Origin of the sequence: Oceanimonas doudoroffii (assembly GCF_002242685.1) — a bacterium.
Classification (GTDB): domain Bacteria; phylum Pseudomonadota; class Gammaproteobacteria; order Enterobacterales; family Aeromonadaceae; genus Oceanimonas; species Oceanimonas doudoroffii.
Window position 1 is genome coordinate 1,544,649 of record NZ_NBIM01000001.1, and the last position, 56,935, is coordinate 1,601,583.

A 56,935-nucleotide genomic window follows, 5' to 3' on the forward strand; every position below is an offset into this window, starting at 1 on the left:
ACCCTGTGTCTGGATCCGGGCAGCCGTATCGCCAATGCCCAGCAATTGCAGCAGACCGGCGATTTTCAACATGTGCCCATGACCACCCTGGGTGATGGCGAACAAGTCATATTGAGCATTACTCAGGATCCCGCCTATAGCGGAACCCTTCCGCCCCTGGAGTTCGACCAGCAGCCCGAACAGACGGCACAGATATACCAGCAGATTGCACAGGTGCCTATCAACACCGTTCGGCTCGACGATATCGCCGGCATAGAAACCCTGGAATGGCTGGTTCTGGACAACCTGAACGACTTCGACCCCATTCTGGCCAATGGGGTGGCCACCCTGGCTCACCCACTGCTGGTGCAGATTCGCGTCAATTTTTTGCCGACCCACCGGAAGCAGATAGCCCTCGCCGACTGCCAGCAACGTATGGCCGAACTGGGCTTTGACTTTCACAGCCTGTTCAACCAGCGCAAAATTGACGCCTGTACCAACTACGATGAACAGCTGCTGTTCGCCGACGCCGTTTTCATTCCCAATGCCGATCGCTGTGCCGATCTCGGCGCCAACCAGCGCCTGAAACTGGCCTTTCTGCTTCATGCTGTGTACCAATCGCATGCATGTGCCCATCAATTACTGGCAGAACTTGATCCTGATATGGCTGAGGACTACCGAAACAGCCTGTCCGAGGTTGAGCGAAAACAACTTGAAACACCTCTACTGGCCACTGGTGACAAGAGTGCCACGGAAGATCTTGATGCCACGCAACGATCAACATCACCCCAACGAGAAACAATGCAATCAGCAGAAGGCTCCTTCAGCTTCAACTTTACAGGCCATATTATTGCGCTTGAACATGGAGCCATACTCACTTGCAAGCCATATTTCGAAGATTTTTTAAAACAAGGAGGGGTAAACTACATTTGTCTGGATCCGGGTGGTTTAATACGCGATGCACAACCGTTGCAGCACACCGGCCTGTTTCAGCATTTCCCACTTACCGTTCTAGGTGATGGCAGTGAGATGGAACTTGCACTCGCAGTACAGGCTGAACGCTCTACCACCTTACCTATCTATCAAGCTGACCCAGTTTCAATCATTCCAGGACAGGCCTCACCCGAACTGGTTAGCACTATGCTGGTCACCAGCAACCGAATCGATGATATTGAAGGTATCGAGCATATTGACTGGCTGATACTTGATGAACAACACCATAACTTGAGCATTCTTGAACACGGCAAACAAAAACTTGCCAACGCTTTACTGATTGAAGTAGGCATTAGTTTTTCACCTGAGCATTCCACACAAGTCAATTTTGAAAACATAAGAAAAAAGTTAAATCAGCTTGGATTCAGATTATTAAAAATAAATGACATAAAGCACAATAACTTTCACCCGAATCCCGAACTCAATCAGGAAGAAAGTGAGCTGGCATCAGGCACACTCATTTTCATACCTGATAACAAAAAACTAGACACCTACTCCAACGATCAGGTAAATAAACTGGCATTTCTATTAGACTCAATACATAACATGCAAGGAGTCACGTTTAAGCTATTACATAGCTTAAACCCTGAGCAAGCCAAGCTTTACTTACAAAGCAAAAGCTTAGAAAAAAACACCTTCCCTATCCCTACTTGCCCAGCCATGACGGATAGTGAAAAAAAATTGTTTATCAAGCACTTAAAAGAAGCAAACCACTACTTCGAGTTTGGATCGGGTGGTTCCACCGTCTGGGCGGTTGAACAAGGGTTGGCTGTCGAAGGTGTGGAGAGCGATCCAAATTGGGTCAGTGCACTACAGAACACGCTTGGTCAACAATGTCAGGTAAAGGTTGTAGATATAGGACCTACAGGCGATTGGGGATACCCACTAACAGAACAGAAGGATAAGTTCCCCCTCTATAGCCAAGCTATATTAAGTCATAACAAGGCCTTCGATTTCATTCTAATTGATGGACGATTCAGAGTGGCCTGCGTCATGACTACTATCGAGCACATAATCAAACACGAAAATCAAAACAGCTCTTTAATATTCATACATGACTTTTGGAACAGACCGCAGTACCATTGTGTACTCGAACATCTAGAAGTGGTAGATAAAATAGATACTGCCGGGGTGTTCAGGGTTAAAGACGATATAGAACTACGTCTCATACATAATATCTGGTCGGAGTATTCTATAAATCCAGCCTAATAAAAAGCGCTACCTTTATTGACGTTAAGGTAGCGCAATTTTATATGTCCAACACCCTGTCAACTTTACCACTGCGTCCTCGTTACATTACCAGTACCGCTTCACGGCAAATTACTGGCAATAACGCCACTCTGCTCCATCCCTCGAAAAAATTTAAACTGGATTGTATTCTGCCAGCAGTGCCTGCAGGCCTTCTTCATCCATAATGGTCACGCCCAGATCCTGGGCCTTGGTCAGTTTGGATCCGGCGGCTTCGCCGGCGACCAGCACGCTGGTTTTGGCGGAGACGGAGCCGGCCACCTTGGCCCCAAGCGCCTGCAGGGCGGCCTTGGCCTCGGTGCGCGACATACGGTTCAGGGTGCCGGTAAGCACAAAGGTCTGGCCCGCCAGTGGCTGGGCATCAGCCTTGGGCGCTTCCATCGCCGGCCAGGTCAGGCCGCAGCCACCTTCTTCCCGAGGCTTGACCAGAGCATCCACCACTTCCCGGTTATGGGGCTGGCGAAAGAAGTAGTAGATGTGCTTGGCCACAATCTCGCCCACATCGGGCACTTCAATGAGCCTTTCCACCTCGGCGTTCATCACCGTATTCAGTTCAAGAAAATGGCGCGCCAGGTTATTGGCAGTGGCTTCACCCACTTCACGCACGCCAAGGGCATAGAGAAAACGGGGCAGCGTGGTGTGGCGAGCCTTGTCAAAGGCGGCCAGCAGTTTGGCCGCCGACTTTTCGCCCATGCGTTCCAACCCCATCAGGGTATCTTGCTCAAGGTGGAACAGATCCGCCGGGGTTTTGACCAGCTCATGGTCCACCAGCTGCTCCACCAGCTTGGTGCCCAGGCCTTCTATATCCAGCGCCTTGCGGGAGGCAAAGTGGCGCAGGGCCTCCTTACGCTGGGCGGCGCAGATCAGGCCGCCGGTGCAGCGTGCCACGGCTTCGCCTTCGATGCGCTCAATCTCGGAATCACACACGGGGCAACGCGCCGGAAACACCACTTCCGCCGCGTTTGCGGGACGACGTTCTTCCACCACGCCCACCACCTGAGGGATCACATCGCCGGCACGGCGAATAATGACGGTGTCGCCAATCATGACCCCCAGGCGAGCGATTTCGTCGGCGTTGTGCAGGGTGGCGTTGGACACGGTCACCCCGGCCACCGCTACGGGTTTCAACTTGGCCACCGGGGTAATGGCACCGGTGCGGCCCACCTGAAACTCCACGTTCTGCAGCTCGGTCAGCTCCTCCTGGGCAGGAAACTTGTGGGCGGTGGCCCAGCGCGGCGCCCGGGCCACAAAGCCCAGTCGTGCCTGCAGCGCCAGCTCGTCCACCTTGTAGACCACACCGTCAATTTCATAGGGCAGTCGATCACGACGCGCCAGAATATCGTCATGATAGGCTTGGCAACCCTCCCGGCCGCTCACCCGTTTTATCTCCGGGCTCACCGGCAGGCCCCAGCCCTTGAGAGTTTGCAGAACATCGAAGTGGCGCTCACCCAGGGACACACCCTCCACCAGGCCGGTGCCGTAGCAGTAAAACGCCAGGGGGCGGGTGGCGGTAATACGTGAGTCAAGCTGGCGCAGGCTGCCGGCGGCGGCGTTGCGGGGGTTGGCAAACACCTTGCCACCCTCGGCCCGGGCGCGTTCATTCATTTGTTCAAAGCCGGCCCGGGGCATATAGACCTCCCCCCGCACTTCCAGTCGCTCGGGCCACCCCTCGCCACGCAAGGTCAAAGGTACCGCCCGTATGGTGCGGACGTTCTCGGTAATGCCCTCGCCGGTACTGCCATCGCCCCGGGTGGCGGCCTGCACCAGCTGGCCACGCTCATACACCAGGCTCACCGCCAGGCCGTCGAGCTTGGGCTCACAGCAAAATTCAAGGGGCTCGGTGCGTCCCAGGCGGTCGAGAATACGTTTCTCAAAGGCGGTCAGCTCGTCTTCGCTGAACACATTATCGAGGGAAAGCATGGGCAGGGCATGCTGTACTTCGGGAAAGGCCGACACCGGCACACCACCCACCCGCTGACTGGGCGAAGCTGCATCCCGCCACTCGGGGTGCTCGGCTTCCAAGGTCATCAACTCGCGCATGCAGCGGTCATATTCCGCATCGGGCACCGAGGGGGCATCCTCCACGTAGTATTGATAATTCCAGGTATTGAGCTGCTCGCGCAGGGCGAGAAGGCGGGCGTGGGCGTCGTTCATTAATGGAGTTCCGTTTAAACAAAAAGTGCGGCTAACGCCGCACTTAACTTTCAAAACAAGTCGGTCACTGGGCCTGGCTGTCGTAGTCCCGTAATTGCTCGCGGCAATGCGCCAGATAATCGGGGCTGAGCGGGGCTCGCTCCACGTCAAACAGCAGGGCATCAAGCTCTTCTGCAAGGTTTTCGGCGGTCTGCACCATCAGGTTGAACTGATTTTTGGCCATACCCGGACAGGGCAATTGCATAAAGATGGACACACCCGGTGTGCTGAAATCACTCATGGCCTTGGGGTTGAAGGTGCCGGGCTTGACCATGTTGATCAGACTGAACAGCACACTGCCCTGCCCCGCCGGGGTCTGGTGATGATGGAAAATATCCATCTCACCAAAGTGAAACCCGTTGGTAGTGAGCGCGCGCATCAGGGCGGCACCGTCAATCTGCTGGTTGGGACGGGCCATCAGGTTCACCACATACACATCCTGCCAGGTACGCGGCACCTCTCGCAGCACCGGCTGAGGCTCGGGTCTGAGCTGAGGCGCCGGCTCGGCGTGCACTTGCGGTTCGTTAATAGTCTCGGCCACCACCGGCTCGGGCCGGGGAGCAGCCTTTGGTGGTTGAGGCTGGGCCTTGGCTGTGGGCTGTAGCGGTTCAGCCGGACCTGCTGGCTCGGCCTGCGGGGCCGGTGAGTGGGCGGTCTCACCCCTTTCAGCAGCCGGACGGACCGGTTCGTCAAACAGGGGATCGAATTCTTCTTCCTCAACCACTGACGCGGCGGCAGGCTGGTGCTGGGTGGGCTGAGGCTTGGCCTCGGCCCGCCGCAGGGACGGCTCATCGGCGTCCTCATCATCATCCAGGGCCGAAAACCCGGGCTGCGGCTGCCAGTCGTCATCCCGGGCGGCCTTGCGGCCACTCACTACCCGCACTCGACCGATGCCGTCCTGGTCAAAGTCATCGCTGGCAGCCGGCTCGGTGGCCACCTTGCCCAGAGGCTTGTTGCGCATAGGGGCCTGGCGTTCCTTCTGACTGGTCCACAGTCCATGGATCAGCAGGGCGGCAATGGCAATGGCGCCCAGAATAATCAAGATAATTCGCAAATCCTGCATTATCGTTTCTCTGTCTTGTTATTGCCGGCCGAGCCGCAGGCCCCGGCACAATCCCGAATACTGCCGACAAGGGTATGTTTACCATGCGGGTTTGACAAGAGTCTGACAGGCACCAGTCACATAAAATCATGACCTTTATCGCCTCAAAGCGGGGTTTAAGCAAGAAAAATGGCTGCGACAGCGCATTTCGCGCCGTATCAGCGACGGTGGCGGTTGCTGGTAAGCTTCTTTAAAATGAGCGCTCGGTTACTTTTGGAACATGTTTATGTCTGCCAGTTATCACAGCGCCAGCGGGCCCCAATATCTGATGAAGGGCCTGTCATTGATCAATGAGCGGGATTTGCGTCCCTTTGTGATTATCCCCTTGCTGGTCAACCTGCTGCTGTTTGGCGGCGCCTTCTACTATCTGTTTGTGCAGCTGGAAGCGGTGTTCACCTGGCTGGCGGAGCAGACTCCCGACTACCTGCACTGGCTGGGCTACCTGCTGTGGCCGCTGGCCCTGGTGACCATAGCGATGGGCTTTTCCTTCGTGTTTACCGGTTTTGCCAATATGCTGGCGGCTCCCTTTAATGGCCTGCTGGCCGAACGGGTGGAGCTCAAGCTAACCGGTAATCCGGTGCCCGACAGCGGCTGGCTCGATCTGATCAAGGACACCCCTCGCATGCTGGGTAGAGAGTGGCGCAAAATGGCTTATTACCTGCCCCGGGCGCTGGGCTGCCTGTTATTGTTTCTGGTGCCCGTGGTGGGCCAGACCCTGGCGCCGCTTATCTGGTTTGCCTTTAGCGCCTGGATGATGGCCATTCAGTATTGCGACTACCCCTTTGACAACCACAAAATCGACTTCAGCCTGATGCAACGCGAGCTCGGCACTCGTCGCCGGCTGACCTGGGGCTTTGGTGCCAGCGTGACCCTGTGCTCAAGCCTGCCCTTTATCAATTTGCTGGTGATGCCGGTGGCGGTGTGCGGTGCCACCGCCCTGTGGGTGGATCACTTTTACCAGCTGCGTACCGGACCGGTGTCGAGGTGAACAAAGTTGGAGCCGGGGTAATAGCCCACGCCGCCCACCGCCAGCTTGCGGGCGGCCTGGCGCAGGTTGGCCAACTCCACGCCGGGCAGGCGCAAATCAATGGCCTGGCCCTTCATGTGATAGCTCTTCTTGGCCACCCCGGAGCTGGTTTTGCGCAGCATGGCATTGGTGGCCGGTGAACGGTAGCCGGAAATAATCTGGATTTCGCCCTGTTTGCCCAGGCGGTGCTGCAACAAAAACAGCTGGTCAAACAGCTTGGGATCGATGGCATGCACCTCGTTGGTACGAAAGTCACGCATCACCTTGTTGAACGAAGCCAGGCCGTCATCAATGTAGTGACCTTCTTCCCAGAAGCTGGCGCTGACCTGCTCGCCGGTGTGCAGGTTGTGCAGGCTGAGCTTGCGTACCGGCGCCGAACGACTGGCCCGAGCCTGGCCGGGCACCATGAGTGCGGCGGCACTCAGCCCTCCCAGGCCCATTAAAAAACGGCGGCGATCCACATGGCGTTTCAGCATACAACCTCCTGAGCAATGCGTGAGTCGGCCGCCCTACACAGGGTGTGGGACGGCCCGATTAATACGACAAAAGTGAGCGCAAGCTAACCTGAATAAACACGCCAGATCAACAACCAATGGTTATAAGGAGTCGCAAAAGCGAGACTCAAGACTCATTCAGGTTTGGCTGTCGCGACGGGCAAAGGGGTCATTGAGAGACAGGTCGAAGTCGTAGATATCGTCACGAAAGCGGGGCAGGCCGTCTTCACCCAGCCAGCCGCGCCAGTACACCATAAAGATCGGCAACGGCTCGCTCACCGGAAGCCAGCGGGTATGGCGTGTGGCTTTCAGCGCCGCCAGCCGCTCCGGGCTCCAGCGATCACTCAGCAGCCACAGCGCCAGTTGCTCGGCGTTGGCCACCCGCACGCAACCCGAGCTCAGCGCCCGGCTGTCCCGGGCAAACAACCCTCGGGCGGGCGTGTCGTGCAGATAGATGGCCTCGTTGTTGGGCAGATGAAACTTCCACGCTCCCAGGGCATTAAGGTTGCCGGGCCGTTGCCGCAAGCGAAAGGGAAAGCGGTTTTCCGTGTACAACACAAACCGCCATTCTTCGTCGGGTACCACGCGACCGCTGCCGTCGAGCACCTCAAACCCCTGACGGGCAATGTAGCCGGGATCCTTATACAAACGGGGCACTATGTCCTTGTTGATGATGGAGCGAGGCACATTCCAGGGCGGATTGACCACCACATTGGTAATGTTGCTGTGCATGATGGGGGTTTTTCGGCTGTCCTGCCCCACGATCACGTCGCTTTCCAGCACCATCACCTGCCGCTGATACAGCCGCAGTCGGTATTCGGGAATGTTCACCAACAAGTAGGAGGCCGGCAGACTGTCGCCGATCAGGGTGCGCAGCATGCTGCGCATCAGCAGCTGGGCCCGGCTGCGGGGCAACACATCGAGCCAGGCATAGGTGTGCGGCCCGACCACACCGTCCACCTGCAGACCGTGGCGATGCTGAAAACGCGCCACCGCCGCCGCCAGCGCCTGATCAAAAACGTTGTCGTCGCCGGTTTCTTCCGGCTCAAGGGCCGGCTCCATGTCCCCTAACCGCTGCAGCCGCTGGCGCAGCAGCGCTACCGCCGGCCCTTGCTCTCCCGGACGCAGGGTGGGGCCGGCCAGAGCGGGCCAGGGCTCGTCGGCCATGGCCAGCAAACGGGCCAGCTGCTGTTTGAGGATGTCATAGTCGCCGTAACCGGGGATCTGCGTTCGCACCAGCGCCAGCAGGTTGTTGTTCAGCCTCGCCTCATGCAGCCCCGCAATCTCTGCCTCGCTGGCCACCAGTGCCAGATCCCGAGTTTGCAGATACTGGCGTTGCTCAAAGTTCAGGGTGGCCCACTGCCGCCAGAAGGCCGCCAGCCCCAGCCACAGGCTGTCGTCCGCCGCATCTGAGGCGGTTTCCGGCGACACCGCCTGCTGCCAGCGGAGGGTGAGTTCGGGGTGGACATCGGCCAGGGCCAGCTCCAGCCCCAGCTGATGCAACTGCAGCCGCGCCTCGGGGGAGCCCTGCCAGGAAGACGCCAGGGCCGTGCCGCTAAGCAGCAGCATGCTCCACAGCCAGATTGTCATGCCGATTTTTTTCATCACTGAATATCCGTCACTCCGCCCGGGATCAGGACCGGACCCAGGGCCGATTATGTTCCTTACTGTAACCATCGCCGTTGACTTCATGGTCATGCCGCACAGACGACCGCGAATGACTCCCGAATGGCGGGTTTCAATCGATGATAAAACACGAAAAACAAGGAATATGATTTTATCATTTAATAACATATTGTTATAACAAATCGTCACTTCTCATTCCCGCAGGAAAGATTAAGCTGACATGGTAAACCCTCTTTCATGATCATTTACATCAGGGATAGCCACAATGAGCAAGATTTTTGAAGATAACTCTCTCACCATTGGCCGTACACCTCTGGTCAGGCTGAACCGGGTCGCCAAGGGCCGTGTCTTTGCCAAGGTGGAAAGCCGCAACCCGAGCTTCAGCGTCAAGTGCCGCATTGGCGCCAACATGATCTGGGACGCGGAAAAGCGCGGTGAACTGGTTGCCGGCAAGGAACTGATTGAGCCCACCAGCGGCAACACCGGCATCGCCCTGGCCTTTGTCGCCGCTTCCCGTGGCTATCCCATTACCCTGACCATGCCCAACACCATGAGCCTGGAGCGTCGTCAGCTGCTCAAGGCCCTGGGTGCCAACCTGGTGCTGACCGATGGCGCCAAGGGTATGAAGGGCGCCATTGAAAAGGCAATGGAGCTGAAAGAATCCCAGCCCGAGAAATATGTACTGCTGCAGCAGTTCAACAACCCCGCCAACCCGGAGATTCATGAAAAGACCACGGGTCCGGAAATCTGGGAAGACACCGACGGCGAAGTGGATGTGTTCGTGGCTGGCGTGGGCACTGGCGGCACCCTGACCGGCGTGTCCCGCTATATCAAAAACACCCAGGGCAAGGCCATTACCACGGTGGCGGTTGAGCCGGTGGAATCCCCGGTGATCACCCAGGCCCTGGCCGGCCAGGAAATCAAGCCCGGCCCGCACAAGATTCAGGGCATTGGTGCCGGCTTCATTCCCGGCAACCTGGATCTGTCTCTGATCGACCGGGTTGAGCAGATCAGCAGCGAAGACGCCATCGAGATGGCCCGCCGCCTGATGAAGGACGAAGGCATTCTCGCCGGCATCAGCTCTGGCGCTGCCGTGGTGGCCGCCAACCGTATTGCCGAACTGCCCGAGTTCGCCGACAAGAACATCGTGGTGATCCTGCCCAGCTCCGGTGAGCGTTACCTGAGCACCGCCCTGTTCCAGGGCATCTTTACCGAGCAGGAACTGCAACAGTAATCAGCCGTGATTCAAAAGGCGCCGCAAGGCGCCTTTTTTATGATGTGAATGACGCCTCGAGGAAACCGGCACACAGCCGATATGGCACTCGTTAAACACGTCGTTCAGGATGAATGTAACGCCGCCAGTGAGGACAAACTACTCTCCCTCCAGAGCATGCCGCGCTCGCAAACTTTTCCCATGCGCAACGGCTGTTTACCTGCTTTGGGGCCGTGCTATCATCATCGGTTGAATCCTTCAGGAGCTTAGGCAATGGGTCTGTTCGATAAACTGAAAAAAATGGTGTCAGACGACACAAATGATGCCAACACCATAGAGGTGTTCGCTCCCCTCTCCGGTGAAATCGTGCCTCTTGAGGAAGTGCCCGATGTGGTGTTCGCCGAGAAAATCGTGGGTGACGGCATCGCCATCAAGCCCAGCGGCAACAAAATGGTGGCCCCCTGCGACGGCACCATCGGCAAAATCTTTGAAACCAACCACGCCTTTTCTATTGAGTCCGACTCCGGCCTTGAGATGTTCGTGCATTTCGGCATTGATACCGTCGAGCTAAAAGGCGAAGGCTTTACCCGCATCGCCCAGGAAGGCCAGCAGGTGAAAAAAGGCGAGACCATTCTGGAGTTCGATTTGGTCCTGCTGGAGCAAAAGGCCAAGTCTACCCTCGCTCCCGTGGTGATTTCCAACATGGACGAGGTCAAGGATCTGAGCAAGCTCAGCGGCATTGTGACCCAGGGTGAGAGTGTGATCCTGCGGGTGAGGAAGTAACCCCCATGTTCGGCTGGCTCACCAGACTGTTTTCTTCTTCCGCTCCTGCCGGCCCCCGTTTTGAAGCGGTGGAATACAAGGGTTTTGTCATTCATCCCGAGCCCGGCGCCGAGGGCGGACAATACCGGCTGCAGGGACGCATTGTGCAACTAAAAGACGGCGAGCGGCGGGAATACCGGCTGATAAGGGCCGATCTGCTGCCCAGTGCCGAGCAGGCCGCCGAGCTGATGATCGGAAAGGCCCAACGCCTCATCGACGAAAACGGTGAGCGCCTGTTTGACTGACTGGCCCGGCTTCTGCCGGCAACTGCTGCAACGGGGTGAGCGCCGGCTGCTGATAGTGAGTGGCGAGCAGGACTGGGCACAAGCCCGGGCGCAGTCCCTGCTCTCGAGTCTTGCTCCTGCACATATTCTTTGGCTGGGCGAGGCCCCGTTCGCTCAGCCGCACTGCCCCCTTGGCAAGTTTCACACCGCCCTGGGCCGGGAATATCACCACCTGGTCTTCAATGCCTTCAGCGGCCTGCATCCGGATGCCCTTGGCGCCGCGGTGGGGGCCCTGGCCGCCGGAGGCCTGCTGGTGCTGCTGTGCCCTCCCCTGCAGCGCTGGCACGCCTATGCGGATCCGGACTTGCGCCGCTACGTGGCCTTGCCCGAGCAGGCCGAGGGGCTAAACAGCCGATTTATCACTCGAGTCATCGCCCTGCTGCACTCCGCCCCTGGTGTATTGCTGTGGCAACAACATCGGCCGGTACCGACACTGCCGCTGCTGTCCGGCGCCCCATGGCGATTGCAACGGGACCGGCATGGTTGCCTGAACCGGCAACAACGCCATGCCCTGGCGCTGTTGCTGCGCGGCGCACGCCGCGGAGTACCCGTCGTGCTCACAGCAGACCGGGGCCGGGGCAAATCCAGCCTGTTGGGGCTGGCGGCGGGCCGGCTGTTGCGCGCCGGCAAGCGGGTGCTGCTTACCGCCCCCAGCCCGGACGCCGCTGCCCGGGCCTTAGCCCACTGCGAACCTGATCTGCCCTTTATGGCTCCCGACGCCCTGCTGGCGGAGCGGCCCGCGGCCGATGTGGTGCTGGTCGACGAAGCCGCCGCCCTGCCGGTGCCCATGCTGCTTGCGCTTGCCCGCCGCTACTGCTGCCTGTTTGCCAGCACCGAGCATGGCTACGAGGGCACCGGGCTGGGCTTTACCCTCAAATTTCAGCCGGCACTGGCCGCCCTGAGCCCGACGGTGGGCAAGGCGCATATCGGTACGCCGGCCCGCTGGAGCCAGGGTGACCCGCTGGAACCCTTGCTGTTTCGCTTGCTGGCATTGGACTCGAATCCGCCCGCGCCCCCTTCGGCCGGCGCACCGAACATGGAATGGGTCACCCGCCAGCGCCTGCTGGCCGACGATACCCTGCTGCAGCAGGTATTTGGTCTGCTGACCCTGGCCCATTATCAGACCCGGCCGAGCGATCTGCGCCAACTGCTGGATGCCCCCGGGGTATCGCTGGCGGTGGTCTTTCGTCAGGGTGTGCCGGTAGCGGCGGCGCTGCTACAGCGGGAAGGCGAGCTGGATGGCGCCCTGGCTACCGCTATCTGGCGCGGCCAGCGCCGACCACGGGGCCATCTGCTGCCCCAATCGCTGTGTTTTCATGGCGGCCTGATGGATGCCTGTGATTTTGGCTATGCCCGCATTATGCGCATTGTGGTGCACCCGGCCTGCCAGCAGGCCGGCATCGGCTCGCAGCTGCTGGGCTGGCTCAAACAGCAGGTGAACATCGATTTTCTCGGCACCAGCTTTGGTGCCAGCCCCGAGCTGCTAACGTTCTGGAGCCGCAACGGCTTTCTTCCGGTACGCCTGGGGCTGGCCGCCGATGGTGTCAGCGGTCTGCACGCGGCCATGATGCTGTGGCCGGCATCCAGCCGCGCCCAATCAGTGCTGCATGAGTGGCAGGGGCAGTTCGGTGCCGATATGCGTGACGAAGGCCGTACCATGCCCACCGGCCTGCCTCTGCCCCCACCACGAGTCAATGAACAGCGGGACGCGCGACGCGCCCATGACTTTGCCTGTTATCACCGAGATCTGCACGCCGATCGCCCCGCCCTGCGCCGCTTTATCGCCCATCACACACCGGTACATCCGCCAACGCCACACCAGCAAGCCCTGCTGCAGGCGGCCCTGCACCCCGGCGCAGAGCCGGCCCAAGTGGCAAAACGGCTGGGCTACGCCGGGCAAAAAAGCGTGATCACGGCATTACGCCTTGCCATGAAATGCTACTTTTAGTTTCGCTCGAAACATGAACTGGGTACTCTAATGGTCTGAATGGGTCTAGTCTCTTACTGAACGGCCCAATTTTGGCATTTTTCTTCCTCCAGGAGTGACACCGATGGAATGGCTCACCTCTTTGCTGACCTCTGTAAATAGCGTGGTATGGGGCGTCCCCATGCTGGTTGGTATTCTCGGCCTTGGCCTTTACCTGCAACTGGGCCTTGGCCTGATGCCCATTCGCAAGCTGGGCACCGGTTTTAAGCTGCTGTTCAGCAAGGCCGAGGCCGGTGCCGGCGAAATCTCTCCCTTCAACGCCCTGATGACGGCCCTGTCGGCCACCATTGGTACCGGTAATATCGCCGGTGTGGCCACCGCCATCTTCTTTGGCGGTCCCGGCGCCCTGTTCTGGATGTGGATGACCGCCCTGGTGGGTATGGCCACCAAATACGCCGAGGCGGTGTGCGCGGTGAAATACCGGGAAACCGACAAACTGGGCAACCATGTGGGTGGCCCCATGTATTACATTCGCAATGGCCTCGGTGCCAAATGGGCATGGCTGGGCGTGGCCTTTGCCATCTTCGGCGGCTTTGCCGGCTTTGGCATTGGCAATACCGTGCAGGCCAACTCGGTGGCCGACGCCCTGGATGCCTCCTTTGGCATATCCCACACCATGACCGGCATTGTGCTGATGGTGCTGGTGGGCCTGGTGCTGATCGGTGGTATTCGCTGGATTTCGGAAGTCGCGGGCAAACTGGTGCCGCTGATGACGGTATCCTACTTCGCCGCCGGTATCGTGGTGCTGGCAATGAACCTGGGTGAAATTCCCGCCGCCTTTGCCCTGATCATTGAGCATGCCTTTACCCCCATCGCCGCTCAGGGTGGCTTTGCCGGCGCCGCGGTATGGGCCGCCATTCGCTTTGGTGTGGCCCGGGGCGTATTTTCCAACGAAGCGGGCCTGGGCAGTGCGCCCATCGCTCACGCCGCCGCCAAAACCGACAACCCGGTACGTCAGGGCCTGATCGCCATGCTGGGTACCTTTATCGATACCATTATCGTGTGCTCGGTCACCGGCCTGGCCATTATCGTGACCGGCAGCTGGACCAGCGGTGAAGCCGGGGCGTCCCTCACCACCCTGGCCTTCTCCCTGGCCATTCCCGGCGGTGAATACATCGTCTCGGTAGCGCTGGCCATCTTCGCCTTCACCACCATTCTTGGCTGGAGCTTCTACGGCGAGAAATGTGTGCAGTTCCTGTTTGGCGTCAAGGCCATCGTGCCCTTCCGCATTGCCTGGGTGCTGGCCCTGCCCATTGGCGCCACTCAGTCGCTGGAATTTATCTGGTTGCTGGCCGACACCCTGAACGCCATGATGGCCATTCCCAACCTGATCGCCCTGGCGCTGCTGAGCCCGGTGGTGTTCCGCCTGACCAAAGAGTACTTTGCCCGGCAAAAAGCGGGCTGACCGAACCAAGAAGCGGCCTCAGGGCCGCCTCTTATCATTCAAGTTAATACTGACGATGAACTCACAAGCCGGACTGCAAGGGTCCGGCTTTGCTTGTTATACTGGCGCCAGCTTGTATTCAGGACACCCTTTCCATGCATTCACACCCTCATTATTCCCGGCAGGCTATCGACGAGCTCTGCCACCGTTATCCGCTGCTCAACCCGCTGATGGCGCTGACGCCGGTCACCTGGTTCAACCCCGAACGCCAGCCGCTGGAGCGGGCGTTAAAGGGCGTGGCGCTGACCGCCGACGATGTCGCCGACGCCGCCGCCCGGCTGGGCCGATTCGCCGCCTATTTTCGCACCGTGTTTGCCGACACTCGTGCGCTTAATGGCATTCTGGAATCCCCGGTGCAGGCTATTCCCGCCATGCAGCACGCCCTGGACCAGCAGCTGAACGGCTCTCTTGCCGGCACCCTGCTGTTGAAGCGGGACGACCTGCTACCGGTCTCCGGCTCCATCAAGGCCAGAGGCGGCATCTATGAGGTGCTGCACCATGCCGAGAAGCTGGCGCTCAAGGCCGGCCTGCTGCACCTGAATGACGATTACGCCCGGCTCGACAGCGACGAATTCCGCACATTTTTTGGCCGTTATTCCGTGGCCGTGGGATCCACCGGTAATCTGGGGCTGTCCATCGGCATCATCAGTGCCCAACTGGGTTTTCAGGTCAGTGTGCACATGTCGGCGGATGCGCGGGAATGGAAGAAGGCGCTGCTGCGCAGCCACGGCGTCAAGGTGGTGGAATATCAGAGCGATTACTCGGTGGCGGTGGCCGAAGGACGGGCCCAGGCACAGAGCGATCCCTACTGCCACTTTGTGGACGATGAAAACTCGGTGCAGCTGTTCCTGGGCTATGCCGTGGCCGGACTGCGGCTCAAAGCCCAACTGGAGCAGCAGGGCATTCGCGTAGACAAGGAGCACCCGCTGTTCGTTTACCTGCCGTGCGGCGTGGGCGGTGGCCCGGGGGGCGTGGCCTTTGGCCTGAAACTGGCCTTTGGCGATGCCGTGCACTGCGTGTTTGCCGAGCCCACTCATTCGCCCTGCATGCTGCTCGGGGTCTATACCGGCCTGCACGACGCCATTTCGGTACAGGATTTGGGTATCGACAACCTCACCGCCGCCGACGGGCTGGCGGTGGGCCGGCCATCCGGTTTTGTGGGCCGAGTGATGGCGCCGATGCTCGACGGCTTTTACACCCTGCCCGATGAACAAATGCTGAGCCTGCTCGGCCTGCTGGCCCGGCAGGAAAACATGTTTCTCGAGCCCTCGGCCCTGGCCGGCATGCCCGGTCCCTGGCGCGTGGAAAATGAGGATCAGGGTTACCGGGAGCGCATGGGGCTGACACCGGCACGGCTGGCCCGCGCCCATCACCTGGTGTGGGCCACCGGCGGCGGCATGGTGCCCGAAGACGAAATGGCCAAATACCTGAACACAAGCTGTAAGTAAAGTAGGTTGTGATGAGCGGAGCGAACCACAACGCGAAGCCGCCGGCGGATTGTTGGAATTCGCTGCGCTCATTCGCAACCTACACTCTGACAGCTCCCCAAAGGGGTCAGAACCAGCCGCTGTTCAGCTCATCCTTGCAGCCCCAGTATTGCTCGGCATAGCGTTTGGCTCGGCTTTCCACCTTGCGTGAAACACCCAGCAGCCAGCGCTTGCGCAGGTGGTTGCCACGGCGGTAGCCGGTCCAGCCTTCGTGATAATTCAAATACTGGCCGTAGGCATCCCACTTGGAGATGCCGTTCAAGCGACTGGTTTTGCTCATATACCAGCCCATAAAGTCCATGGCGTCGTCAAAATCGTCCCGGTCGGCCCAGCCGTTGCCGGTTTCCCGTCGATAATCGGCCCAGGTTTCGTCCTTGGCCTGGGCATAGCCATAGGCACTGGAAGCCCGGCCATAGGGAATAAACAAAAACCAGCGCATGGGTGGCCGGGCATCGTGACGAAAACTGCTTTCCTGAAACATCATCGCCATGGTCACGTGCGCCGGCGCGCCCCATTTTTGCCGTGTGTCTTCCGCCGCCTCGTGCCAGTCGGGATATTGCTCAAAGATGGCACAGAGATTGGTGGGGTTCTTTGGCGGCGCCGTGGCGCAACCAGTCACCAGTGCGGTTGCCAGGGCCAGGCCGGCGAGTCGAAAAAGTCCGGGCATGAAGGTGTCCTGTCTTAAGCCAGTCTCAAATAGTGCCTGCGATGCCGCTCCTTTTCCACACGAAAGGCGGTGGAGGTAAGACGTTAGACGCTGGAGGTAAAGCATTTGACGTCTCACCGCTCCTCGCCGGACGCCATCCAATATTATTTAATCACCCAAAATGCATAACTATCTTTTGTCAGCCTTTTGGTCAGGCAGTAGAATGCGGATCGGCTATGATTTTGGCACTCGCTCCAGGCAACAAGGGACCATTGATGCGCTTTTACTTTCCCATCGTTATCATCGACGAAGACTTTCGCTCCGAAAACACCAGCGGCTCCGGCATTCGCGAGCTGGCGTCGGCCATTGAAAAGGCCGGCATGGACGTGGTGGGTTACACCAGCTACGGTGACCTGACCTCATTCGCCCAGCAGCAGAGCCGGGCCGCCGGCTTTGTGCTGTCCATCGACGACGAAGAGCTGGCCGGCAGCCGGGAAGAAGCGCACTCGGTACTGGAGCAGCTGCGCGGGTTTGTGGAGCAAATTCGCCACCGCAACCCGGACATTCCCATTTACCTTTACGGTGAAACCCGCACCGCCCGTCATATTCCCAACGCCATTCTGCGGGAGCTACACGGCTTTATTCACATGCACGAAGACACGCCCGACTTCGTGGCCCGGCACATTATTCGCGAGGCTAAAAGCTACCTCGACTCCCTGGCACCGCCATTTTTCCGCGCCCTGACCCACTACGCCCAGGACGGCTCTTATTCCTGGCACTGCCCGGGGCACTCCGGTGGCGTGGCCTTTCTGAAATCGCCGGTGGGGCGCATGTTTCACCAGTTTTTCGGCGAAAACATGCTGCGCGCCGACGTGTGCAACTCGGTGGACGAGCTGGGTCAGCTGCTCGATCACACCGGCCCGGTGGCTGCCTCGGAGCGCAACGCCGCCCGTATTTTCAATGCCGATCACCTGTTTTTCGTGACCAATGGCACTTCCACCTCCAACAAAATCGTGTGGAACTCCACCGTGGCCCCCGGCGATATCGTGGTGGTGGATCGCAACTGCCACAAGTCGATTCTGCACGCCATCATGATGACCGGTGCCGTGCCGGTATTCCTGATGCCAACCCGCAACCACTACGGCATTATCGGCCCCATTCCCCGCAGCGAATTCGAGCCCGCGCGCATTCGCCAAAAGATGGAAGCCAACCCCTTCTGCCGGGAAATTCTGGCTAAAAATCCCGATACCAAACCCCGAGTGCTGACCATTACCCAGTCCACCTACGACGGCATTCTCTATAACGTGGAAGAGATCAAGGGCCTGCTCGACGGTGAGATTGAAACCCTGCATTTCGACGAAGCCTGGTTGCCCCACGCCGCCTTTCACGACTTTTACGGTGACTATCACGCCATTGGCGAAGGCCGGCCGCGCTGTGAAGACTCCATGGTGTTCGCCACCCAGTCCACCCACAAGCTGCTGGCGGGCCTGTCCCAGGCATCCCAAATCCTGATCCAGGACGGCGAAAAGACCCGGCTTGACCGCCATGTGTTCAACGAAGCCTACCTGATGCACACCTCCACCAGCCCGCAATACGCCATTATTGCGTCCTGCGACGTGGCGGCGGCCATGATGGAAGAGCCGGGCGGCACCGCCCTGGTGGAAGAGTCCCTGGCCGAAGCGCTGGAGTTTCGCCGGGCCATGCGCAAGGTGGACGACGAATACGGCATCGACTGGTGGTTCAAGGTATGGGGTCCGGACGATCTCACCGATCACGGCCTGGACGAGCGCGACGCCTGGATGCTGCGCTCGGAAGACGGCTGGCACGGCTTTGGCGACATTGAGCCCGGCTTTAACCTGCTCGACCCGATCAAGGCCACCATTCTCACCCCCGGTCTCAACATGAAGGGCCAGTTTGCCGAGTCCGGCATTCCGGCGGTGGTGGTGACCAAATACCTGGCCGAGCACGGCATCGTGATCGAGAAAACCGGGCTCTATTCCTTCTTTATCATGTTTACCATCGGCATCACCAAGGGCCGCTGGAACACCATGGTGACCGAACTGCAGCAGTTCAAGGACGATTACGACAACAACGTGCCGTTATGGAAGATTTTGCCGGAGTTTGTGCAGAGCCAGCCCAGCTACGAGCGAGTGGGGCTGCGGGATCTGTGCGAGCAAATTCATGCCGTGTACAAGGAAAACGACGTGGCCCGGCTGACCACGGAAATGTACCTGTCGGATCTGGTGCCGGCCATGAAGCCCGCCGACGCCTTTGCCAGAATGGCCCACAAGCAAATCGAGCGGGTCCCTCTCGACGAGCTGACCGGGCGCACCACGGCGGTGATGGTGGCCCCCTACCCGCCCGGCATTCCGCTGCTGATCCCGGGAGAGGTGTTTAACGACACCATCATCAGTTACCTGCGCTTTGCCCGCGAGTTCAACCAGCGCTTTCCTGGCTTTGAAACCTACATTCACGGCCTGGTGGCGGAAGAGCAGCAGGGCGAAACCCGCTACTTTGTGGATTGTGTGGCGGAATAAACATCGGGGCCGGCAAATGCCGGCCCCGTCTGTTTTCAGTACAACCTGGTGCCGGTACGCCGGCACGTAGTTATCACGTAGTTATATCGTTAAATGTAGTTAAACAGGCTCATGCTCTGCACCTTGCCGAACATGGTCTGAGTAGCCTGCAGCGCCACCATGGTCTGGCTGAACTCGCCGGTGGCCTTGGCGTAGTCAAGATCTTCCATGCCGCTGCGCAGCTTGTTCAGGGTCAGGCTCATGTCTTCGTGGGTGAGCTGCTGGTTTTCCAGCCGCTGCATGCGGTTGCCGGTATCGGCGCGTACGCGGGTAAAATGCCCGGCCATGGCGTCCAGTTCATCCAGCACTTCGATCATTTCACTCTGGCCAGAGGGGTTATGGCCATCGCTTTCCAGCCAGTCTTTGGCCCTTTTGAGCACATCAAACACATTGCGGCTATCCTGGCCGGTGCCGTCTTTGACGTCGGAAGAAAGGGTGACTTTATCGCCCACTTTGGCTTCACCCTTGATGGTGATGTCAACACCATCGACGGTGACCGTGTCACCCGGAACATAAGGCGTCGGATCTGCGGGCGGCGCCGGCACCACATTGCCACCTGCGTCTGTGATGGTAAAGGCCACGCCGTCGGGGCTGTTGGGATCGGTGACAAAGTCGATGGTATAGGGGTGCGCGTCGGTAAAGCTGCTTTTGTCATTGATATGGGCCCGTTCAACACGCAGGTTGTCTTCCCGCGACTGGCTGCCCAGTTCATAGCTAACGGTAAAATCACCCCGCGGATTAGGCACACCGCCAAACACCAGCTCGCCACTGTGGTTGATCCCCACCCTGACGTTGTCACCCACCATCATGTCTCGCTGACCGCCGTCACCACCATATACCACGGTACCGTCGGGCTGGCGGCTGAAGGGGGAATCATCGGTCTGAAACCCGCCGAAAATATACTGACCAAACTCATCCTGGGTGTTGGCCAGATCCAGCATTTCGTCGATGCGGCTTTGCAGCTCTTCCTTGTAGGCATTCCGTTCCTGCTGGGTCATGGCGGGATTGTTGGCCCCCAGCATGATTTCCTTTACCTGCTGGGTAATGGTTTCGGCGGAGCTTAACGCCCACTCTTCCCGACGCAGCCGGTTTTCCGCCAGGTTGATATTGTTCTGATACTGCTCGAGCTTGCGCAGCTCCTGCTTGTAGTTAAGGATGCCGTTGGCCGATACCGGATCGTCGCTGGCATGCTCCACCCGCTTTCCGGATGACATCTGCCCCAGTTGCTCATTGGCCTGGGAGGTGCGGGCGCTGATGTTGTTCAGGTTGCGCTGAATAAACTGAAAACTGGCAACACGCATTATGACTCCTTAGCGGATCTGCAACAGGGTATTCATGGTTTCACTGGCGGTGGACACCACCCGTGCCGCCGCCATATAGGACTGCTGAAAACGCAGCAGATTGGCAGCCTCTTCGTCCAGGTTAACGCCCGAGGTGGCCAGCATGCGATCATAGGATTGCTGGTAGGCCGCATCCGCCGCATCCGCCTTGACCCTTTGGTTTCGGGTCATGCTGCCAATGCCCACGGCCGTCTGATTCAGGCTGTCGGTGACGGTGGATTTACCATTGTTGAGCCACTTTTTGTTTTGCAGCTCGGCAAAGGCCAGGGCGTTTTCGTTGTTGCCCGAGCCACTGGCCTGACGAATTTCGAACTGATCATAAAGCTGAGCATCGCCGTTCATGCTTAGCTCGACATCGTTAAAGGCTATCTTGCCATCGGCATCAGGCACGCCGCTGAACAGGCTATTGCCGTTGCGATCGGTGACGTTATAGACAAAGCCTCCCGAACCATCATCTTCCACCTTGAGGTTAAGCGGGTAGTCGGCCTTGGCAATGGCGGTGGCCGGCGGAGTCGGTTCGGTCAGACTGACCGAAGGTTTGGCAGTGCCGGTATTATCACCATCGGGGCTGACCATCAGCGAGCCGGATGCGGCAATCTGATCCCCGGTTTTCAGGTTCAGGGTCAAATCAATGGCGCCTTGGCGAGTGGGCTGAACCAGCATTTCATCCCCGGTGTTGGGAGTGTCACTGAGGGTCAGGGTAAAGCCAAGGTTGGGCGGCGTAATGGTCATCTGGGTGCCGGGGCCGGTCACTACATCACCCGCAGCCACCGTTATTTCGGTTCCGCTGGCGACGTCGGTAAACAGAAAGTCGCCATTGGGCTGATATTTGAGGCTGTACTCACCGCCGGTCAGCTTGCCGGTATCGGTGATTTCCACCGCGCCCGACACACCGGGATTGTCCCCCACAAAGCGCTTGGCCATGGCGTCGGGATCGTTGATATCGTTAAACATGTTCTGGCCGGCATTGCCGTTCAGATCCACCCCCTGAGCCTGAATCTTGTTAAAGGCATCGGCAATGGCAATGGCGGTTTTACCCATGTCACTCAGGTTGGGACCCAGCACCTGATCGCGATAATGAAACAGGGCGCCCATTTCACCGCCCAGAGCCTGGCTGCCCCTGAGCCGGGTAGCCTGGCCATTGCTGTTGGGTGGAAGCAGGTAAAGCTCGGTCTGTTGCTGATCCGGCGAGCCCGGCCGCACCTCCAGTTGATAGGCCTGATTGCCCGATACCAGGGGCTCGCGTCCGCCCAGCATGACCGACACCATGCCGTTACTTTCCTTGAGGGTGGTGATATGTACCTGCTGGCCCAGCTCCTGAATCAGCCGGTCACGCTGATCCAGCAGGTCGTTGGGCGGCGCGTTCTGGCCGGCGTTCAATATCTGCTGGTTGAGATCGGCAATACCGGCGGTGAGCGAACTGATGTGTTCGGCCCGGGATTCAATGTCCCGGTTCTTGATCATGCGCTCCTGCTCCACCGAGCTGTAGAAGTCGTTGAAATGGTCGACGATATCCTGCGCATTGGCCAGCATCAGTTCCCGGTTGCCCAGGTTGCCCGGGTTATCGGCCACGGCGTTAATGGCACCGTAGAGATCATCCAGGCTGCTGGCCAGGCCGGCATTCACACTGGTCATGGTCTTGTCGAGGTAATCGAGGTGATTGTAAAGCGCCTCGGCACCGGCCTTTTCGGTGTTGTTGATCAGCACATCGCGAAAGGCGTATTCCTGATACATGCGGGTCACGTCATTAACCCGAGTGCCGGTGCCGTAAAAATTGCCACCTGAAAACATGTGCATGGTAGTGGCTTGCTCGGCCCGCTGACGACTGTAGCCTTCGGTGTTCACGTTGGCAATGTTGTGGCCGGTGGTGGCCAGCTGGGCCTGGGCCGCCAGCAGCCCGCTTACCCCGGTTTGATACATATCAACAGCCATGGTGTGTCCTTATGCTTGTGAAGCCAGCCGATCGACGGTGTCGAGCACCGCCGAGAGCTTGCTGGCATAATTCGGATCGGTAGCGTAACCCGCCTGCTGCAGGGCCTGAAAATACTGCCGGGGCGAGCCGGTTTGCTGCAGCGCCTGGCCATAGCGAGGATTGTCGTTCAGAAACCGGACATAGTCGTTAAAACTGTCGTCAAAGGACGCATAGGATCTGAACGGTGCCCTTACTTGCACGGCGATACCCTGTTCGTATTCCAGGGTATTGACCCAGGTTTTTTGCGCTTTCCAGCTGTTATCGGCCTTGATGCCAAAAAGATTATGGCTGGACTCACCATTTTTTTTACCGATGATTTTTTTGCCCCAGCCGGTCTCCAGGGCCGCCTGGGCCACCATGGCTTTTGGGTCCAGCCCCAGCCGTTCAGCCGCCGCGGTGGCCGCCGGCAGCAGCCGGCGTACAAAATCCTTCGGCGATTCAAACTTCTGACCCGCAGCCAGGGTCACGGCATGTTCGAGTGTGTTCTGCGCCGCCTTCAGGGGCGGTCTGACTGCATCAGCAGCCTCCCCGTCACTGCCGGCGTCGGGCGGACGTACCACCTTACCCTGAATGCGCCGCACATTCTCCAGGCTGAAATGGCGGACCTCGGTGGCGGCCTCGTCCTCCTGGCCACCCAGCTGGCGCACAATAAGATCCGCCAACCCCAGGCTGCCCTGGCGACTGAGTTCGCTGCTCATCTGCTGATCGTGCATGTCCTGGTAAAATTGGGTGTAGCGGCTGTTCATGGGGCTGTCGGCCTCAAACACTTGGTTGGCCTCACGCATCGACTTGAACAACTGCTGGGTGAACAGACTTTCAAACTGGCGCGCGGCTTCGTCCAGCGCCTTGCCCCTGTCCTGCTCAAAGCCCTGCTGCCGCAGCCTATCCAGGCCCTGAATGTCATTGGCCAGCAGGCTGTTCTGAACCGAGTCGAGATGTTTCATGCGCTGCCTCCGCTCACCCTGTTTAAAGGCGTTAAATAATCACCAGTTCGCCCTGAATCGCGCCCGCCTGGCGCAGAGCTTCCAGTATTGCCACCAGGTCACCCGGGGCCACGCCCACCTGATTCACCGCCCGCACCAGATCATCCAGGGTGGTGCCGGTATCGAGCTTGAACATGCGGCCGTCTTGCTGCTCCACATTGATGCCACTGTTGGGCACCACCACAGTATCGCCACCGGCCAGGGCATTGGGCTGAGACACCTGAGGGTTTTCGTTAATGGTGATAATGAGGCCGCCATGGGTAATGGCCGCCGGTTTAAGCTGAACCTGCTGGCCAATCACCACGGTTCCGGTGCGGGAGTTGACGATGATCTTCGCCGCTTCGTCGGCCACATCCACACTCAGGTTTTCCAGGGTTGACAAAAAACTGACGCGCTGGCCGGTGTCACGAGGGGCATACACGCTCACCGAGGTGGCATCCAGCGCCTGGGCGCTGGTGGGACCGACCAGATCATTGATCACCTCCGCCATGCGTTTGGCGGTGGTAAAGTCGGGCCTGTGCAGATTAAAAGTAATGGTATCGCCCCGGGCAAAGGAGCTGGGCACTTCCCGCTCTACCATGGCGCCCGCGGGAATGCGGCCCACGGTGGGCGTATTGATCATGATGGAAGAACCATCGGCGCCTTCCGCCCCCAAACCGCCAACCACCAGGCTGCCCTGGGCCAGGGCGTAGACCCGACCGTCCACCCCCTTCAGAAAGGTCTGCAACAGGGTGCCGCCACGCAGGCTCTTGGCCTCGCCAATGGCCGATACCGTCACGTCTATGGTCTGGCCCGGCTTGGAGAACGGCGGCAATTCGGCATGCACCGCCACCGGCGCCACGTCGTTCATCTTGGGCCGCAGGTTATCAGGCACGGTAATGCCGAAATTAGTCAGCATGGTGCGAAAGGTCTGCTGGGCAAAGGCGTTATTGCGCTCGCCGGTGCCGGGCAGGCCCACTACCAGGCCATAACCCACCAGCTGGTTGGCACGCACGCCCGCCACCGAGCTGATGTCCTTGATGCGGGCCGCCTGCGCCGGCAGCGCCAGCAGGCAAACAAGCAAAAGGCCACTGAATCGTTTCATGCCGTTTCTCCTAGAAAGGGAACCAGGGACTGTTAAAGAATTTGGCCAGCCAGCCGCGGGACTGGGTATTGGCAAAGTCACCGGTACCGCCATAGTAGATGCGGGCATTGGCCACCCGGGTGGACTCTACCCGGTTGTCAGCGCTGATGTCCTCGGGACGAATCATGCCGCTGATGCGCACATATTCCTCGCCGGTGTTCAGCATCAGCCACTTCTCCCCCTGCACCATGAGGTTGCCGTTGGGCAACACTCGCGCCACGCTCACCGTGATGCTGCCCTGCAGGCTGTTGCTCTGGTTGGTGTTCGCCTGGCCGTCAAACTCGTTATTGCTCGACATGCTGGCGGTCACCGGGTACCCCGCCACATTGATGGGCTGGCCTCCGATGTTGAGCGGATTGATATTGAGGCTGCCGTCCTTGGCCTGCTGGGTGGTCGCTCGTTTCTGGGCTTGGGTTGACTCGGCCAGCTCCACGGTAATGATGTCCCCTACTCGGTGAGCCTTGATGTCGGAATAGAGGCTGTTGGCATAGTTGTCCTGAAAAATGGCGCCATTGGGTTCGAGCTGCTCCTGCCCCGGCCCCGGCATCACGGGGGCATAGGCCGGATCGTCGGGCTTGGGGGTATAGGGCGTGGAGGTACAGGCCGCCAGCAGGGCGGCCGCGCTCAGGATCAGGACACATCTCATGGCCGGCCTCCGGTTACAGCTGCTGGTTGACGTAGGCCAGCATGTCGTCCACGGCGGAAATCACCTTGGAGTTCATTTCATAGACCCGCTGGGCCTGAATCAGGTTGACCAGCTCCTCGGTCACGTTGACGTTGGACGTTTCCAGCATGCCCTGCTTGAGGGTACCAAAGCCATCGGCGCCGGCAATGCCCTGCAACGGCGCACCGCTCGACTGGGTGGCCAGGAAGAGGTTTTCCCCCTTGGGCTGCAGGCCGGCGGGGTTGGCAAAGTCGGTCACGATGAGCTGGCCAATCACCTGGGAGTCGGCCTGACCGGCCAGCTGTACCGATACCTCGCCATTGGTGCCCACGCTGATGCTCTGGGCATTTTCCGGGATCTGCATTTCCGGCAATACCGGGTAGCCATTGCCGGGCGTCACGATAATGCCTTCTTCGTTGAGGGCAAACTGGCCGTTGCGGGTATAGCCGGTGGTACCATCGGGAAGCAGTACTTCAAAAAAGCCGCGGCCGTCGATCATCACATCCAGGGCGTTGTCTGTGGTCTGCACGCTCCCTTGAGTAAAGCTTTTCTGGGTGGCGACCACCTTGCTGCCGGCGCCTAGCATCAGCCCGGAAGGCAGGTTGCTGTCGGCGGTGGCCCGGCCACCGGGCTGGTGAATATTCTGATAGAGCAGGTCTTCAAAGATGGCCCGGCCCTTTTTAAACCCAACGGTGCTGGCGTTGGCCAGGTTGTTGGAGGTCACCGAAATATTGGTCTGCTGGGCGTCGAGCCCGGTCTTGCTAATCCACAATGCGGGGTTCATGTTGCTCTCCTTTAACCGATGCGCAGCAGCTGGGCATGGGCCTTGTCGTTTTCCTCGGCGTGACTCATCATTTTCAGCTGGGTCTCAAAGCGCCGTTGCAGATCGATAAGATGGGTCATTTCGGCGATGGGATTGACGTTACTGCCTTCCAGCGCACCGGCAATCAGCTGCACCTGGGCCGAGGCCGGCTCGGCTTCACCGTCCTTGCGGCGAAACAGGCCGTCATTGCCCTTTTCAATCTGGTCATGGTCCGGCAACACCGTCTTGATGCGCTGCAACTCGGCACCACCATCGGCAGGCTCACCTTCCAACCGTGCAAAGATGGTACCGTCCTTGTTAATCTCCATTTTCTCCAGCGGCAGCGGCAGCACGATGGGATTGCCGCCATCGTCCAGCACATTAAGGCCGGTACTGGTCTGCAGCAGGCCTTCCACCGACACCTGCAGGTTGCCGAAGCGGGTATAAGCCTCGGTTCCGTCCGCCGCTTCCACCGCCAGCCAGCCGTCACCGGCCACGGCCACGTCAAGTTCCCGTCCTGTGGTCTGAATGGGGCCGGCGGCAAAATTTTGCCCCGGCCGCTCGGTCATGGCAAACACCCGGCTGGGCAGGCCTTCACCAAAGGCCTGCATGGCTCGAGCCTGCTCCAGATCGGCACGAAAACCGGTGGTATTGGCGTTGGCCAGGTTATTGGCGCGCAGGGCCACGCTGTGCATGTTTTCCTTGGCGCCCGACATGGCGATATAAAGCAGATGATCCATTTCAGCTCCCGGATTGGCCGAGTGGGTAATGATGGAACTAATGCAAAATCAGTGCCAGTTGAAATCTTCGGCGTCTACCGCGGTAGCGAGCGATGGGTCATGGAATGAATGGACATCAATCAGGACAATATAAAAAACCCGGCACTTAAGCCGGGTTTTCCTTTCAGCAGCCGGTTTGTATTAACGGATTTGCAGTATGGTCTGCTGCAGGGTGCTGTTCACTTCCAGCGCCCGGGAGTTGGCCTGGAAGTTACGCTGGGCGGTGATGAGATCCACCAGCTCACTGGTCAGGTTGGTATTGGACTGTTCCAGTGCGGCCACGCTTACCTTGCCAAAAATACCGGTGTTGGGCTGGCCGCTGACCGCCTCGCCCGACAGCAGCGATTGCCGCCATTGAGTGTCGCCAATCTGGGTCAGGCCCTGCTCGTTGGGAAAACGGGCCATGGCCACTATGCCGAGGTTTTCGGTGCTGCCGTTGCTGTAGGTGGCCTGCACCAGGCCATCGGCTCCCACATCCACCTTGGTCAACCGGCCCACGGTATTGCCGTCCTGAGTGTTGGAAGTCACTTCAAAGGCACCGGCATTCATGCTGGCGTCGGTGATATTGATGGTGATTTGCTGAGTAGCATCAGAGCCGTTAGTAAAGCCCAGCTGATCGGTCTGAATTGAGGTCGCCGAAGCCGGCAGCAGGTTACCACTGGTATCAAACTCCAGCGTCATGCTGTTTGCCGGCACAGCACCATTGCTGGCGAGCGCATCATTGCCATCCACATAAACAAACATTTTCCACTCATTGGCCGGCGCCACCACGGTGTTGTCCTTAACGAAATACTGGGTCACCGTATGAGTATCACCCAGTGAGTCATAAACGGTCATGGAGGTGGATGAGGTATAGGTCGACGAATCGGTGGGGCTGAAGTTGGCCGGATCCAGCGCCGTCGCCTTGGCCGGCAGGTTAACACCGGTTCTGACCTCGGTGGTCGCCACCGGCTCGCCCGCCTTGTCGGGTATACGCAGGGGCTGGGTAGTGTTCAGGCCCAGTCCCGCCGGGGTGCCGTCCTGGTTGGCCTGATAGGTCTGCAGGTAATGTCCCTGAGAGTTGACTACATAGCCCTCGTCATTCAGGCGAAAGGCACCGGCGCGGGTAAAAGTGCGATCCAGCGAGCCCACTTCGTCGGACATCACGAAAAAGCCGCTGCCATTGATGGCCATGTCCAGGGAGTTATTGGTGAACTGCAATGCGCCCTGATGGAACTGCTGGGCCACGGCGGCGGTCTGCACACCACTGCCCGACTGGGTTTTGGCGTTGGCGAAAATGGAGTTGGCGTAGACATCGGCAAACTCGGCTCGGGACTCCTTGAAACCGATGGTGTTGACGTTGGCGATGTTGTTGGCGGTTACGTCCAGATCTTTCTGGGCCGCATTCACGCCGCTGAGAGCAATATTAAAAGACATAAGTTCTCCTTACGCCGCCTTGCGGCTGGCTATTTCCAGAATTTGATTGAGCGGCAGGCCGCCCAGCCCCGCCAGATTGACCAGGGTCGGGCTGTCGGCACTCCCAAGAGTGACACTGTCGACCCGGGCAAATGCCAGGGCGCTCAGCTCTTCCCGCTGGTTGTCGACCAAGCCACTGACCTTGATGTTGTACTTGCCGGTGGGCGCCGGCTCCCCCGCCTCGTTTAATCCGTCCCAGGTGAAATTGACATTACCGCGCTGCTTGCCGTCCAGGGGAATGGTACGCACCAGCTCGCCCTTTTCGTTTTCGATACGAATCAGCACATTGGTGGCGCCTTCACCGGCCACTACCACGCCATCCACCGGCTCGCTGTTGTCCCAGTAGGCCATGGCGCTTGGCACCAGTACCTTCTGCCCCACCAGGCTGGACGCCTGCAGCGCCTGACTGGAGGTCATCACCTCACTCAGCCCCGACAGCTGTTGGGTCATGTTGTTGATGCCGTCGGCGGTAGAAAAGGAGGTCATCTGGGCAATCATCTGGGAGTTGTCCGCAGGCTTGAACGGATCCTGATAGGCGAGCTGTTGAGTGAGCAGGGCAAAAAAGTCTTCCTGCTCCAGCTTGGCCCGGCTGTTGTCGGCAGCCTTTTCCGCCGGACTTTGCTCCCCCGGCCACTTCAGGCCGTTGAGGTAATCGTTATTGACCTGCATGCGTTATCACCCCTTGCCCAACCGCAGGGTCTGCTGCAGCATTTGTTTGGCGGCGTCGGCTACCTGCACATTAGTCTGATAATTGCGCGAGGCACTCAGCATGTCGGTCATCTCTTCCACCACATTGACGTTGGGCTTGTAGATAAAGCCCTCGGCGTCGGCCAGGGGGTGATCCGGACTGAATTCCTTTTGCAGCGGCTTGTCGGTTTCCACAATGCCCATAACTTTGACACCGACGCTTTCCTGACGATCCGACAGCGCCCGGTCAAGGTCGGCGGCAAACACCGGCTTGCGGGCCCGGTAGGTCTCGTTAATGCTGGAACTGACACTGTCGGCATTGGCCAAATTACTGGCGGTGGTATTGAGACGAACCGACTGGGCACTCATGGCGCTGCCGGAAATATCAAATACTTTAAAAAGGCTCATATCGAGTCTCCTTTAATCGCTTTCATCAGGCCGGAGATCTTGCTGTTGAGAAACTCCAGCGAGGCCTGGTACTGCAAGGCGTTTTCCATGTAGCTGGTACGTTCGGTCTGCACGTCGACGGTGTTACCATCCCCGGTATCGGGCTGGGTGGGCACTCGATACTGCACCGTGCCGGGTGGCGCCAGCTCAACGGCAAAGTGCCGGCCGTTGGTGCGACTGAGGGAAAAGTTCTGCTGCCCCTGGGCCTGGCTGAGCGCAGCCTGAAAGTCCATGTCTTTTGCCTTGTAGCCCGGCGTGTCGGCATTGGCCAGGTTACCGGCCAGCAACTCGGCGCGCTCCGAGCGCGTCACCAGTGCATGCTGATGAATGCCGAAAGCCTTGTCGAAAGATATCGTCACCGCCACCTCCTGCTGTCATCGTGACCCGGTCAGCGCAACCCGGCTAATGGGTCATAACAAAGCAAAAGGTGTGCCAGTTTAATAAGGAAAAGTGCGAAAAGAGGCCGGAGCGGCGAGCCCGGCCCAAATGCGGTTATTTAAGCCGGTAAATAATACCCGGACTACAGCGAATCATCTCAAACCGGTCAGACAGGCCAGTGAGCGATTCGGACGCCCCGAGGAGCAGATAGCCCCCGGGGTTGAGGGCGCCGGCAAACTGGTTAAGGATTTTTGATTTGTTCTCGGGAGAGAAATAAATCAGTACGTTACGGCAGAAAATCACATCGAACTTGCCCAGGGATGCATAACTGTCGAGCAGGTTGTAAGGGCGAAAGCTGACCATGTTTCTGACGCTGCCCTGCAATTGCATACGGCCGTCACTCTGGGGCGTAAAAAAACGCGTGCGCCGCTCCGGCGATAGTCCCCGGGCCAGCGACAAGCTGTCGTAAATGCCGGTTTTGCATTGCTCGAGCATGGTAGCGGAAATGTCGGTGGCAAGAATTTGCAGCCCCGGCAAGGAGCCCGGCCGCCGGGCCGCATATTCCAGTGCGGTCATGGCAATGGAGTAAGGCTCCTGGCCCGAGGAGCAGGCCGCCGACCAGATCCGCAGCGACTTGCCGGGCTTGGCCAGCTCTGGAAACAGCCGCTCGCCAAGCTGTACAAAGGGGTAGGTATCACGAAACCACAGGGTTTCATTGGTGGTCATGGCATCGATGACCGCGGTCTTCAACTCCCGCTCCCGGGGCTGCATGGCCCGTTCCAATAGAAACCCCATGCTTTCCATGCCAAAACGGGTCAGCAGCGGAGACAGCCGGCTCTTGACCAGATACTGCTTGCTGCTGCCCAGCACAATGCCGGTATGGGACTCAAGAAAGCGGCAAAAGGCCGAATATTGCTCATCGGTGAAATTTTTCATCCGTGGATTTTACACCTTGTTCAGAGCGCGTTGTTAACGGCCGTTGCCAGCTCGTCGGGATGGAACTTGGCGATGAAGTCGCTGGCGCCGACCTTTTCGACCAGGGCCTTGTTGAACACGCCGCTTAGCGACGTGTGCAGGATCACGTGCAGATCTTTGAGTGCCGGGTGGTTGCGAATTTCGGCGGTCAGAGTGTAACCGTCCATTTCCGGCATTTCCACATCGGAGATCACCAGCGACAGCTGCTCATGAATGGACCCCTGGGCCGCCATTTCCTGCAGCTTGTTCAGGGCCTGACGTCCGTTTTCGGTGACGATGCACTCCAGCCCCAGGGCTTCCAGGGCTTTTTGCACCTGGCGCCGGGCCACCGAAGAGTCATCGGCAATCAGCACCGGCCGATGCCGGCTGACCTTTTGATGGGACACCTGCTCCACGATGGAAGCGTTGACCTGGGTGCTGGCCGGAGAGATCTCGTCCAGGATTTTTTCCACGTCGAGAATTTCCACCAGCTCGCCGTCAATTTCGGTCACCGCCGTCATGTAATTGAATCGCCCAGCGCCCTTGGGAGGGGGCAATATGGACTCCCAGTTGACGTTGATAATGCGCTCGACCGAGTTGACCAGAAAGCCCTGCACTGAACGGTTATATTCGGAGATAATCACGAAAGAGTGCTCGGTCTGCTCGATAGGACGGCCGCCGGTAGCCTTGCTCAGATCGATGATGGAGATGGTCTGGCCGCGAATATTGGCCACACCCCGAATCATGGGATGGCGTTGTGGCAGGTTGCTCAGCCTGGGACACTGCAGTACTTCCTTGACCTTGAAGACGTTGATGCCAAATCTTTGACGACCGTTGAGCCTGAACAGCAACAATTCCAGCCGGTTCTGACCCACCAGTTGCGTTCTTTGGTTTACCGAGTCAAGTATTCCCGCCATTCCCCTGCCTCCAGATTATTTTTATGGCATGAATTATGCAGAACTAACCTGCAATCAATAAGCTTAACACCGGCACCCGGCAAGCGCTATGCCAGTATTAATCGGCGAAGAGGGTAAGATGCTTAAGGTTTTTTTTTCACAGCGGCGGTACGCATGTTCCATCGGACTCTGGCTAACCCTGTCATGCGGGATGTTTTCCGGCAGTGCCGATGCTCAAAGCAACGTACACGACATGGCCCGTCAATATGCCGAAGACTATGTACGTGACTTCGTGGTGGCCGGACCCCATGACAGGGTGGAAGTCGAAGCTGCCGGCATCGATACTCGGCTGCAGCTGACCGAATGCCCGGGCATGCTGACCGCCGACATTCGCGGCAGCGGCGAAGTCAGGCGCAATACCCACGTCTACCTGCAGTGCCATGAGCAACCGGGCTGGAGCCTGTTTGTACCGGTGCGGGTACGCATTCTCAAACCGGTGGTCACCGCCGCCGACCCTATCGCCCGCAATACCCTGCTGCAACCCGAACAACTGCAACTGAGCTACCAGGATGAAGTGCTGCTCAGGGGGGATGTCTTTGACGACATACAGGCGCTGATTGGCACCCGCAGCAAACGGGATCTGCGCCCCGGACGGCCCATTCTCGCCAGCCAGCTGTGCGTAGTGTGCAAGGGCGACCGGGTAACCATAGTGGCCCAAAGCGGCGGGCTGTCGATTCGCACCGACGGCACCGCCGAGGAGGACGGCACCTTTAACGAGCGAATTCGCATTCGCAACACCCGTTCCGGTCGGGAAATTCAGGCCCGCATCAGTGAAGCCGGGGTAGTGACGGTCGGACTGTAAATTCTGCTAAAGTTGGCCAAAGGGCGGCCGATAACATGGCTGACAGCAGCTTATCAGGATTGAATATTATGGCCATCGACAAACTTCCCCCCGGATATCGCCCCGGACCTTCAGTTGGCAACAACCCCTATGCGGCCAAGAACGATACGGTCCAGGCCGACAACCGTCCCCAGGCCGTTCCGGGCCGGGACGAAGTTACCCTGACGCCGGAAGCCAAACAGCTCAGCCGCATGCAACAAAGCCTGGCGGCCTCTGACGGCACCGACAACAGCGCCCGACTCGAAGCGCTGAAAAAAGCGATCAATGAAGGCAGTTACCAGGTCGACGCCGAGCGCCTGGCCGGTAACATCATCAATCTCGAACAAGACATAGAGTCACTGTATTAATGAGTCTTGATACGCTGCTGCAACAACAACAGGCACAGCTTGAACGCCTGCTCGATATCACCGAGCAGGAGCTTGCGCTGATCGTTCAGCGCAAGGCGCTGGAGCTCCCCCCCCTGACCGAGCAAAAGCAACAGCTGCTGCTCGACATTCAGTCTACCGACGCCAGCCTGTGCGCTCACCCGGACGTAAGCGAGCTCACCACTACCCATCAGCCTCAGGTCGATGCCCTGCGCACCCTTATGGCCCGTTGCCGGGAGCGTAACCAGGTGGCGGAGCAGGTGTTGGAGCAATCCCTCGCCGGCACCCGCCAGCTGGCCAACATTCTGAGCCGGCTGCACGAACGCCAGAGCATGACCTACGATCAGAAAGGCCACACCAAGGGCATTAACAAGGGCACCGGCTTCAAGGTGTAATGGTCAGGCCGACCGTTGCCTATATGCCGATCACGGGTCACTCCTTCCCCTCGCGATACGCAACAACGCCGGGGCTGTCTGCCGTCCGGCAAACCGATGAGATGTTACTGTCCGTCCCGCCGCAGTTTTCGATAAAGCGCCAGATCCAGCTCCAGCTCGGTGACGTACATGTCACCGTCGGGGTAGCTGTTCACTACCCGTGCGCCCCGCACCACCCCCCGGCTGGCGCTGTTGACGGTGCCATCCTGCAATATGTGGCTGTCGAGCTGGCTGGAGCTTGAAATCATGACACCGCCCAGTTGCTCACTCAGCTCCCGGTAAGCGTCCATGCGCGAGGCGCGCATGGCGTGCAGCAGCTTCTGCTGGTAATCGGCGGGACGTTGCAAACTGATGGGCGCATACCCCACCGCATAGAGATGGTTTCGAGCGGGAGCGTCCGCCGAGCCCTGGCCGGCACAACCGGTCAGCCACAGTGATGCCAGCAGGGCAAGCAGCTTATTTCTCATAACGCTTCCTTATGTAATCGGGAATCACCGGCTGCGGACCACGGGTATCCAGCATGGCCGCCACCAGGTAGTCGGGAATAAACTGCTGGGCACTGGCCACCAGGCCGTGATCCGCCATGGAAATCAAGCGGGCATTGACCAGCCGTCCACCCTGGGTTTCGCTGATGGTGCCGTGCAGCAGATACTGGGCATTGATGCGCCCGCTCAGCTGGCGGTGATCCCGGCTGGTGCTCACGTCCCCTTCGGGGGTAATGCGAATAAAGGGCAGCGCCTTGAAGTCCATGACCTTGAGGCCGTACTGATTCAGCTGAAACATCATGGTTTCCGACAGCAGGCGGCCGAACTCGTCCTGGCTGGTGTAGTCTTCCTGACTGACAAAGCCACTGACGGCAATGCCGGCCTGCCGGTTCATATGATGCGCCGACGACACCAGCCGGTAGGCCAGGGCCGACATGTGCTGTTGCAGCTGAGTCTGACCGCCCACCAGCGACGGTCCCGCCTCGGGCAGATAGGCGCTGCGGGTGCCGGCGCTCATGCGCATGGGCACGCCATCCTGGCTGTGACGGGGAGAACGGACGGGGGCCGGCGGTTCGCCCAGCGGCTGATGACTGACATAATGAGCCGCGTGATCGTGGGGAAGATAATGGTTCTGGCCGTCGAACCGAGGGCTTCCGGCACAGGCGGACAGCCCCAGGGCGGCGGCCAGAACAATAAGGGCTCTTGTCATCAACAGACTCCCGAACAAAAACAGAATGATTATCCTATCGGCCGCCGGCGCACCAACTTTACTCTTTCGCGCCGACGATATGCCGGTACCCGGCAAGAATTTTGCATAATTCCTGCCATCTTTGCACCGAAGCCATTCGGCTCATCATGTTACAGGAAGAACGCCGTGCCGATAAAATCCCTCGCTTCACTGCTATTGCTATTTCCACTACTCGTTCGGGCCGACTGGTACCAGGCCGAAGGCTCGGCACCGCTCAGCCTGGGCGTCGATACCGCCCGCCAGCAGGCCCTGGAGCAAGCCCTGAGCGACGCCCTGCTGCAATCGGGGGCGTCCCTGAGCACGGTACAGTCGGCCACCAACGGTGCTTTTACCGGTCAGCAACTGGACATTTCCGCCCAGGGCGAACTGATGGATTACGTGATCCTCGACGAGCAGCGCCGTCAGGGCCGGCTGTGGCTGACGGTACGCGCCGACATCTGGCCCGGCGAACGCCGCCAGCAGGCGCAGTGCGCCAGCCGCTACCGTCCGGGCATGAGCATTACTCCCCTTACCCTGCTGCGGCCGGAGCAGGCCAGCACCGGCCAAATCTATGAATTGGGTGCGGCCGTTGCCGAACGGCTGGCGGCCAGGTTGTCGCCAAACGTCAATATTACGTCAACCCCGGCGCAAGGGCTGAGCACCGACACCGCCCTGCCCCGCAATGCCGGCCTGCGCCAGGGCGGCGATGTGCTGGCCAGCCGGCAGCAGGCCCGGCTGCTGCTCAGTGGCGTCATTGAAGATATCGGCATAGAAGACGGCCACTGGACCAAATGGACCTTTTCCGACATTCCCCGGGACTTCCGCCTGCGCGTCACCCTGGAGGATGCCCTCACCGGCGATACCCTGTTGCAGCGCCAGTATCAGACCCGCTCCAGTTGGGACTATGGCAAGCACGACAAGGTCAATGTACATGAACAGGTTTTTTGGAATTCGGGCTACGGCCAGGCGGTGACGCAGTTGCTGGACACCATTGGCCGGGATCTGACCCAGGCCCAGGCCTGCCTCAAGGCGGTGGGCAACATAGTGCAGCAGTCGGAGGAAGGCGTATTGATGGATCTGGGCCGACGGGAAGGCATTCAGGTGGGCGATCGCTTCACCCTCAGCCACCGCCGCCAGCTAACGCCCGGCTATTACGGCGAAACCCACTCCCAGGCCACCTTTGTGGTACAGCAAAGCCACGGCGACTACAGCCTGCTGAAGCCGGCCAATGCCGAAGCCGGCCGCACTCAGGTTGCTCCCGGCGACCGGCTGATACAGCTGTAAAAGCGGCTACTTAATCGGCAAACGCACGTACCGGCGTTGCGCCCACGGGGGAAATTTGCAATATTGTGCCGGCCCTGTCCCCGTAGTTTAATGGATAAAACAAGCCCCTCCTAAGGGTTAGATGCAGGTTCGATTCCTGCCGGGGACGCCATCACTTCGATGTGTTCACCCCTTTTCTGCTACATTGGCTACTCCTTTATCACGGGAGCCATACATGTCCAGATCCGTTCTTATCACCGGTTGTTCTTCCGGCATTGGCCAGTGCGCCGCCCACTACCTGCAGCAGCAGGGATTTCATGTTATCGCCTCGGCACGCCATGAACAGGACGTGGCACAATTGAAACAGGATGGCCTGCCAGCGGTGCGGCTGGACCTGACCGATGACGCCAGCATCGAACGGGGCCTTGAACAAGCCCTGGCACTGACCGACGGCGAACTTTACGGCCTGTTCAATAACGGTGCCTACGGCCAGCCCGGCGCCCTGGAAGACCTGCCTACCGCCGCACTGCGCGAGCAGTTCAATACCAACCTGTTTGGCACCCACCACCTGACCCGGCTGGTGCTGCCCTTGATGCTCAACGCCGGTGAAGGCCGCATTATTCAGAACAGTTCGGTGCTGGGGCTGGTGGCCATGCAATATCGCGGCGCCTACAACGCCACCAAGTTTGCCCTGGAAGGCTATACCGACACCCTGCGCCTGGAGCTGGCGGGCACCGGGGTACATGTCAGCCTGCTGGAGCCCGGTCCCATCGAAACCCGTTTTCGTGCCAACGCCAAAACCGCCTTTTTGCGACATATCGACATGGCCCACAGCCGCCATCGCCAAGGCTATGAACAAACCCTGGCCCGCTTGGAAAAACCCGGCCCAAGCTCACGCTACAGCCTGGGGCCGGAAGCCTGCCTGCCGCCGTTGTTGCACGCCCTGACCAGCGCCAACCCGAACATTCGCTATCCGGTCACCCGCCCCACCAAAATGCTGGGCTGGCTGCGCCGGTTGCTGAGCGACCGCGCCCTGGATCGCATGATGCTGAAGGCGGGTGGCTGATGCCAGGCCTCGCGCCAAGCCCCATACTCACATCGGCACAAACCTGAGCGAGGGCATCATGAAATTCTTTATACCGCTGCTGCTATGGCTGTGGTGCGGCCAGCTCCTTGCCGCCCCCGCCCTGTGGCAGGCCACTCGGGGGGAGCAGCAGCTCTGGTTGTTTGGCTCGATACACATTGCCGATGAACGCCTCGCCACCTTGCCACCGTCACTGCTGCAAGCCCTTGAAGATAGCGAGCTGTTACTGTTGGAGGTGGATCCGCTCAAGGTCGACACCGCAGATATTGCCTACCTGCTGCAACCCGGCAGCGACTGGCCGGCCCGGCTGGGGCAGGACCTGACAAGCCGTCTGGAACAGGCCGTAACCCAACATGGCCAGCCGCATCTGCGCCGGCTACCTCCCTGGTTTGCGGCGCTGCAACTGAGTCAGTTGCGGGCCGCCGAACTCGGCTTTCACAGTCGTCAGGGGGTCGATATGCGGCTGCGACTACGGGCCCGCCAGCAGGGCCTGCCGGTGGCCGGGCTGGAGTCGCCGGCGTTGGCGATGGGCCTGTTGGCGTCACTGCAGGAGCGAGGCCTTGAGCAGGACTTTGTTGCACACAGCCTGAACGAGCTGGAACAGATGCAAGGCCACCTCGACCGGCTGCTGAAAACCTGGCTGAGCGGCGACGAACAGGCCCTGCTGGCCTTGCTGCAGGAACAACAAAGCCCGGCGTTAACCGCCTTTATCGAAGACGAACTGCTGATCCGGCGCAATCACTTGTGGCTGGAGCGCCTGGAGCAACTGGCGCCATCACGGGCGCTGATGGTGGTGGGTGCCCTGCATCTTTATGGTGAGCGAGGTCTCATTTCAATGCTTCGCCAGGCCGGCTATACCCTGACCAGGGTCGAGGAGTAACCACTTTATTGATCAGGATCAGCATGCCCGCATGAGGTCTCGCTAGGATGCACACAAAGGCAACGCGAAAGGAGACACTCCATGGCATTCTGGCTCGATTTAATGTTTGGCAGCGATGTGGGCTTGATGTCCATGATCGTCGTTATCGCCACCGCCCTGCTGATCAGCTTTTACGCCGGCTACTTCATTTACAAGGTGATGAAGTCCGATCCCGACCAGGCCGGCCGCTAAAAAGGCGTTAACCAACGACGGAGCCCAACCTCCTCCTCCCCCGGGCTCCGTCGTTCCCCCTTTCAATTCATTGGCTTATACTGCGGCTAATCCCGAATCAAAGGAGCCGTGCCATGAGCCATTCCGACTGGTCGTCCTTTCTGGGTGAGCTGGACGGGCTTACCCCCATCAAGCAGGACACCCTGCCCGCCGGTCACCGCAACGGGCGGGACTCTGCCAGCCTGGCCGAGCGTCGCCGGGCCGTCGAAACCGAAGCCGAGGCGGCCGAAGCCGGTCTTTCCCTCGACCAGGTGGTACTGCTGCGCCCCGATGACATCGTCAGCTACAAGAAGCCCGGCGTACAGGACGGTGTATTCAAAAAGCTGCGCCTGGGCAAATACCCCTGTGAAGCCCGGCTTGATCTGCATCATCACAGCGTGGAGCGGGCCCGGGATGCCCTGCTGAACTTTATTCAGGGCTGCCTGCGCCGGGACATTCGCGCCGTGCAGGTGGTGCATGGCAAGGGCGAACGCAGCCAGCCGCCGGCCCTGCTCAAGAGCTATGTGTCCGGCTGGCTGCCGCAACTGCCGGAAGTGCTGGCCTGCCACAGTGCCCAGCGCCAGCACGGCGGCAGTGGCTGCCTTTATGTGCTGCTGCGCAAGGGCGAGCAGGCCAAACAACATACCCGCGAGCGGCTGCAAAGCCGTCAGGGCTGATCTCTTTTTCAAGGAATTTCCCATGTCATATTCCGCACTGGAGCAACACTTTGAACAGCTGCATCACCTGCAGCACCTGGGCGCCATCTGTGGCTGGGATCAGGCCACCATGATGCCCGCCGGCGGCAACGAGGCCAGGGCCGAGGCCCTTGGCACCCTGGCGGTGTTGTGTCACCAGCAACTGCAGGATCCGCGTCTGGGCGACTGGTTTACCGCCGCCGAACACGACGCGTTGAATGCCGAACAACAACAAAGCCTGGCCGAGATGCGCCGGGCCTGGCGCGACGCCACCCTGCTGCCCGCCGATCTGGTACGCGCCCGCTCCCTTGCCGGCTCCCGCTGCGAGCACGCCTGGCGCAGCCTGCGTCCGGCCAACGACTGGGCCGGCTTTCTGCCGCTGTTTGAAGAGGTGGTGTCGCTGTCTCGGGAAGCCGCCAGTGCCCGGGCCGACGCCCTGGGGCTGTCCCGTTACGACAGCCTGCTGGAGCAGTACGAACCGGGCATGCGCAGCCAGACCCTGGACGGGCTTTTTGGTGAGCTGGGCGGCTGGCTACCGGGGCTCATTGCCGAGGTGCAGGAAAAGCAGCGCTTCGAGACCGTGCTGCCACTGCAGGGTCCCTTTGCCACCGACAAACAAAAGGCCCTGGGGCTGGAGGTCATGGGCTGGCTCGGCTTTGACTTCCACCACGGTCGGCTGGACGTCAGTGCCCACCCCTTTTGCGGGGGTGTCAGCGAGGATGTGCGCCTGACCACCCGTTACGACGAAGCCGATGTGGCCCAGGCGCTGATGGGTATCGTTCACGAAACCGGCCACGCCCGTTACGAGCAGGGCCTGCCCGCCCAGTGGCGCCGGCTGCCGGTGGGCCAGGCCAGATCCATGGGTGTGCATGAATCCCAGAGCCTGTTCTTTGAAATGCAGCTGGGCCGCCACCCGGCCTTTCTTGCTCGCCTGGCCCCCTTGCTGGCACAGCACTTCGGCGAGCAGCCGGCCTTTGCCGCCGACAACCTGGCCCGGCTCTATACTCGGGTAAAACCGGGTTTTATTCGTGTGGACGCCGACGAGGTCACCTACCCCGCCCATGTCATGCTGCGCTACGACATCGAGCGGGATCTGATCGAAGGCAGGCTGGAAGCCCGGGATCTGCCCGAGCGCTGGGATCAGCTAATGCAGCACTACCTTGGACTCAGCACCAAGGGCAACTACACCAACGGCTGCCTGCAGGACATTCACTGGACCGACGGCAGCTTTGGCTATTTCCCCAGCTACACCCTGGGCGCCATTTACGCCGCCCAGCTGGCCGAGGCCATGCAGCAGCAACTGGGTACTTTTGAGCGGCTGATCGGCGAGGATCTGCCGGCGGTGTTTGGCTGGCTGGAGCAAAAGGTATGGCGTCATGCCAGCCTGCTATCCACAGAGGCTCTGATGACCCAGGCCAGTGGTCAGGCCCTGAGCGCGGCCCCCTTTGAGCGCCACCTCAAGCAACGGTATTCAGGCTGAGTGGGCTATGCTCAACAACAGGGCCTGACTGAATCAGGACCATGCCGGCCAGGGAGGGCCGCCGATGGAAGAAAAGAAACCGCGCCACCGGCTGGTGGTGTTTTACGACGGTTCCTGTGAAAGCTGCATACGGGACAGGGTCCGATATGAGCGTTGGGCCGGGGAGCAGGGCAAGGAAATTTGCTGGTTCGACATCACCGACAGGGAAGACGTGTTGCTGAGCCTGGGGATCAGTCCGCAGCAGGCGCTGCAGGAACTGCATGTGCAGACCGCCGAGGGCGAGATTTTTTCGGAGCTGGATGCCTACATATTACTGATGAAACGCGTGCCCCGACTGCGGCCTCTGGCCCTGTTCATCGGTTTGCCGGTCATTCGCCCGACCCTGTCCTGGCTCTATCGTCACTGGGTGCGCAGCCGGCTGGAACGGGAAGGTCGACTCTGACCCGGTCAGCGGCATGACAGGCGCCCCGCGCCGGGGCATAATCGTTCAAGTAACACACATCACAGCGGGAATGCCATGAGTTATGCCACCATCACCGGCTGGGGCAAGTGTCTGCCGCCGGCCGTGCTCAGCAATGACGATCTCAGCACCTTTCTCGATACCTCCGACGACTGGATTCAAAGCCGCACCGGCATTCGTGCCCGGCGCATTTCCCATGTGAACACCTCGACGCTCGCCACCGTGGCCGCCCGCCACGCCCTGGCCGCCGCCGGCCTGGAAGCCAGCCAGATAGACGGCATTATCCTCGCTACCGCCAGCCCCGACAGCCTGGTGCCGAGCGCCGCCTCGGCGGTGCAGCGCAACCTCGGCATTACCAGCGCCGCGGTGTTTGACCTCAACGCCGCCTGCACCGGCTTTCTCTATGGCCTGAGCGTGGGCTCGGCACTGATACGGACCGGCAGCCTGCGGCGGGTACTGGTGATCGGCGCCGAGCGCCTGACCCACTACCTGGACTGGACCCGCCGCGACACCGCCGTACTCTTTGGTGACGGCGCCGGCGCCGTGGTGCTGGAAGCCGGTAACGGCCCCGCCGGCCTGCTGGCCGACAAACTCGGCTGTGATGCCGAGGCCAGGGACATCCTGGCGGTGCCCGACTCCGGCACCAGCCGCACCCGTTTTGCCCATGTGGATGGCCTGTTTGAAGTGAACTTTGAAGGTCAGGAAATATTCAAACGGGCGGTACGCGGCATGGGCGAAGCCGCCGCGACCGTACTCGATCAGGCCGGAGTGAGCCCGTCGGACATCGACTTGTTGCTGCCCCACCAGGCCAATGTGCGCATTATTGAAACCCTGGCCAAAAAAATGGCGGTACCGCCGGAGAAGGTCATGATCAACATTGCCGACTATGGCAATACCTCGGCGGCCACCGTGCCCATCGCCCTGTGCGAGGCGCTGGAACAGGGCCGCATTGTTCCCGGTGCCCTGCTGCTGACCGCCGCCTTTGGCGCCGGCCTGACCTGGGGTGCCGGCGTGATCCGCTGGGGGGAACGGGTCACTCCCCTGGCCACGAGCGACGCCGCCCTGCCACCCTGTGAGTACAACGCCCTTGAGCTGCTGGCACCGGCCATTGAAGGCTGCCGGCAGGCCAATGGAAAAACGTGAGACGGGAGACGTGTACGTCAGACGTCTTACGTTTTACCTTTTTTACGTCTCACGTGTTACATCTGACCTTTTACCTCAAACAAATCAGGCGGTGGCGTGCACCGACTCCAGTACCTCGAGCAGGCGCTCGGGTTGCTCGGGCAGGTGGGCGGTCAGCTGCCCTTGCATGCGCGCCAGGGTACGCGGATGCAGGTTGGCGGTCACCTCCGCCGGCAATTCGCTGCGGGCCGGCTTGAGCGGCTCCCCGCGCATTGCCAGCAGCAGCCGTAGGCTGTCCTGTTGCAACTCACCCGCCAGCCGGCTCAGCCCGGTGGCCCGCGCCTCATCCACCGCCTCGGCAAACAGGGGCGGAGTAGGCTCGGGCAGGGCAAAATGGGCCCGCCAGTCCGGCTCACTCAGCCCGGCGGCCGGCTGGTCAATGCGCGGTAGATCCCGTGCGTCTTCCGACAGCATGGCCAGCAACAAGCCAAAATCCTCACGCCGGCCCTGGTGGACCGCCTGATTCAGGCTGTCTCCCAGCTGGCTGTCGTTGATCAGCAAATTGGCGTGAATGGGTGCGGCCATAAAAAGTGCGAAAAGTTTAAAAGTTAGGCATTTAAACCCTTATCGGCCGGAAAGCCCCGAATTTTAGTAAATTAATTGCCTTTCAGGGGTTCACATCGCCGTTCGTTTTGGTAGTATGCGCCCCACTGATGTGGAGGGGTTCCCGAGTGGCCAAAGGGATCAGACTGTAAATCTGACGGCTCAGCCTTCGCTGGTTCGAATCCAGCTCCCTCCACCACCTATTCAGTTCACCGCTGCGGCGCTGGACCACACAATTTGCAAGTTTACTCGTGGAGGGGTTCCCGAGTGGCCAAAGGGATCAGACTGTAAATCTGACGGCTCAGCCTTCGCTGGTTCGAATCCAGCTCCCTCCACCATCCTTAAAAAGCCGGTGCATTGCACCGGCTTTTTTATGCCTCGATAATGAACCATACTTGAAGTATCTCCGGGTGCCACGGCAGCCTGCCGTGGCCGAGCAGTACGGGAGATATGTCATGACATATTCACTGGTTCACTTCGCCGTCCGGTTGCTGCCCCTGCTGGCGGTGCTGGTGGTGTCACCTTCGGCTCAGGCCGATCGGGACCACCGCCGCCACGATCACCGGTTGCAGCCTCATTACCAGCCTTACGGGCACTATCGTGAACACCGCCGGCACTATCGGACGGAACGTCGCCACAAGGCCTACCGCCATTACCGCAAGCACAAGCACGACCGCCCTCGGCAGCGAGTGCGGGTGATTGAACGCTACCACTACTCGGCACCACATCATTACCGTGTACCGTCTCGGCCCGGGGTAACGATTGTGCTGCCCCTGGGCAGCCTGATCCGCGAGCTGCCCGGCGGTTACATCAGCCTGTATTTCAACGGTCAGCCCTTCTATTACCAGGGCGGCAATTACTATCGGCCCCACCGGCACGGTTACCGGGTGGTGGCGCCACCCGGTCGCTCGGCCGACTGGCGATGGCTCAGTCAGACTCGTTCAGTTCGGCTTCCAGCCGTCGCTGCTGATGCTCCGGCGAGGTGGTGTGGCGGGCCAGCGTGCGGTACATGGCCGGCACAATAAACAGCGTCAGCAGGGTAGCCAGGGCCACGCCGCCAAACACCACCAGGCCCACCGCCTGCCGGCTTTCGGCCCCGGCGCCGCTGGCCAGGATCAGCGGCACGGCCCCGGCGACCGTGGTAAAGGCGGTCATCAGTATGGGCCTTAACCGGCGCACCGCCGCCTCGGTCAGGGCCTTGTCAAACTCCAGCCCCTTATCCCTCAGCTGGTTGGCGAACTCCACAATCAGAATGCCGTTCTTGGTGACCAGGCCTATCAGCATCACCATGGCAATCTGGCTGTAGGCATTCAGGCTCATGCCGCTCAGGTAAAGCGCCAGCAGGCCCCCAAGCAGCCCCAGCGGCACCGTCAGCAACACGATAAAGGGGTGCACAAAGCTCTCGAACTGGGCCGCCAGGATCAAAAACACCACCACCAGCGCCAGCCCGAATACAAAGGCCACGTCGCCCTGGTTGGTGCGGTATTCCAGCGACTCACCCTTGTAGTCGACGGTGGCGGCATCGGGCAGGTTGTCTCGCACCAGGCCGTCAAGGTAATCCAGCGCCTCGCCCAGGCTGTAGCTGCCTACCAGGTTGGCACTCAGGGTAATGGCCTTTTTGCGGTTGTAATGATTGAGCGAACCTGGTGCCCCCTGCTCCTGCAGGCTGACCAGGTTGTCGAGAGAGACCAGCTCGCCGCTGTCGGCCCGTAGATAGAGCGAGGCCAGGGAGTCCAGCCGGCTGAAGTCGGCTTCGCGTCCCTTGAGGTAGACGTCATATTCCTCCCCCTGACGGGAATAGGTGGTGACCGCCTGGCCTCCCAGCATGACGTTGAGGCTGTCGGCCACCTCGGTCACCGAAATACCCAGCCTGGCTGCCCGGCGTTGATCCACCTGCACCAGCAGCTCGGGCTTGGAACGGTCGAAATCCAGCTCCAGATCCTCCAGCCCCGGGTTGTTGCGAGCCAGGGCCCTGAGCTGCTCGGCCCAGTCCAGCAGTTGCTCGTAGTCGGCACCGCCGAGCACGAACTCCACCGGCGTGCTGGAGCCGCTGCGAATGGACGATGGCAGAATGGGAATCACCAGCACGTCGGTTACTTCCCGGGTCAGGGCGCGAATGCGCCCGGCCACCGCCGCCGCCGGCAAGTCACGCTCGTCCCAGGACGACAGGCTGGCGAACATGATGCCGCTGTTGACGCCGCCGCCAAAGCCGGGGCTACGCACCGTCAGGCTGCTGATAATGCCTTCCTCACGCAGCGGCATCAGCCGCGCTTCCACTTCCCCCATGGCCCGGCTCATGCGTTCAAAGCTGGCGCCCTCGGCGCCCTTGACCATGACAAACACCACGCCCCTGTCTTCTTGCGGGGTCAGGCTCTGGGGAATGCCCTGAAACAGCAGCACGATAATGCCGAGGGCGCCGGCCATGATCGCCGGCGCCCACCAGCCATGGCTGAGCTCCCGCTCCAGCAGCCGGCGATAGCCGCTTTCCAGGCGGGCAAAGAGCGCATTGAAATGGCGCGCCAGCCAACCCGGCTCGGTTTCCCGGCGCAACAGCCGGGCGCCCATGACCGGGCTCAGGGTCAGGGCGACCAGGGAAGAAAAACCCACCGCCGCCGCCAGCAACACCGCAAACTCGGTGAAAATGCGACCTATGGTGCCGCCCATAAATACGATGGGAAGAAACACCGAGATCAGGGTCAGGGTGGTGGCGATAACCGCAAAGCCCACTTCCCGCGTGCCCTGCCAGGCCGCCGCCAGCGGCCGGCGGCCCTGCTCCAGATGATGATGAATGTTTTCCAGCACGACGATGGCGTCATCCACCACCAGGCCAATGGCCATGATCAGCGCCATCAGGGTAATGAGGTTGACCGAAAAGCCCAGCACCAGTGCCACAATAAAGGCGCTCACCAGTGACACCGGCACCGTCACCGCCGGGATCAGGGTGGCACGCACCTGGCCCAGAAAGATGTAGATCACCAGCACCACCAGTGCCATGGTGATCATCAGGGTCTGATACACCTCGCTGATGGCGCTTTCAATAAACACCGAGCTGTCGTAGGTCCAGGTCAGCTCGGTGTTGTCGGGCAGAAACGGCTGCTGGGCCAGCACCGCTCGCTTGACGCCTTCAATCACCTCCAGGGTGTTGGCCTGAGTCTGCTTGACGATGCCGAGGCCCACCACCCCCTGGCCATTGGAGCGGAACAGGGTGTCTTCGGGCTTTTCTCCTTCCCAGATCTCGGCCAGGTCCCGCAGGTAAATGGTCTCGCTGCCCACCCGGCGAATGGCCAGGCTGGCAAAGTCGGCGGCGCTGTTGTATCCCCGGGCAATACGGGCGGCGAAATTCTGCTGATCGTTTTCCAGGGTGCCCGCCGGCAGCTCCACGTTCTCGGCCCGCAGGGCAGCGGCAATGTCGGCCACGGTCACACCGCGGGCGGCCATGGCGGCCCAGTTCAGGCGCACGTTCATGACCCGCTCCTTACGGCCCCCCACCCATACCGAACTCACTCCGTCGAGCAGGCTGAAGCGGTCGGCGAGCACGTTCTCGGCGTAGTCGCCAAGCTCCAGCGCCGACATGCCGGTGGATCTCAGGGTCACCCACAGGATCACGTCATTGCGACCGGTGTCCTTGGTCACCACGGGAGCATCGGCGTCATCGGGCAGCTGGCGCGAGGCCCGGGACACCGCTTCGCGCACGTCGCTGGCGGCATTGTCCAGATCCCGCTCGGGGTCGAACTCCACGGTAATGCGGGACTCACCGTCGCTGGTGCTGGAGCTGATAAACTTGACCCCGCTGATGCCCGACAATTCGTCTTCCAGCCGCTTGGTCACCTGACTTTCCATCACGCTGGCGCTGGCCCCGGTGTAATCGGTGCGCACCGTGACGATGGGCGAGGTGGTGTCGGGCATTTCCCGCAGCGGCAATTCCAGAAAGGCAATCAGGCCAAACACACACAGCATCAGGCTGATAACGGTGGCCAGCACCGGCCGGGCAATGGCCAGATCAGAAAGCCGCATCGGCCACCTCCACCTGCATGCCGTCGCGCAGCTTGACCACGCCCTCGCTCACCACCCGCTCGCCATCCGCCAGGCCGGCATTCACCTGGATCCAGTCGCCCAGGTTGCGCCCTACCGAGATATCACGCTGGCTGACCTTGCCGTCTTCACTCACCACAAACACATAGCGCTGGCTGCCGGCGTATAGCAGGCTGCTGGCGGGCACCGCCAGGCCGGTGCCATCATCCAGGGTCAGTTGCACCCGCATCAGCATGCCCGGCACCAGGGCGCCGTCACTGTTGTCAAACTCCAGCCGCACTCGGGCGGTCAGGGTCTCGGTGTCGACCGCCGGCGCCACCACCGTCAGCCGGCCGTCGAAGCGACGCTCGCCGTGGGCCTCGGTGGTGGCCTGCAGCAAATCACCGGTTTTCAGTTTCAAAAAGTATTTTTCCGGTACCGCCAGATCCAGTTTGAGCCGCTCCAGATCATACAGCTCGGCCACCTGTTCGTTGGCCGCCAGCAAGGATCCCGGCGCCACATCGGTCAGTCCCATGATGCCGGCAAAGGGCGCCTTCAGGCGGAGGTAATCGGCCTGGGCCTGAGCCGCCTGCAGCTTGGCTTCGGCCATGGCCACGGCGGCCTGCTGGCCTTCCAGCTCGGTCTGGGTCACCGCCTTGCGCCGAAACAGGGCCTGAAAGTTGGTCAAAATACGGCGGGCGTCACTGAGGCCGGCCCGGGCCTCGCTGACGGCGGCCAGGGCCGCCCTGTCATCCAGGCTCAGCAGTAGCTGTCCTTTTTCCACCTGCTGGCCGGGCACAAAGTGTACCTCGGTGACTCGGGCGCTGACCTGAGGGGCGATAGCCACCCGCTGATTGGCCTTGAGGGTACCCACCAACTGCAAGGTGGCCGGCAGTTGCTGTTCGGTCACCGTCACCGCACTGACCACGGGCCCCTGCCGAGCCGGGGTAACGGCGGAAAAGAGCAGCAGACAACATGCCGCCACCATGGAATAATGATGTTTTTTCATGCACTTGGTTCCAAATACGGACTGCCTTCAGTGTACCTGTTTGACGGCACCAGACTATGTCTGTGTTCGGCAAAGTTGTGACAAAGTGTGGCAAGGGCAGCAGACCGGCGGCGGTGCACAAAAATCCCGCTACGCTTATGAAAGTGCGCGGTAACGGAGAGAAACGGCATGAGCAGTGGCACTATCGTGATTACCGGGGCGGCCCGGGGCCTGGGACTGGGCATGACCCGTTATTTTCTGCAGCACGATTACCAGGTACTGGGACTGGATATCGACAAGGAGGCCCTGGCCCGTCTGGACGAGGCCAATATGCCCGGCCTGCAGCTGGTGCGTCTGGATGTCACCGACGAACCCTCGGTGCAGAGCCTGGCTCGCCTGGTGGAGCGCCAATGTGGCCGGCTGGGCGGCATCATCAATAACGCCGCCATCAGCCACCCGATTAACGAACCCATCGAACGCCTGTCGCTCAGCCACTGGCAACGGGTGCTGGCGGTCAATCTTACCGGCCCCATGCTGCTGTGCAAACACCTGTCTCCCCTGCTCGCCCCCGGCGCCGCCATCGTCAATATCGGCTCGACCCGGGCGCACCAGTCCGAGGCCGACAGCGAAGCCTACGCCGCTTCCAAGGGCGGGCTGGTGGCACTGACCCACGCCCTGGCGGTGAGCTTGGGGCCGCGGGTACGGGTCAATATCATCAGCCCGGGCTGGATTGATGTGTCCGCCCTGCAACCGGGTGATACCCCGGCACCGGGACCGGAGGATCACGCCCAGCACCCGGCCGGCCGGGTAGGCGCGGCCGAGGACGTAGCGGCCATGGCCCGCTTTCTGCTATCCGGCGAGAGCGGCTTTGTTACCGGTCAGGAATTTATTGTGGACGGCGGCATGAGCCGGCGCATGATCTACCGGGACGAGCCGGCTGCCGAGTAGGCCACTTTCTGCTAGCATGGGGCCAAATTTTTCAACCTCATCGCGCTATGAAAGTCATTTCCTTCAATATCAACGGCCTGCGTGCTCGCCTGCACCAGTTGCAGGCGCTTATCGACAAACACAACCCCGATATTATCGGCCTGCAGGAAATCAAGGTGCACGACGAGGCCTTTCCGCTGGAGGCGGTGCAGGCCATGGGCTACCACGTTTACTTTCATGGACAAAAGGGCCATTACGGCGTGGCCCTGCTCAGCCGGGAGCCGGCGGCGGCCATTCAGAAAGGCTTTCCCACCGACGAGGGAGACGCCCAGCGGCGCATGATCATCGGCCGCTTTACTCGCCCGAACGGCAGCCCGGTTACCGTGCTCAACGGTTATTTTCCCCAGGGGGAAAATCGCAAGCATGAAACCAAGTTTCCGGCTAAGGAACGTTTCTATCAGGATCTGCAACACTACCTGAACGAATATCACCAGCCCGACGAGGCGCTGGTGGTGATCGGGGACATGAATATTTCCCATACCGACCTGGACATCGGCATCGGCGAACCCAACCGCAAGCGCTGGCTACGAGATGGCAAATGCTCGTTTCTGCCGGAGGAGCGGGAATGGATGGAGCGATTGCTGGGCTGGGGCTTGCATGACACCTGGCGCCGGCAGAACCCGGACAACGCCGACACCTATTCCTGGTTCGACTACCGCAGCAAGGGCTTTGACGACAACCGAGGGCTGCGCATCGACCTGATCCTGGCTACTCAGCCGCTGCTGGAACGACTGGCCGACACCGGCATCGACTATGAACTGCGCGGCATCGAGAAACCCTCGGATCACGCCCCCATCTGGGCCAGCTTCAGGGATTAAGCTCGCCTGGTTGCACCCGAAGTGCGAAGCAGCAGCAGAGTTGCACTCCGCCGACACGCTTCAAGCCCATCCGTGGGATGCTCGGCAAATGTCATCCCTGAGATTTGACGGTCGGCTACGGCAATCCCTGCCGCTGCTTCGAGAAACTCCAGAGCTGCCGGTTGAATACTGTCTGGCGACTCGATAGTAAACAAGGAAGCCACAGGGTGTCTGCTTCGCCCGAGTCGCCTGTTCCCGACCACCAGGCGATTCTGGAACGACAAAAATAGCCGTAGGTTGGCGATGAGCGCAGCGAATCCCAACATCCATGCCACCGGCATAAATGTTGGGACTCGTTCCTCGTCCCCACACACCATTCCCTGCTCCCTATTCCCCAATCCCCGCAGTCAGTTACACCTGGCGCGGCCGCAGGTGCCGGAACCAGCGGTGTTCCAGCCGGCGAAAGCCCCAGACCAGCAGAAAGGTCAGGCACATATACAGCAGACCCGCCGCCAGAAACGCCTCAAAGGGCGAGTAGTAACGGGAGTTGACGATACGGGCCGCCCCGGTCAGATCCACTATGGTGATCACCCCCGCCACCGCCGAGCCGTGCAGCATGAAAATCACCTCATTGCTGTAAGCGGGCAGCGCACGACGAAACGAATTGGGCAGTATAATGCGCCGCATCGTGGTCAGCCGGCTCATGCCAAAGGCATAGGCTGCCTCTATTTCGCCCCTGGGCATGGCATTGATGGCGCCACGAATGATCTCGGCGGTATAGGCACTGGTGTTCAAAGTAAAGGCCAGCACGGCGCAGAACCAGGCCTGGCTGAACCACTCCCAGGCCGCCGACTCCTTCAGCCACTGCCACTGGCCGGCACCGTAGTAGATAAGAAACAGCTGGACCAGCAGCGGCGTGCCGCGAAAGAAGTAGATATAGGCCCAGGACGGCCCCCTCAGCAGCCAGTTGCTGCTGTTGCGCATAATGCCCATGGGCACGGCGATCACCAGCCCCAGCACCAGTGCCAGCGCCACCAGCCAGATGGTGGTATACAGGCCCTGCCAGTACACCGGCCACTCATTAAGAATGATTGAAAAGTCCATGGCTTACCTTCCCGGAATGGCGTAGTGGCGCTCGGCCCAGCGCAGCATGGAGGTGGACAGGGTGGTGAACAGCAAAAAGATCAGTGCCACCGCCATGTAAAAGGTAAAGGGCAGCTGGGTCGCCCCCGCCGCCAGTGAGGCCTTGCGCACCATGTCGTCGAGGCCAATGATCGACACCAGCGCCGTGGTCTTGAGCAGCACCAGCCAGTTGTTGCCCAGGCCCGGCAGGGCATGGCGCATCATCTGCGGGAACAACACTCGGCGAAACACCAGCCAGGGACGCATGCCATAGGCCCGGGCCGCTTCCAGCTCGCCCTTGTCTACCGCCAGAATGGCACCGCGAAAGGTCTCTGCCATATAGGCACCAAAGATAAAGCCGATGGTCACTATGCCGGCCACAAAGGGGCTGATCTCCATGTAATCGGGCACATAGCTGGTCCACTCATGGTTGGGGTCGCCCCCGCCCAGCCAGGCATTCAGGCTTTCGTTAAGAGAATAAAGGGAGTTGTTGAGCAATACCTGGCCGCCAAAGAAGATCAGCATCATCAGCACCAGATCGGGAATACCGCGAATCACCGTGGTGTAAAGGGTGGCCAGCCAGCGTGCCGGGCGCACCGACGACAGCTTGGCCAGCGCCCCCAGCAATCCCAGGGTCACCGCCAGCAGCAGTGACAACAAGGCCACCTGCAGGGTGACCCAGGCGCCCTCAAGCAGGGCACCTTCATAACCTTTTAAATCGAACATCACAACTTCCTGTTATGCCGGCCCTGATGAGCCGGCCGACGTCGATTACTCGCCGTAAACGTCGTAATCGAAGTACTTGCTGTTCACTTCCTGGTACTTGCCGTTTTCACGCAGTTCCAGAATGGCCTGGTTCAGCTTTTCCTTCAGATCCTTGTCCTGCTTGCGCACCGCAATGCCAAACCCCTCACCGAACCACTTTTCATCGGTGACCGACGGGCCCACAAACTCAAAGGCATCACCGCCTTCCTTGTTGAGCAGGCCTTCTTCGATGGCGGTGGCATCGAGGAACACATAGTCGACCCGACCGGCCTTAAGATCCAGGTAGGCCTCATCGGCGTTGCCGTAGCGCACCAGGCTGACGTCACCACCAAAGTTGTCGGTCAGGTACTTGTCGTGGGTAGTGGCAATCTGCACGCCCACCTTCTTGCCGGCCAGGCCTTCCTTGCTCAGCTCGAACTCGGCGCCTTTCGGAGCCACGAACTTGTTGGGCACCAGGGCATACTTGCCGGTAAAGTCCACGGTGCGCTTGCGCTCCTCGGTGATCGACATGGCGGCAATAATGGCATCGTACTTGCGCGCCAGCAGGGCTGGAATAATGCCGTCCCAGTCCTGTGCCACCAGCTGGCATTTCACCTGCATCTGCTCGCACAGGGCATTGGCCATGTCCACGTCAAAGCCCTGCAGCTCGCCGTTTTCATCGGTCCAGGAAAATGGCGGATAGGCGCCTTCAATGCCAAAACGCACGGTTTTCCATTCCTTTGCCTGCACGGCTCCCGCCGCCAGGGTCGCCATGACGGCGCCCGCAACCCACAGTTTTTTCATGGACTTGCTCCTTGTGTTGTTCACGTTGATTCAATAAACCGAGGAAATAAATTGCCGGAACCGCTCCGACGAGGGATGGGCGAACACCTGTTTGGGGTCCCCCTGTTCCTCCACCACGCCCTGATGCAGAAACATCAGTTTGTTCGATACATCCCGGGCAAAACTCATTTCATGGGTCACCACCAGCATGGTGCGCCCCTCTTCCGCCAGGCTGCGCATGACCCCCAGCACCTCGCCCACCAGTTCCGGATCCAGCGCCGAGGTGGGCTCGTCAAACAGCATCACCTCCGGCTCCACCGCCAGTGCCCGGGCAATGGCGGCGCGCTGCTGCTGGCCGCCGGACAGGTGACCCGGATAGTAGTCCCGGCGCTCGTAGAGGCCCACCCGTTTGAGCAGGGCCTCGCCCTTTTCGATGGCTTCCTTTTTGGGCACGCCCAGAACATGAACCGGCACTTCAATGATGTTTTGCAAAATGGTCATGTGGGACCAGAGGTTGAAGCTCTGAAACACCATGGCCAGCCGTGAGCGAATACGCTCCACCTGGCGCATGTTGGCCGGCTCACGCTCGCCGGAGCGGCTGGTACGCATTTCAATCAGCTCGCCGTGCAGCCTGACATCCCCCGCTGACGGGGTTTCCAGCAGGTTGATGCAGCGCAGAAAGGTGGATTTGCCGGAGCCTGAGGAGCCGATAATGGAGATGACGTCTCCCTTGTCGGCGGTGAGATCGATGCCTTTGAGTACTTCCAGCGCGCCATAGTGCTTGTGCAGGCCCGTGACTTCGAGGGCGGGTTTGCTCATCCGTTAGACCTTTTGTTTCCGGGCCTCTCAGCTGGCCCTGTCCTGTTACCTGAGAAGTTAACAAGCCGTTAACCTTTGCGGCAAAACTTACCACTTGCCTTGTTCAATAACAACACAATCAGCCATAAAAGGCCAAGGATGTCGGTTTTTTATACTAAAAACAAGGACTGCGCAGTATAAAATTATGCACCAAAGCAGAATAAAATATCACCCTCACAATGTTATCCAAGGCTCGGTTAGCGCGTGGCGGCCTGGCAAGTGCATAACCAGTAAAACCAGGTCGTTATTCATAAAAGCCGCCGTCGGCTTTTTTTTAACGAATTGCTCACGTATGCTGTTTCAATTGGCAATGACGGTCAAAAATTGCGCTAATAAATCAATTGGAAGATTATTCTCATGTACTCCGGCATGCTTATCGTATTACTGCCCCTGGCCCTCGGCTATGGCATTCCCTGTCGCTCCCAGTCACTGGTGCACTTTATCAATGTGGCGGTGGCACGCATGGTGTACCTGATCCTGTTCCTGATGGGCATCAGCCTAGCCTTTGTCGATAATCTTAGTACTCACCTGGGCACTATTTTTACCCTCTGCGGCGTTTTTCTGGCCTGTATCACGGTCTGCAACCTGGCCGGGCTCTGGCTGCTGGATCTGCGCCGAGGCCGGGTGGAAGGTGAACGCGGCGCCCCCGTCATCAGCAAATGGGCACTGTTGCTGGACTCCGTCAAACTCTGCCTGGTGATCCTCGGTGGCCTGGCCCTGGGCCAGTTTCTCGATCCGGAGTGGTTCGCGGTAGACACCCTGAGCGAGTGGGCGCTGATGCTGCTGCTGCTGCTGATCGGCATTCAGCTGCGCAACTCGGGCATGAAACTGCGCCAGATATTGCTGAACCGCTGGGGCCTGGCTATTGCCCTGATGGTGGTGGTCAGCTCCTGGCTGGGGGGCCTGGCCGGCGCCTGGCTGCTGGATCTGCCGCTGACTCAGGGGCTGGCCTTTGCCTCGGGCAATGGCTGGTATTCCCTCTCGGGCATTCTGATCGGTGACCGGCTGGGCCCGGTGATGGGCAGCGCCGCCTTTCTCAACGATCTGGCCCGGGAGCTGATTGCCATTCTGATCATACCGGCTCTGATGCGTCGCCATCCTTCCTGCGCCATCGGCTATGGCGGCGCCACCTCCATGGACTTTACCCTGCCGGTGCTGCAACGCTCCGGCGGGGTGGCCATAGTGCCGGTAGCCATTGTCTCCGGCTTTGTGCTGAGCCTGGCAGGTCCCGTGCTTATTCTGAGCTTTCTTTCGTTCACCACCGGCTGATTCCGCAACGACCAAGGTCAAAAAACGCCCAGGCCTTTTTGCTTAGCCCTTGCACCTTTGCGCGCAATCAGTATTGTGGAAGGCAGGTTTTTGACTCTCTTTCAAAGAAAGGACACTGAATGATGAAAAAAGTAGGTCTGGTCGGCTGGCGCGGTATGGTCGGCTCCGTTCTGATGAGCCGTATGGTGGAAGAAGGCGATTTCGCCCGTATCGATCCGGTCTTCTTCACTACCTCCCAGGCCGGTCAGCCTGCCCCCGACTTCGGCAAGGACGCCGGCACCCTGAAGGATGCCTTTGACATCGAGGCGCTGAAGGCGCTGGACGTGGTGCTCACCTGCCAGGGCGGCGACTACACCAAGGAAGTCTACCCCAAGCTGCGCGCCGCCGGCTGGAACGGCTACTGGATTGATGCCGCCTCCGCCCTGCGTATGGACGATGAGGCCCTGATCGTGCTTGATCCGGTCAACGGCAAGCAGATTCAGGACGCCCTAGCCAAGGGTACCAAGACCTTTGTCGGCGGCAACTGCACCGTGAGCCTGATGCTGATGGCCCTGGGCGGCCTGTTTGAGCAGGATCTGGTGGAGTGGGTTGCCGTGTCTACCTATCAGGCGGCATCCGGTGGTGGTGCCCGTCACATGCGCGAGCTGGTTACCCAGATGGGCATGCTGCGCGACGAAGTGGCCGAAGAGCTGGCCGATCCGTCTTCCGCCATTCTCGAGCTGGAGCGCAAGATCACCGAAAAGACCCGCAGCGGCGACCTGCCGGTCGACAACTTTGGCGTCCCCCTGGCCGGCAGCCTGATCCCCTGGATCGACTCCCAGCTGGAAAACGGCCAGAGCCGCGAAGAGTGGAAGGGTCAGGCCGAGACCAACAAGATACTGCAGACCGGTGCCGCCATTCCGGTGGACGGCCTGTGCGTGCGTGTTGGTGCCCTGCGCTGCCACAGCCAGTCCTTTACCATCAAACTGAAGAAAGACATCTCCATTGCGGAAGTGGAAAAGCTGCTGGCCAGCCACAACGACTGGGTAAAGGTGATCCCCAACGATCGCCAGCAGTCCATGGACGAGCTGACCCCGGCCGCCGTAACCGGCACCCTGAGCGTGCCTGTCGGCCGTCTGCGCAAGCTGAACATGGGCCCCGAGTACCTGTCTGCCTTTACCGTGGGCGACCAGCTGCTGTGGGGTGCCGCCGAGCCCCTGCGCCGCATGCTGCACCTGCTGCCGTAAGGACTACTCCTGCTGCTGAAAACGCCCGCCCCGCGCGGGCGTTTTTGTTTCCGCTTGTTCAAATTATCGCCCCGGGTTAGGATCGCTCCCCTTTTTTACCGATCACGCCCGAGGTACTCATGAAAACCTTTATTCCCAGCAAGGACGCCGCGCTGGAAGACTCCATCAGCCGTTTCCAGGACAAGCTGCAGGCCCTGGGCTTCAACATTGAAGAAGCATCCTGGCTGAACCCGGTGCCTCATGTGTGGTCGGTACATATTCGCGACAAAGACTGCCCACTGTGCTTTACCAATGGCAAGGGCGCTACCAAAAAGGCGGCACTGGCCTCGGCCCTGGGCGAGTATTTCGAGCGTCTGGCCACCAACTACTTTTTTGCCGACTTCTACCTGGGCCGCGACATCGCCGAGGGTGACTTCGTGCACTACCCCAATGAAAAGTGGTTCCCCCTGACCGACGACAACAGCCTGCCCGCCGGCCTGCTCGACGACTACACTCGCCGCTTTTACGATCCCGAAAACGCGCTGACCGCCGACATGCTGATCGATCTGCAGTCCGGCAACGAAGAGCGCGGCATCTGTGCCCTGCCCTTTGAGCGCCAGGGTGACAATCAGACCGTTCATATTCCCATGAACATCGTCGGCAACCTCTATGTATCCAACGGCATGAGTGCCGGCAACACCAAAACCGAAGCCCGCACTCAGGGGCTGTCGGAGGTATTTGAGCGTTCCATCAAGAACCGTATCATCAGTGAGCGCATCAGCCTGCCGGCCATTCCCGACGAAGTCATGGCCCGCTATCCGCACATTCAGGAGTCCATTGCCGCGCTGGAAGCGGAAGGCTTTCCCATCTTCGCCTATGATGCTTCACTCGGCGGTCGCTTCCCGGTGATCTGCGTGGTGCTGTTCAACCCGGCCAACAGCACCTGTTTCGCTTCATTCGGTGCCCACCCCCGCTTTGCGGTGGCGCTGGAGCGCACCGTGACCGAGCTGCTGCAGGGCCGCAGCCTGAAGGATCTGGACGTGTTTGTGCCGCCGTCCTTTGACGATGACGAGGTGGCCGACCATCACAACCTGGAAACCCACTTTATCGACTCCTCGGGTCTGATCAGCTGGGATCTGTTTCAGGACCAGGCCGACTACGATTTTGCCGACTGGGACTTCAGCGGCAGCTCGGAAGAAGAGTTCAACCACCTGATGGCCATCTTCAATGAGCTGGAACAGCCGGTGTACATCGCCGACTATGAGCACCTGGGCGTGTATGCCTGCCGCATTCTGGTGCCGGGCATGTCCGACATCTATCCGGTGGAAGATCTAGAGCTGGCCAACAACAACATGGGCGCCGGCCTGCGCGCCACTCTGCTGAGCCTGCCAGGCAGCGACGCCGACGGCGAGCAGCTGATGGGCCTGTATGATCGCCTGGAAGAGGAAGGCCTGGACGACTTTACTCGAGTGCGCGAGCTGATTGGCATTGCCCCGAACAAGGGCACCGCCTGGCACACCCTGCGGGTGGGCGAGCTGAAATGCATGCTGGCCCTGGCCGCCGGCGAGCTGGAAACCGCCCTGGACTACGCCGACTGGACCCTGAGCTTTAACGCCTCGGTGTTTACCGAAGCGCGCGCCCGCTACTACCGCTGCCTGAAGGCCTCGCTGGAGCTGCACCTGTCCGACGACCGCGAGCCGGCGCAGTACCGCGCCGCCTTTGACCGCATGTTTGGTGAGCAAACCGTCGGCGAGGCCTGGGCCCAGATTGACGGCAGCGCCCGCTTCCACGGTCTGACCGCCGCCGACGAAAGCCTGACCGA

General features: G+C 60.0%; 53 protein-coding genes and 3 tRNA genes (2 of these 56 only partly in view). 29 read left to right on the top strand and 27 right to left on the bottom strand.

Annotation, left to right across the window (positions count from 1 at the left end):
- On the top strand, positions 1-2,181 hold the 3' portion of the coding sequence (locus B6S08_RS07165; protein WP_094200038.1) for an O-linked N-acetylglucosamine transferase family protein. The gene continues 2,016 nt to the left of window position 1, outside the view; only the last 2,181 of its 4,197 coding nucleotides appear in the window; its start codon lies beyond the left edge, outside the window; it ends in the stop codon at positions 2,179-2,181.
- Between the two features lie 153 nt (positions 2,182-2,334).
- On the opposite strand, the gene ligA is transcribed toward B6S08_RS07165, so the two are convergent.
- On the bottom strand, positions 2,335-4,374 hold the full coding sequence (ligA, locus tag B6S08_RS07170; protein WP_094200039.1) for an NAD-dependent DNA ligase LigA: 2,040 nt from the start codon (positions 4,372-4,374) through the stop codon (positions 2,335-2,337).
- A gap of 64 nt (positions 4,375-4,438) precedes the next feature.
- Positions 4,439-5,476, bottom strand: coding sequence for a cell division protein ZipA (gene zipA / locus B6S08_RS07175; RefSeq protein WP_094200040.1), 1,038 nt, complete (start codon positions 5,474-5,476; stop codon positions 4,439-4,441).
- A gap of 265 nt (positions 5,477-5,741) precedes the next feature.
- On the opposite strand from zipA, the gene cysZ reads away from it, so the two are divergent.
- Complete coding sequence (cysZ, locus tag B6S08_RS07180; protein ID WP_094200577.1) at positions 5,742-6,503, top strand: sulfate transporter CysZ; 762 nt, start codon at positions 5,742-5,744, stop codon at positions 6,501-6,503.
- Here the strand turns inward: cysZ and mepK are convergent.
- Positions 6,470-7,018: a peptidoglycan L,D-endopeptidase MepK gene (mepK, locus tag B6S08_RS07185; RefSeq protein ID WP_094200041.1), complete on the bottom strand. Its 549-nt coding sequence runs from the start codon at positions 7,016-7,018 to the stop codon at positions 6,470-6,472. The two genes, cysZ and mepK, sit on opposite strands and share 34 nt — an antisense overlap.
- A 156-nt stretch (positions 7,019-7,174) precedes the next feature.
- A complete protein-coding gene (locus tag B6S08_RS07190; protein WP_245849824.1) occupies positions 7,175-8,626 on the bottom strand; it encodes a L,D-transpeptidase family protein in 1,452 nt (483 codons plus the stop codon).
- A 301-nt stretch (positions 8,627-8,927) separates the two neighbouring features.
- Here B6S08_RS07190 and cysK point away from each other — a divergent pair, with 301 nt between their 5' ends.
- From cysK to B6S08_RS07220, 6 genes are all read left to right on the top strand, one after another.
- The gene (gene cysK, locus B6S08_RS07195; RefSeq protein WP_094200043.1) at positions 8,928-9,896 is read left to right on the top strand and encodes a cysteine synthase A; all 969 of its coding nucleotides are present in this window, start codon (positions 8,928-8,930) and stop codon (positions 9,894-9,896) included.
- Between the two features lie 252 nt (positions 9,897-10,148).
- Positions 10,149-10,658 carry a PTS glucose transporter subunit IIA gene (gene crr / locus B6S08_RS07200; RefSeq protein ID WP_094200044.1) on the top strand — a complete coding sequence of 170 codons (510 nt, stop codon included), beginning with the start codon at positions 10,149-10,151 and terminating at the stop codon, positions 10,656-10,658.
- 5 nt (positions 10,659-10,663) lie between these two features.
- A complete protein-coding gene (locus B6S08_RS07205; protein ID WP_094200045.1) occupies positions 10,664-10,942 on the top strand; it encodes an HlyU family transcriptional regulator in 279 nt (92 codons plus the stop codon).
- The gene (locus tag B6S08_RS07210) at positions 10,935-12,929 is read left to right on the top strand and encodes a tRNA(Met) cytidine acetyltransferase TmcA (RefSeq protein WP_094200046.1); all 1,995 of its coding nucleotides are present in this window, start codon (positions 10,935-10,937) and stop codon (positions 12,927-12,929) included. The genes B6S08_RS07205 and B6S08_RS07210 overlap by 8 nt, the downstream gene beginning before the upstream one ends.
- A gap of 103 nt (positions 12,930-13,032) precedes the next feature.
- Positions 13,033-14,373, top strand: coding sequence for an alanine/glycine:cation symporter family protein (locus tag B6S08_RS07215; RefSeq protein ID WP_094200047.1), 1,341 nt, complete (start codon positions 13,033-13,035; stop codon positions 14,371-14,373).
- A 134-nt stretch (positions 14,374-14,507) separates the two neighbouring features.
- The gene (locus B6S08_RS07220; protein ID WP_094200048.1) at positions 14,508-15,860 is read left to right on the top strand and encodes a D-serine ammonia-lyase; all 1,353 of its coding nucleotides are present in this window, start codon (positions 14,508-14,510) and stop codon (positions 15,858-15,860) included.
- 106 nt (positions 15,861-15,966) lie between these two features.
- Here the strand turns inward: B6S08_RS07220 and B6S08_RS07225 are convergent, their stop codons facing one another.
- Positions 15,967-16,566: a transglycosylase SLT domain-containing protein gene (locus tag B6S08_RS07225; protein WP_094200049.1), complete on the bottom strand. Its 600-nt coding sequence runs from the start codon at positions 16,564-16,566 to the stop codon at positions 15,967-15,969.
- Positions 16,567-16,781: 215 nt separating this feature from the next.
- On the opposite strand from B6S08_RS07225, the gene B6S08_RS07230 reads away from it, so the two are divergent.
- On the top strand, positions 16,782-19,082 hold the full coding sequence (locus tag B6S08_RS07230; protein WP_206063569.1) for an arginine/lysine/ornithine decarboxylase: 2,301 nt from the start codon (positions 16,782-16,784) through the stop codon (positions 19,080-19,082).
- 89 nt (positions 19,083-19,171) lie between these two features.
- Here the strand turns inward: B6S08_RS07230 and flgL are convergent, their stop codons facing one another.
- The 13 genes from flgL to B6S08_RS07295 form a co-directional block, all read right to left on the bottom strand.
- A complete protein-coding gene (flgL, locus tag B6S08_RS07235; RefSeq protein ID WP_094200051.1) occupies positions 19,172-20,422 on the bottom strand; it encodes a flagellar hook-associated protein FlgL in 1,251 nt (416 codons plus the stop codon).
- A gap of 9 nt (positions 20,423-20,431) precedes the next feature.
- Positions 20,432-22,393 carry a flagellar hook-associated protein FlgK gene (gene flgK, locus B6S08_RS07240; RefSeq protein WP_245849825.1) on the bottom strand — a complete coding sequence of 654 codons (1,962 nt, stop codon included), beginning with the start codon at positions 22,391-22,393 and terminating at the stop codon, positions 20,432-20,434.
- A 9-nt stretch (positions 22,394-22,402) separates the two neighbouring features.
- Entirely contained in the window at positions 22,403-23,377 is a 975-nt protein-coding gene (flgJ, locus tag B6S08_RS07245) for a flagellar assembly peptidoglycan hydrolase FlgJ (RefSeq protein ID WP_094200053.1), read from the bottom strand.
- Positions 23,378-23,408: 31 nt separating this feature from the next.
- The gene (locus B6S08_RS07250; RefSeq protein WP_094200054.1) at positions 23,409-24,500 is read right to left on the bottom strand and encodes a flagellar basal body P-ring protein FlgI; all 1,092 of its coding nucleotides are present in this window, start codon (positions 24,498-24,500) and stop codon (positions 23,409-23,411) included.
- A gap of 10 nt (positions 24,501-24,510) precedes the next feature.
- Complete coding sequence (flgH, locus tag B6S08_RS07255; RefSeq protein ID WP_094200055.1) at positions 24,511-25,185, bottom strand: flagellar basal body L-ring protein FlgH; 675 nt, start codon at positions 25,183-25,185, stop codon at positions 24,511-24,513.
- A gap of 13 nt (positions 25,186-25,198) precedes the next feature.
- Complete coding sequence (flgG, locus tag B6S08_RS07260; protein ID WP_094200056.1) at positions 25,199-25,987, bottom strand: flagellar basal-body rod protein FlgG; 789 nt, start codon at positions 25,985-25,987, stop codon at positions 25,199-25,201.
- Positions 25,988-25,998: 11 nt separating this feature from the next.
- Entirely contained in the window at positions 25,999-26,745 is a 747-nt protein-coding gene (gene flgF / locus B6S08_RS07265) for a flagellar basal-body rod protein FlgF (protein ID WP_094200057.1), read from the bottom strand.
- A 180-nt stretch (positions 26,746-26,925) separates the two neighbouring features.
- Entirely contained in the window at positions 26,926-28,200 is a 1,275-nt protein-coding gene (flgE, locus tag B6S08_RS07270; protein ID WP_094200058.1) for a flagellar hook protein FlgE, read from the bottom strand.
- Between the two features lie 9 nt (positions 28,201-28,209).
- Complete coding sequence (locus B6S08_RS07275) at positions 28,210-28,908, bottom strand: flagellar hook assembly protein FlgD (RefSeq protein ID WP_094200059.1); 699 nt, start codon at positions 28,906-28,908, stop codon at positions 28,210-28,212.
- Between the two features lie 6 nt (positions 28,909-28,914).
- Positions 28,915-29,334, bottom strand: coding sequence for a flagellar basal body rod protein FlgC (gene flgC / locus B6S08_RS07280; protein WP_094200060.1), 420 nt, complete (start codon positions 29,332-29,334; stop codon positions 28,915-28,917).
- Positions 29,331-29,732 (bottom strand): flagellar basal body rod protein FlgB, encoded by a 402-nt coding sequence (flgB, locus tag B6S08_RS07285; protein WP_094200061.1) that lies wholly within the window; start codon positions 29,730-29,732, stop codon positions 29,331-29,333. The genes flgC and flgB overlap by 4 nt, the downstream gene beginning before the upstream one ends.
- 133 nt (positions 29,733-29,865) lie before the next feature.
- On the bottom strand, positions 29,866-30,687 hold the full coding sequence (locus B6S08_RS07290) for a CheR family methyltransferase (protein ID WP_094200062.1): 822 nt from the start codon (positions 30,685-30,687) through the stop codon (positions 29,866-29,868).
- A 20-nt stretch (positions 30,688-30,707) separates the two neighbouring features.
- Positions 30,708-31,622 (bottom strand): chemotaxis protein CheV, encoded by a 915-nt coding sequence (locus B6S08_RS07295; RefSeq protein ID WP_094200063.1) that lies wholly within the window; start codon positions 31,620-31,622, stop codon positions 30,708-30,710.
- 232 nt (positions 31,623-31,854) lie between these two features.
- Here B6S08_RS07295 and flgA point away from each other — a divergent pair, with 232 nt between their 5' ends.
- The 3 genes from flgA to flgN are packed head-to-tail and all read left to right on the top strand — an operon-like array spanning position 31,855 to position 33,262.
- Positions 31,855-32,463, top strand: a complete 609-nt coding sequence (gene flgA / locus B6S08_RS07300; RefSeq protein ID WP_240919639.1) for a flagellar basal body P-ring formation chaperone FlgA — start codon at positions 31,855-31,857, stop codon at positions 32,461-32,463.
- Positions 32,464-32,498: 35 nt separating this feature from the next.
- On the top strand, positions 32,499-32,849 hold the full coding sequence (flgM, locus tag B6S08_RS07305; protein WP_245849826.1) for a flagellar biosynthesis anti-sigma factor FlgM: 351 nt from the start codon (positions 32,499-32,501) through the stop codon (positions 32,847-32,849).
- Complete coding sequence (gene flgN, locus B6S08_RS07310; RefSeq protein WP_094200066.1) at positions 32,849-33,262, top strand: flagellar export chaperone FlgN; 414 nt, start codon at positions 32,849-32,851, stop codon at positions 33,260-33,262. Before flgM ends, flgN begins: the two co-directional genes overlap by 1 nt.
- Before the next feature lie 104 nt (positions 33,263-33,366).
- Here the strand turns inward: flgN and B6S08_RS07315 are convergent, their stop codons facing one another.
- Positions 33,367-33,768: an LPP20 family lipoprotein gene (locus B6S08_RS07315; RefSeq protein ID WP_094200067.1), complete on the bottom strand. Its 402-nt coding sequence runs from the start codon at positions 33,766-33,768 to the stop codon at positions 33,367-33,369.
- The gene (locus tag B6S08_RS07320; protein WP_094200068.1) at positions 33,758-34,495 is read right to left on the bottom strand and encodes a FlgO family outer membrane protein; all 738 of its coding nucleotides are present in this window, start codon (positions 34,493-34,495) and stop codon (positions 33,758-33,760) included. Before B6S08_RS07320 ends, B6S08_RS07315 begins: the two co-directional genes overlap by 11 nt.
- Before the next feature lie 165 nt (positions 34,496-34,660).
- On the opposite strand from B6S08_RS07320, the gene B6S08_RS07325 reads away from it, so the two are divergent.
- From B6S08_RS07325 to B6S08_RS07365, 9 genes are all read left to right on the top strand, one after another.
- Positions 34,661-35,797, top strand: a complete 1,137-nt coding sequence (locus B6S08_RS07325; protein ID WP_245849827.1) for a flagellar assembly protein T N-terminal domain-containing protein — start codon at positions 34,661-34,663, stop codon at positions 35,795-35,797.
- A 76-nt stretch (positions 35,798-35,873) separates the two neighbouring features.
- Positions 35,874-35,948, top strand: a tRNA-Arg gene (locus B6S08_RS07330).
- Positions 35,949-36,011: 63 nt separating this feature from the next.
- Positions 36,012-36,842, top strand: coding sequence for an SDR family oxidoreductase (locus B6S08_RS07335; RefSeq protein ID WP_094200069.1), 831 nt, complete (start codon positions 36,012-36,014; stop codon positions 36,840-36,842).
- 58 nt (positions 36,843-36,900) lie between these two features.
- The gene (locus B6S08_RS07340) at positions 36,901-37,740 is read left to right on the top strand and encodes a TraB/GumN family protein (protein WP_094200579.1); all 840 of its coding nucleotides are present in this window, start codon (positions 36,901-36,903) and stop codon (positions 37,738-37,740) included.
- Between the two features lie 81 nt (positions 37,741-37,821).
- Positions 37,822-37,971: a DUF3149 domain-containing protein gene (locus B6S08_RS07345; RefSeq protein WP_094200070.1), complete on the top strand. Its 150-nt coding sequence runs from the start codon at positions 37,822-37,824 to the stop codon at positions 37,969-37,971.
- A gap of 113 nt (positions 37,972-38,084) precedes the next feature.
- On the top strand, positions 38,085-38,666 hold the full coding sequence (gene smrA, locus B6S08_RS07350; RefSeq protein ID WP_094200071.1) for a DNA endonuclease SmrA: 582 nt from the start codon (positions 38,085-38,087) through the stop codon (positions 38,664-38,666).
- Between the two features lie 22 nt (positions 38,667-38,688).
- A complete protein-coding gene (locus B6S08_RS07355; protein WP_094200072.1) occupies positions 38,689-40,164 on the top strand; it encodes a carboxypeptidase M32 in 1,476 nt (491 codons plus the stop codon).
- Positions 40,165-40,228: 64 nt separating this feature from the next.
- Complete coding sequence (locus tag B6S08_RS07360; protein ID WP_094200073.1) at positions 40,229-40,606, top strand: thiol-disulfide oxidoreductase DCC family protein; 378 nt, start codon at positions 40,229-40,231, stop codon at positions 40,604-40,606.
- Positions 40,607-40,681: 75 nt separating this feature from the next.
- A complete protein-coding gene (locus B6S08_RS07365; protein ID WP_094200074.1) occupies positions 40,682-41,767 on the top strand; it encodes a ketoacyl-ACP synthase III in 1,086 nt (361 codons plus the stop codon).
- A gap of 84 nt (positions 41,768-41,851) precedes the next feature.
- On the opposite strand, the gene B6S08_RS07370 is transcribed toward B6S08_RS07365, so the two are convergent.
- The gene (locus B6S08_RS07370) at positions 41,852-42,331 is read right to left on the bottom strand and encodes a VC2046/SO_2500 family protein (protein ID WP_094200075.1); all 480 of its coding nucleotides are present in this window, start codon (positions 42,329-42,331) and stop codon (positions 41,852-41,854) included.
- 132 nt (positions 42,332-42,463) lie between these two features.
- Here B6S08_RS07370 and B6S08_RS07375 point away from each other — a divergent pair.
- From B6S08_RS07375 to B6S08_RS18220, 3 genes are all read left to right on the top strand, one after another.
- Positions 42,464-42,548, top strand: a tRNA-Tyr gene (locus B6S08_RS07375).
- Positions 42,549-42,602: 54 nt separating this feature from the next.
- Positions 42,603-42,687 (top strand) — tRNA-Tyr (locus B6S08_RS07380).
- Between the two features lie 117 nt (positions 42,688-42,804).
- Positions 42,805-43,374, top strand: coding sequence for a DUF6515 family protein (locus B6S08_RS18220; protein ID WP_141202181.1), 570 nt, complete (start codon positions 42,805-42,807; stop codon positions 43,372-43,374).
- Here B6S08_RS18220 and B6S08_RS07390 read toward each other — a convergent pair.
- Both B6S08_RS07390 and B6S08_RS07395 read right to left on the bottom strand, forming a co-directional pair.
- Positions 43,277-46,363 carry an efflux RND transporter permease subunit gene (locus tag B6S08_RS07390; protein ID WP_094200077.1) on the bottom strand — a complete coding sequence of 1,029 codons (3,087 nt, stop codon included), beginning with the start codon at positions 46,361-46,363 and terminating at the stop codon, positions 43,277-43,279. The genes B6S08_RS18220 and B6S08_RS07390 overlap by 98 nt on opposite strands.
- Positions 46,350-47,369 carry an efflux RND transporter periplasmic adaptor subunit gene (locus tag B6S08_RS07395; protein ID WP_094200078.1) on the bottom strand — a complete coding sequence of 340 codons (1,020 nt, stop codon included), beginning with the start codon at positions 47,367-47,369 and terminating at the stop codon, positions 46,350-46,352. The genes B6S08_RS07390 and B6S08_RS07395 overlap by 14 nt, the downstream gene beginning before the upstream one ends.
- A gap of 168 nt (positions 47,370-47,537) precedes the next feature.
- On the opposite strand from B6S08_RS07395, the gene B6S08_RS07400 reads away from it, so the two are divergent.
- Entirely contained in the window at positions 47,538-48,296 is a 759-nt protein-coding gene (locus B6S08_RS07400; protein WP_094200079.1) for an SDR family oxidoreductase, read from the top strand.
- Positions 48,297-48,343: 47 nt separating this feature from the next.
- Positions 48,344-49,153, top strand: coding sequence for an exodeoxyribonuclease III (gene xthA / locus B6S08_RS07405; protein ID WP_094200080.1), 810 nt, complete (start codon positions 48,344-48,346; stop codon positions 49,151-49,153).
- A gap of 390 nt (positions 49,154-49,543) precedes the next feature.
- On the opposite strand, the gene B6S08_RS07415 is transcribed toward xthA, so the two are convergent.
- The 4 genes from B6S08_RS07415 to B6S08_RS07430 are packed head-to-tail and all read right to left on the bottom strand — an operon-like array spanning position 49,544 to position 52,600.
- The gene (locus tag B6S08_RS07415) at positions 49,544-50,236 is read right to left on the bottom strand and encodes an ABC transporter permease (protein WP_094200082.1); all 693 of its coding nucleotides are present in this window, start codon (positions 50,234-50,236) and stop codon (positions 49,544-49,546) included.
- Positions 50,237-50,239: 3 nt separating this feature from the next.
- Positions 50,240-50,980 carry an ABC transporter permease gene (locus B6S08_RS07420; protein WP_094200083.1) on the bottom strand — a complete coding sequence of 247 codons (741 nt, stop codon included), beginning with the start codon at positions 50,978-50,980 and terminating at the stop codon, positions 50,240-50,242.
- 45 nt (positions 50,981-51,025) lie between these two features.
- Positions 51,026-51,802, bottom strand: a complete 777-nt coding sequence (locus tag B6S08_RS07425) for an ABC transporter substrate-binding protein (protein WP_094200084.1) — start codon at positions 51,800-51,802, stop codon at positions 51,026-51,028.
- 30 nt (positions 51,803-51,832) lie between these two features.
- On the bottom strand, positions 51,833-52,600 hold the full coding sequence (locus B6S08_RS07430; protein WP_094200085.1) for an ABC transporter ATP-binding protein: 768 nt from the start codon (positions 52,598-52,600) through the stop codon (positions 51,833-51,835).
- Between the two features lie 396 nt (positions 52,601-52,996).
- Between B6S08_RS07430 and B6S08_RS07435 the strand changes: the two genes are divergently transcribed.
- From B6S08_RS07435 to ycaO, 3 genes are all read left to right on the top strand, one after another.
- Complete coding sequence (locus B6S08_RS07435) at positions 52,997-53,908, top strand: LysO family transporter (RefSeq protein ID WP_094200086.1); 912 nt, start codon at positions 52,997-52,999, stop codon at positions 53,906-53,908.
- Between the two features lie 122 nt (positions 53,909-54,030).
- On the top strand, positions 54,031-55,134 hold the full coding sequence (gene asd, locus B6S08_RS07440; protein WP_094200580.1) for an aspartate-semialdehyde dehydrogenase: 1,104 nt from the start codon (positions 54,031-54,033) through the stop codon (positions 55,132-55,134).
- Between the two features lie 119 nt (positions 55,135-55,253).
- Positions 55,254-56,935, top strand: the 5' portion of a protein-coding gene (gene ycaO / locus B6S08_RS07445) for a 30S ribosomal protein S12 methylthiotransferase accessory factor YcaO (protein WP_094200087.1). 76 nt of this gene lie beyond the right edge of the window; the window shows 1,682 of its 1,758 coding nt (coding positions 1-1,682); its start codon is at positions 55,254-55,256; the stop codon falls past the right edge of the window.

Coding starts and splice junctions, on each gene's coding strand:
- ligA (WP_094200039.1), bottom strand. CDS start 4,374: ATGAACGACGCCCACGCCCGCCTTCTCGCCCTGCGCGAGCAGCTCAAT.
- zipA (WP_094200040.1), bottom strand. CDS start 5,476: ATGCAGGATTTGCGAATTATCTTGATTATTCTGGGCGCCATTGCCATT.
- cysZ (WP_094200577.1), top strand. CDS start 5,742: ATGTCTGCCAGTTATCACAGCGCCAGCGGGCCCCAATATCTGATGAAG.
- mepK (WP_094200041.1), bottom strand. CDS start 7,018: ATGCTGAAACGCCATGTGGATCGCCGCCGTTTTTTAATGGGCCTGGGA.
- B6S08_RS07190 (WP_245849824.1), bottom strand. CDS start 8,626: ATGACAATCTGGCTGTGGAGCATGCTGCTGCTTAGCGGCACGGCCCTG.
- cysK (WP_094200043.1), top strand. CDS start 8,928: ATGAGCAAGATTTTTGAAGATAACTCTCTCACCATTGGCCGTACACCT.
- crr (WP_094200044.1), top strand. CDS start 10,149: ATGGGTCTGTTCGATAAACTGAAAAAAATGGTGTCAGACGACACAAAT.
- B6S08_RS07205 (WP_094200045.1), top strand. CDS start 10,664: ATGTTCGGCTGGCTCACCAGACTGTTTTCTTCTTCCGCTCCTGCCGGC.
- B6S08_RS07215 (WP_094200047.1), top strand. CDS start 13,033: ATGGAATGGCTCACCTCTTTGCTGACCTCTGTAAATAGCGTGGTATGG.
- B6S08_RS07220 (WP_094200048.1), top strand. CDS start 14,508: ATGCATTCACACCCTCATTATTCCCGGCAGGCTATCGACGAGCTCTGC.
- B6S08_RS07225 (WP_094200049.1), bottom strand. CDS start 16,566: ATGCCCGGACTTTTTCGACTCGCCGGCCTGGCCCTGGCAACCGCACTG.
- B6S08_RS07230 (WP_206063569.1), top strand. CDS start 16,782: ATGATTTTGGCACTCGCTCCAGGCAACAAGGGACCATTGATGCGCTTT.
- flgL (WP_094200051.1), bottom strand. CDS start 20,422: ATGCGTGTTGCCAGTTTTCAGTTTATTCAGCGCAACCTGAACAACATC.
- flgK (WP_245849825.1), bottom strand. CDS start 22,393: ATGGCTGTTGATATGTATCAAACCGGGGTAAGCGGGCTGCTGGCGGCC.
- flgJ (WP_094200053.1), bottom strand. CDS start 23,377: ATGAAACATCTCGACTCGGTTCAGAACAGCCTGCTGGCCAATGACATT.
- B6S08_RS07250 (WP_094200054.1), bottom strand. CDS start 24,500: ATGAAACGATTCAGTGGCCTTTTGCTTGTTTGCCTGCTGGCGCTGCCG.
- flgH (WP_094200055.1), bottom strand. CDS start 25,185: ATGAGATGTGTCCTGATCCTGAGCGCGGCCGCCCTGCTGGCGGCCTGT.
- flgG (WP_094200056.1), bottom strand. CDS start 25,987: ATGAACCCCGCATTGTGGATTAGCAAGACCGGGCTCGACGCCCAGCAG.
- flgF (WP_094200057.1), bottom strand. CDS start 26,745: ATGGATCATCTGCTTTATATCGCCATGTCGGGCGCCAAGGAAAACATG.
- flgE (WP_094200058.1), bottom strand. CDS start 28,200: ATGTCTTTTAATATTGCTCTCAGCGGCGTGAATGCGGCCCAGAAAGAT.
- B6S08_RS07275 (WP_094200059.1), bottom strand. CDS start 28,908: ATGCAGGTCAATAACGATTACCTCAACGGCCTGAAGTGGCCGGGGGAG.
- flgC (WP_094200060.1), bottom strand. CDS start 29,334: ATGAGCCTTTTTAAAGTATTTGATATTTCCGGCAGCGCCATGAGTGCC.
- B6S08_RS07290 (WP_094200062.1), bottom strand. CDS start 30,687: ATGAAAAATTTCACCGATGAGCAATATTCGGCCTTTTGCCGCTTTCTT.
- B6S08_RS07295 (WP_094200063.1), bottom strand. CDS start 31,622: ATGGCGGGAATACTTGACTCGGTAAACCAAAGAACGCAACTGGTGGGT.
- flgA (WP_240919639.1), top strand. CDS start 31,855: ATGGCCCGTCAATATGCCGAAGACTATGTACGTGACTTCGTGGTGGCC.
- flgM (WP_245849826.1), top strand. CDS start 32,499: ATGGCTGACAGCAGCTTATCAGGATTGAATATTATGGCCATCGACAAA.
- flgN (WP_094200066.1), top strand. CDS start 32,849: ATGAGTCTTGATACGCTGCTGCAACAACAACAGGCACAGCTTGAACGC.
- B6S08_RS07315 (WP_094200067.1), bottom strand. CDS start 33,768: ATGAGAAATAAGCTGCTTGCCCTGCTGGCATCACTGTGGCTGACCGGT.
- B6S08_RS07320 (WP_094200068.1), bottom strand. CDS start 34,495: ATGACAAGAGCCCTTATTGTTCTGGCCGCCGCCCTGGGGCTGTCCGCC.
- B6S08_RS07335 (WP_094200069.1), top strand. CDS start 36,012: ATGTCCAGATCCGTTCTTATCACCGGTTGTTCTTCCGGCATTGGCCAG.
- B6S08_RS07340 (WP_094200579.1), top strand. CDS start 36,901: ATGAAATTCTTTATACCGCTGCTGCTATGGCTGTGGTGCGGCCAGCTC.
- B6S08_RS07345 (WP_094200070.1), top strand. CDS start 37,822: ATGGCATTCTGGCTCGATTTAATGTTTGGCAGCGATGTGGGCTTGATG.
- smrA (WP_094200071.1), top strand. CDS start 38,085: ATGAGCCATTCCGACTGGTCGTCCTTTCTGGGTGAGCTGGACGGGCTT.
- B6S08_RS07355 (WP_094200072.1), top strand. CDS start 38,689: ATGTCATATTCCGCACTGGAGCAACACTTTGAACAGCTGCATCACCTG.
- B6S08_RS07360 (WP_094200073.1), top strand. CDS start 40,229: ATGGAAGAAAAGAAACCGCGCCACCGGCTGGTGGTGTTTTACGACGGT.
- B6S08_RS07365 (WP_094200074.1), top strand. CDS start 40,682: ATGAGTTATGCCACCATCACCGGCTGGGGCAAGTGTCTGCCGCCGGCC.
- B6S08_RS07370 (WP_094200075.1), bottom strand. CDS start 42,331: ATGGCCGCACCCATTCACGCCAATTTGCTGATCAACGACAGCCAGCTG.
- B6S08_RS18220 (WP_141202181.1), top strand. CDS start 42,805: ATGACATATTCACTGGTTCACTTCGCCGTCCGGTTGCTGCCCCTGCTG.
- B6S08_RS07390 (WP_094200077.1), bottom strand. CDS start 46,363: ATGCGGCTTTCTGATCTGGCCATTGCCCGGCCGGTGCTGGCCACCGTT.
- B6S08_RS07395 (WP_094200078.1), bottom strand. CDS start 47,369: ATGAAAAAACATCATTATTCCATGGTGGCGGCATGTTGTCTGCTGCTC.
- B6S08_RS07400 (WP_094200079.1), top strand. CDS start 47,538: ATGAGCAGTGGCACTATCGTGATTACCGGGGCGGCCCGGGGCCTGGGA.
- xthA (WP_094200080.1), top strand. CDS start 48,344: ATGAAAGTCATTTCCTTCAATATCAACGGCCTGCGTGCTCGCCTGCAC.
- B6S08_RS07415 (WP_094200082.1), bottom strand. CDS start 50,236: ATGGACTTTTCAATCATTCTTAATGAGTGGCCGGTGTACTGGCAGGGC.
- B6S08_RS07420 (WP_094200083.1), bottom strand. CDS start 50,980: ATGTTCGATTTAAAAGGTTATGAAGGTGCCCTGCTTGAGGGCGCCTGG.
- B6S08_RS07425 (WP_094200084.1), bottom strand. CDS start 51,802: ATGAAAAAACTGTGGGTTGCGGGCGCCGTCATGGCGACCCTGGCGGCG.
- B6S08_RS07430 (WP_094200085.1), bottom strand. CDS start 52,600: ATGAGCAAACCCGCCCTCGAAGTCACGGGCCTGCACAAGCACTATGGC.
- B6S08_RS07435 (WP_094200086.1), top strand. CDS start 52,997: ATGTACTCCGGCATGCTTATCGTATTACTGCCCCTGGCCCTCGGCTAT.
- asd (WP_094200580.1), top strand. CDS start 54,031: ATGAAAAAAGTAGGTCTGGTCGGCTGGCGCGGTATGGTCGGCTCCGTT.